General features: G+C 72.1%; 41 protein-coding genes and 1 tRNA gene (2 of these 42 only partly in view). 33 read left to right on the top strand and 9 right to left on the bottom strand.

Annotation, left to right across the window (positions count from 1 at the left end; all coding sequences use genetic code 11):
* Positions 1 to 969: the 5' portion of a cytochrome P450 gene (locus JXZ78_RS04570; protein WP_050502793.1), read on the bottom strand. 264 nt of this gene lie to the left of the window's left edge; only the first 969 of its 1,233 coding nucleotides appear in the window; the start codon lies at positions 967 to 969; the stop codon falls past the left edge of the window.
* Positions 970 to 1,717: 748 nt separating this feature from the next.
* Between JXZ78_RS04570 and JXZ78_RS40130 the strand changes: the two genes are divergently transcribed.
* From JXZ78_RS40130 to JXZ78_RS04515, 12 genes are all read left to right on the top strand, one after another.
* Entirely contained in the window at positions 1,718 to 1,843 is a 126-nt protein-coding gene (locus JXZ78_RS40130) for a hypothetical protein (RefSeq protein ID WP_275127406.1), read from the top strand.
* 301 nt (positions 1,844 to 2,144) lie between these two features.
* The gene (locus JXZ78_RS04565; RefSeq protein WP_030022582.1) at positions 2,145 to 2,978 is read left to right on the top strand and encodes a sugar phosphate isomerase/epimerase family protein; all 834 of its coding nucleotides are present in this window, start codon (positions 2,145 to 2,147) and stop codon (positions 2,976 to 2,978) included.
* A 25-nt stretch (positions 2,979 to 3,003) separates the two neighbouring features.
* Positions 3,004 to 3,426: an acyl carrier protein gene (locus JXZ78_RS04560; protein ID WP_063726140.1), complete on the top strand. Its 423-nt coding sequence runs from the start codon at positions 3,004 to 3,006 to the stop codon at positions 3,424 to 3,426.
* Positions 3,423 to 3,758 carry a beta-ketoacyl synthase N-terminal-like domain-containing protein gene (locus tag JXZ78_RS04555; protein WP_050502792.1) on the top strand — a complete coding sequence of 112 codons (336 nt, stop codon included), beginning with the start codon at positions 3,423 to 3,425 and terminating at the stop codon, positions 3,756 to 3,758. The genes JXZ78_RS04560 and JXZ78_RS04555 overlap by 4 nt, the downstream gene beginning before the upstream one ends.
* A complete protein-coding gene (locus tag JXZ78_RS04550; RefSeq protein ID WP_275127467.1) occupies positions 3,679 to 6,885 on the top strand; it encodes a thioester reductase domain-containing protein in 3,207 nt (1,068 codons plus the stop codon). Before JXZ78_RS04555 ends, JXZ78_RS04550 begins: the two co-directional genes overlap by 80 nt.
* 73 nt (positions 6,886 to 6,958) lie before the next feature.
* Complete coding sequence (locus tag JXZ78_RS04545; protein WP_030022580.1) at positions 6,959 to 7,852, top strand: 3-hydroxyacyl-CoA dehydrogenase family protein; 894 nt, start codon at positions 6,959 to 6,961, stop codon at positions 7,850 to 7,852.
* Positions 7,849 to 8,145 carry an acyl carrier protein gene (locus JXZ78_RS04540; protein ID WP_033038942.1) on the top strand — a complete coding sequence of 99 codons (297 nt, stop codon included), beginning with the start codon at positions 7,849 to 7,851 and terminating at the stop codon, positions 8,143 to 8,145. Before JXZ78_RS04545 ends, JXZ78_RS04540 begins: the two co-directional genes overlap by 4 nt.
* Complete coding sequence (locus JXZ78_RS04535) at positions 8,142 to 9,254, top strand: acyl-CoA dehydrogenase family protein (protein ID WP_030022578.1); 1,113 nt, start codon at positions 8,142 to 8,144, stop codon at positions 9,252 to 9,254. The genes JXZ78_RS04540 and JXZ78_RS04535 overlap by 4 nt, the downstream gene beginning before the upstream one ends.
* On the top strand, positions 9,251 to 10,255 hold the full coding sequence (locus JXZ78_RS04530) for a 3-oxoacyl-[acyl-carrier-protein] synthase III C-terminal domain-containing protein (protein ID WP_030022577.1): 1,005 nt from the start codon (positions 9,251 to 9,253) through the stop codon (positions 10,253 to 10,255). The genes JXZ78_RS04535 and JXZ78_RS04530 overlap by 4 nt, the downstream gene beginning before the upstream one ends.
* Positions 10,252 to 11,415, top strand: coding sequence for an HAD-IIIC family phosphatase (locus tag JXZ78_RS04525; protein WP_030022576.1), 1,164 nt, complete (start codon positions 10,252 to 10,254; stop codon positions 11,413 to 11,415). The genes JXZ78_RS04530 and JXZ78_RS04525 overlap by 4 nt, the downstream gene beginning before the upstream one ends.
* Positions 11,412 to 12,680, top strand: a complete 1,269-nt coding sequence (locus JXZ78_RS04520; RefSeq protein WP_030022575.1) for an MFS transporter — start codon at positions 11,412 to 11,414, stop codon at positions 12,678 to 12,680. Before JXZ78_RS04525 ends, JXZ78_RS04520 begins: the two co-directional genes overlap by 4 nt.
* A complete protein-coding gene (locus tag JXZ78_RS04515; RefSeq protein ID WP_238782658.1) occupies positions 12,677 to 14,314 on the top strand; it encodes an amino acid adenylation domain-containing protein in 1,638 nt (545 codons plus the stop codon). Before JXZ78_RS04520 ends, JXZ78_RS04515 begins: the two co-directional genes overlap by 4 nt.
* A gap of 10 nt (positions 14,315 to 14,324) precedes the next feature.
* Here the strand turns inward: JXZ78_RS04515 and JXZ78_RS04510 are convergent, their stop codons facing one another.
* Positions 14,325 to 15,104: a 4'-phosphopantetheinyl transferase family protein gene (locus JXZ78_RS04510; protein WP_157851798.1), complete on the bottom strand. Its 780-nt coding sequence runs from the start codon at positions 15,102 to 15,104 to the stop codon at positions 14,325 to 14,327.
* Positions 15,105 to 15,212: 108 nt separating this feature from the next.
* On the opposite strand from JXZ78_RS04510, the gene JXZ78_RS04505 reads away from it, so the two are divergent.
* Positions 15,213 to 25,913 carry a non-ribosomal peptide synthetase gene (locus tag JXZ78_RS04505; RefSeq protein WP_372498393.1) on the top strand — a complete coding sequence of 3,567 codons (10,701 nt, stop codon included), beginning with the start codon at positions 15,213 to 15,215 and terminating at the stop codon, positions 25,911 to 25,913.
* A gap of 103 nt (positions 25,914 to 26,016) precedes the next feature.
* Positions 26,017 to 26,499, top strand: a complete 483-nt coding sequence (locus tag JXZ78_RS04500; RefSeq protein ID WP_030017758.1) for an MSMEG_6728 family protein — start codon at positions 26,017 to 26,019, stop codon at positions 26,497 to 26,499.
* Positions 26,500 to 26,513: 14 nt separating this feature from the next.
* On the opposite strand, the gene JXZ78_RS04495 is transcribed toward JXZ78_RS04500, so the two are convergent.
* The 5 genes from JXZ78_RS04495 to JXZ78_RS04475 all read right to left on the bottom strand — a co-directional run bounded on the left by JXZ78_RS04495 (position 26,514) and on the right by JXZ78_RS04475 (position 32,670).
* A complete protein-coding gene (locus JXZ78_RS04495) occupies positions 26,514 to 27,830 on the bottom strand; it encodes a GDSL-type esterase/lipase family protein (RefSeq protein WP_050502041.1) in 1,317 nt (438 codons plus the stop codon).
* Positions 27,831 to 27,840: 10 nt separating this feature from the next.
* On the bottom strand, positions 27,841 to 29,517 hold the full coding sequence (locus tag JXZ78_RS04490) for an ABC transporter permease (protein ID WP_033037060.1): 1,677 nt from the start codon (positions 29,515 to 29,517) through the stop codon (positions 27,841 to 27,843).
* Positions 29,514 to 30,443, bottom strand: coding sequence for an ABC transporter ATP-binding protein (locus JXZ78_RS04485; protein ID WP_050502042.1), 930 nt, complete (start codon positions 30,441 to 30,443; stop codon positions 29,514 to 29,516). The genes JXZ78_RS04490 and JXZ78_RS04485 overlap by 4 nt, the downstream gene beginning before the upstream one ends.
* A gap of 315 nt (positions 30,444 to 30,758) precedes the next feature.
* The gene (locus tag JXZ78_RS40125; RefSeq protein WP_279634481.1) at positions 30,759 to 31,955 is read right to left on the bottom strand and encodes a sensor histidine kinase; all 1,197 of its coding nucleotides are present in this window, start codon (positions 31,953 to 31,955) and stop codon (positions 30,759 to 30,761) included.
* Positions 31,956 to 32,007: 52 nt separating this feature from the next.
* Positions 32,008 to 32,670 (bottom strand): response regulator, encoded by a 663-nt coding sequence (locus JXZ78_RS04475; protein ID WP_030017749.1) that lies wholly within the window; start codon positions 32,668 to 32,670, stop codon positions 32,008 to 32,010.
* 533 nt (positions 32,671 to 33,203) lie between these two features.
* Here JXZ78_RS04475 and JXZ78_RS04470 point away from each other — a divergent pair.
* Both JXZ78_RS04470 and JXZ78_RS04465 read left to right on the top strand, forming a co-directional pair.
* Positions 33,204 to 35,018, top strand: coding sequence for a GmrSD restriction endonuclease domain-containing protein (locus tag JXZ78_RS04470; protein WP_050502039.1), 1,815 nt, complete (start codon positions 33,204 to 33,206; stop codon positions 35,016 to 35,018).
* Positions 35,002 to 36,033, top strand: coding sequence for a CBS domain-containing anti-phage protein (locus JXZ78_RS04465; protein WP_157851455.1), 1,032 nt, complete (start codon positions 35,002 to 35,004; stop codon positions 36,031 to 36,033). The genes JXZ78_RS04470 and JXZ78_RS04465 overlap by 17 nt, the downstream gene beginning before the upstream one ends.
* Before the next feature lie 710 nt (positions 36,034 to 36,743).
* On the opposite strand, the gene JXZ78_RS40635 is transcribed toward JXZ78_RS04465, so the two are convergent.
* Both JXZ78_RS40635 and JXZ78_RS04455 read right to left on the bottom strand, forming a co-directional pair.
* Positions 36,744 to 36,986: a hypothetical protein gene (locus tag JXZ78_RS40635; RefSeq protein ID WP_157851454.1), complete on the bottom strand. Its 243-nt coding sequence runs from the start codon at positions 36,984 to 36,986 to the stop codon at positions 36,744 to 36,746.
* A 272-nt stretch (positions 36,987 to 37,258) separates the two neighbouring features.
* Positions 37,259 to 37,330, bottom strand: a tRNA-Arg gene (locus tag JXZ78_RS04455).
* Positions 37,331 to 37,521: 191 nt separating this feature from the next.
* Between JXZ78_RS04455 and JXZ78_RS04450 the strand changes: the two genes are divergently transcribed.
* The 17 genes from JXZ78_RS04450 to atpB form a co-directional block, all read left to right on the top strand.
* Entirely contained in the window at positions 37,522 to 37,986 is a 465-nt protein-coding gene (locus JXZ78_RS04450; protein WP_078623954.1) for a response regulator, read from the top strand.
* Between the two features lie 96 nt (positions 37,987 to 38,082).
* Positions 38,083 to 39,207 (top strand): ArgS-related anticodon-binding protein NrtL, encoded by a 1,125-nt coding sequence (gene nrtL / locus JXZ78_RS04445; protein ID WP_030017744.1) that lies wholly within the window; start codon positions 38,083 to 38,085, stop codon positions 39,205 to 39,207.
* A gap of 180 nt (positions 39,208 to 39,387) precedes the next feature.
* A complete protein-coding gene (lysA, locus tag JXZ78_RS04440) occupies positions 39,388 to 40,779 on the top strand; it encodes a diaminopimelate decarboxylase (protein WP_030017743.1) in 1,392 nt (463 codons plus the stop codon).
* A gap of 186 nt (positions 40,780 to 40,965) precedes the next feature.
* Positions 40,966 to 42,294 (top strand): homoserine dehydrogenase, encoded by a 1,329-nt coding sequence (locus JXZ78_RS04435; protein ID WP_030017742.1) that lies wholly within the window; start codon positions 40,966 to 40,968, stop codon positions 42,292 to 42,294.
* A gap of 8 nt (positions 42,295 to 42,302) precedes the next feature.
* The gene (thrC, locus tag JXZ78_RS04430) at positions 42,303 to 43,379 is read left to right on the top strand and encodes a threonine synthase (protein WP_030017741.1); all 1,077 of its coding nucleotides are present in this window, start codon (positions 42,303 to 42,305) and stop codon (positions 43,377 to 43,379) included.
* Between the two features lie 378 nt (positions 43,380 to 43,757).
* Positions 43,758 to 44,675: a homoserine kinase gene (gene thrB / locus JXZ78_RS04425; protein ID WP_030017740.1), complete on the top strand. Its 918-nt coding sequence runs from the start codon at positions 43,758 to 43,760 to the stop codon at positions 44,673 to 44,675.
* 361 nt (positions 44,676 to 45,036) lie between these two features.
* Complete coding sequence (gene rho / locus JXZ78_RS04420; protein WP_030017738.1) at positions 45,037 to 47,127, top strand: transcription termination factor Rho; 2,091 nt, start codon at positions 45,037 to 45,039, stop codon at positions 47,125 to 47,127.
* 384 nt (positions 47,128 to 47,511) lie between these two features.
* Positions 47,512 to 48,636, top strand: a complete 1,125-nt coding sequence (locus JXZ78_RS04415; protein ID WP_030017737.1) for an LCP family protein — start codon at positions 47,512 to 47,514, stop codon at positions 48,634 to 48,636.
* Positions 48,637 to 48,809: 173 nt separating this feature from the next.
* On the top strand, positions 48,810 to 49,034 hold the full coding sequence (rpmE, locus tag JXZ78_RS04410) for a 50S ribosomal protein L31 (protein ID WP_030017736.1): 225 nt from the start codon (positions 48,810 to 48,812) through the stop codon (positions 49,032 to 49,034).
* Between the two features lie 182 nt (positions 49,035 to 49,216).
* On the top strand, positions 49,217 to 50,296 hold the full coding sequence (gene prfA, locus JXZ78_RS04405; RefSeq protein ID WP_030017735.1) for a peptide chain release factor 1: 1,080 nt from the start codon (positions 49,217 to 49,219) through the stop codon (positions 50,294 to 50,296).
* Between the two features lie 112 nt (positions 50,297 to 50,408).
* Entirely contained in the window at positions 50,409 to 51,248 is an 840-nt protein-coding gene (gene prmC, locus JXZ78_RS04400) for a peptide chain release factor N(5)-glutamine methyltransferase (protein ID WP_030017734.1), read from the top strand.
* A gap of 53 nt (positions 51,249 to 51,301) precedes the next feature.
* Complete coding sequence (locus tag JXZ78_RS04395; RefSeq protein WP_030017733.1) at positions 51,302 to 51,949, top strand: L-threonylcarbamoyladenylate synthase; 648 nt, start codon at positions 51,302 to 51,304, stop codon at positions 51,947 to 51,949.
* On the top strand, positions 51,946 to 52,608 hold the full coding sequence (locus tag JXZ78_RS04390) for an arsenate reductase/protein-tyrosine-phosphatase family protein (RefSeq protein WP_030017732.1): 663 nt from the start codon (positions 51,946 to 51,948) through the stop codon (positions 52,606 to 52,608). Before JXZ78_RS04395 ends, JXZ78_RS04390 begins: the two co-directional genes overlap by 4 nt.
* Before the next feature lie 655 nt (positions 52,609 to 53,263).
* The gene (glyA, locus tag JXZ78_RS04385) at positions 53,264 to 54,601 is read left to right on the top strand and encodes a serine hydroxymethyltransferase (protein ID WP_030022196.1); all 1,338 of its coding nucleotides are present in this window, start codon (positions 53,264 to 53,266) and stop codon (positions 54,599 to 54,601) included.
* Between the two features lie 99 nt (positions 54,602 to 54,700).
* Positions 54,701 to 56,083, top strand: coding sequence for an MraY family glycosyltransferase (locus tag JXZ78_RS04380; RefSeq protein WP_030022195.1), 1,383 nt, complete (start codon positions 54,701 to 54,703; stop codon positions 56,081 to 56,083).
* A gap of 289 nt (positions 56,084 to 56,372) precedes the next feature.
* The gene (locus tag JXZ78_RS04375; protein ID WP_030022194.1) at positions 56,373 to 56,810 is read left to right on the top strand and encodes a Cg1360 family ATP-synthase-associated protein; all 438 of its coding nucleotides are present in this window, start codon (positions 56,373 to 56,375) and stop codon (positions 56,808 to 56,810) included.
* A gap of 279 nt (positions 56,811 to 57,089) precedes the next feature.
* Positions 57,090 to 57,671, top strand: the 5' portion of a protein-coding gene (atpB, locus tag JXZ78_RS04370) for a F0F1 ATP synthase subunit A (protein ID WP_030022193.1). It continues 216 nt past the right edge of the window; only the first 582 of its 798 coding nucleotides appear in the window; it begins with the start codon at positions 57,090 to 57,092; its stop codon lies off the right edge, out of view.

Below are 57,671 nucleotides of genomic sequence, written 5' to 3'. Positions count from 1 at the left end.
CCACAGCGTGACGACGTCCCCGGCCTTGATCACCTGCCCCTGCCCGCCGACCGGGACGTCCTCCAAGGCCGTACGGCCGAAGTGCAGCGCGGGCGTCGTCCAGCGCAGGATCTCGTCGACGGCGGTGGCGATGTCCGCCTCGCCGCTCTTCAGGGCCCGCCACTGCGCGGGGTGTTCGACGAGCGCGAGCACTCCGCCGGTCATCGACATCCGGCTGGTCTCGTCACCGCCGATGATCAGGCTGTAGCAGTTGACCACGATCTCGTCCATGGTCAGCGGCCGGCCCTCGATCAGGCCGGTGGCCAGCACACTGACCGCGTCGTCGCCCGGGTTCCGGCGCCGCTCCTCGGCCAGTGTGCCGAAGTACGCGAGGATGTCGTTGCGCGCCTGCCAGGCGGCGACGGGTGACTGGGCCGCGCCGTCGTTGCCGAGGGCCGTCGCGGTCAGCTCCAGCACCTTCGCGCGGTCCGCCTCGGGCACGCCCATCAGGTCGCAGATCGCGGTGAGCGGGATGTCCGCCGCCACGTCCCGGGCGAAGTCGCACTCCTCGCGGGCCATCGCGGCGCGGAGCAGCGCGCGGGTGGACTGCCGGATGTGGTCCACCACGCCTTCCAGTGCGCGCGGCGAGAACGCCTTGAGCAGGATCTTGCGGATGTCGGCGTGCCGCGGCCCGTCCGTCACGGCGGCCATCATGCCCGCGGCGGAATCCCCGCCCATCAGCAGCGTGGTGAGGACATTTCCCTTCTCGGACGTGAACCGCTTGTCGTCCCGGTAGATTTCGGAGACGTCCGCGTGCCGGGAAACGACCCAGAAACCCGGCGCTCCGCCGACGGAAGGGTGCCAGTAGAACGGCTGCGTCCTGCGCAAATGGCGCCAGACCTCGCTCAGGTCGTACTCGGCGTGGGTACGCGGGTCCGTCAGATCCAGCGTCGCTATGTCCCCCGGACTCAGCATGATGCGGCTGGGCATGGATTCCCCCTGCTCCTCAAGGCTCCTCGGCCGGAGTCGCCCAGGCGGCCGCTCCGCATTCGCACAGTAGCAACCCGCCGCGTGGTGACGGGCGTCGTGGCCGGAGTTCTTGGACGTGCTCCGCCGTCACGTTCCGTCTACGCGTTCCGCCGACGCGTTTCCTCGACGCGGTCTGCCGACGTGCTCCGCTGCCGGGCTCCGTTGCCGCGCTCCGTTTCCCCGCATCATGTCCGGCCGACAGGTGCGGTAACAGGTGCGGTTAATCGCCGCGATGCTTTCCCCAGCCTTTTCCGCAGCCTTTCTCGTCACCTGCCCATGCCGGTGCGGCGCCTCCGCGGTGGCCCGCCGCCCCGCACCGGACGGCGAACCGCAGGGCGGTGGAGTCGGAGGCGGATCGAAGGCGGATCGAAGGCGAAGAGGAACGCACCCGGCCTGCGCCCAGCGGCCGTTGCCCCGCGCCGTGCGCCGGTGCCGCCCGCGGGCGGACGGCCTCCGCGCCGTGTCCGCCGGGCGTGCGCCGCCGCGCTGTCCACGCCGTCCGCCCGGCCCCTCCGGCCTGTTCGGCCCACCCGCTCCCGCTTTCGGTTGCTTCGTCCAACTACCCCCTCTGAGCTGGGAGTACGTGATCAGACGCGACGGCATCAGGTGACATTTCGCCATAGAGTGCGCCCCGAAGCGCGTGCTAGCATCCCGGTGTTCGACAGGGCCGGAACAAGGTCGTCAGGATCGTTGGCCGACGGGGGCGCGAATGATGGCAATCGACGAGAGAGCGGACGCGGTGCCGGGCACCGGTGCCCGCTTCGACGGCGCGATCCGGTGTGCGACCGGCCGCCGCACCGCACCACCACGCCGCCCGGCGGCCATCGCCTCGTAGCGGCCCCCGGGCCAGCCCTCTGGACCGGCCTCCGGACCGGCCCTCCCGACCGGATCACCGACAGCCTTCCCTCCCGTGAGCGGACCGTCCCCTGCCCGGAACGGCAGCGGCCGGCACACGCACCCGAGTGCGGCACGGCGGAAAGCGGAAATACGCCGCCCCGTCCCGCACCGTGCGCCCGTCACGGCACGACCATCACTGCGTACCACGGAATGTCGCGCCGGGTCTTTTCCGCGAGAAGAAGACCGAAGCTCTCCCGGCCCGCGGGCGGGACGCGCACCGACTAGGAGCGGAAGCATCCATGACCAGTCACACAAGCCTCGGGCTGCTGGTGGACCAGGCGTTCTACGGCTCCCCGTACCAGGGCAAGGACGCCTGGCGGGCCGCCGCCGAACTGGGCGCCGAATGGATCTGCATCGTCGAAGAAGCGATGGAAATCGCGCCGGAACGGCTGCTGCAATTCCGCGACGACGCCGACGCGGTGGGTCTGCCCATCAGCTTGACGGCCTGTCACGCATTCGGCCTCAGTGATTTCCGCGACGTCGTACGGGAATTCCACCTCAAGCGCGCCGAAGCCCATGTCGACCTCACCAGGGAACTGGGCGGCGAGGTCATGAAACTGCTCCTCGGCGACTGGTTCTGGCGCGCCATGTGGCCCGAGGAGGCGCAGTGGCAGCTGCTCGCCGCCTCGGTCCGGCGGCTGGCCGACTACGCCGAGGCGCGCGGCATCGCGCTCAGCGTCAAGCCCGAGCCGATGGAGACCTCCCTGGTCACCGACGTCGACGACCTCGTACGGCTGCTGGACGACGTCGCCTCCCCGGCCCTCCAGGCCAACATCGACGTCTCCCACCTCGTCGTCGCCGGGGTGGCCGCCTCCGAGGTGGGCCGGCTGCCCGGCCGGGTCAACAGCGTCGACTACTCCGACTCCAACGGCACGTACCACGAGCACCTGGTGCCGGGCGAGGGCGTCGCGGACATGGCCGCCTTCACCGACCAGCTGCTCGCCGTCGACGCCGCCTGGGTCGGCGTCGAGGTCGGCCCGTTCGCCGACCCGGAGAACGCCTACGACAAGGTCGGCCGGGCGATGGCCCGGGCCCGCGACTTCTTCGACACCGCGGCGGCGCGGCGTGTCTGAACCCGAAACCCTCCCGGAGGCCCCCGTGGCGAACCCCGAAGACAGCGCGTCCATACCCGCGGACGCCAACGCGAACCCGAACCCGAACGCGGACCCGGACCCGCTCCAGCTCGTCCGCCGGGCGTGGCAGGACGTCCTGGGCACCGACGAGGTGCCCCTGGACACCGGCTTCTTCGAAGCGGGCGGCAACTCGATGCTGCTGGTGATGCTCAGTGACGAGCTGTCCGACCAGACCGGGCGCGAGCTGGAGGTCGCCGAGCTGTTCCGGCACGACACGGTGCGCGCCCAGGCCCGGCTGCTGGACCCGTCGTACGAGCCCGCGGCGCCGGCCCCCGCCGCGGCGGCCCCGGCCGGCCGCGGACGGCTGCTCGGCAGTGCCCGCCGCGGCCGTACGGACACCGTGCCCGCGACCGGCCCGCAGCAGCCGGAAGGGTCCGCCGCGCGATGAACAGCGAGACCGCCGTAGCGGTGGTGGGCGTCGGCTGCCGGTTCCCGGAGGCCGCCACCCCGGAGGAGTTCTGGAGCAACCTCGACAAGGGCGTGGTCTCGCTGCGCGACATCCCCGCCGAGGATCTGCGCCGCTGCGGTGTGTCCCCGGAGGCGGCCGCCGCGCCGGGCTTCGTGACCCGGTCCGGCTGGATCGAGGACCCGGAGCTGTTCGCCGCCGAGTTCTTCGGCTGCACCCCCCGTCGAGGCCGAGCTGATCGACCCGCAGCAGCGCCTCTTCCTGGAGGCCTGCCGGGACGGTCTGGAGCGGGCCGGCCACCTGCCGAACGGTGAGCACGGACCGCAGGTCGGCGTGTTCGCCGGGGCGAGCAACAGCTCGTACAACACCCTGCTCCAGTACGCCCGCGCCCGTACGGAAGGCCCCGCCGCCTTCGACGACCTGGCCACCCAGCTGGGCGGCGGCATCGACTTCATGGCCCCCCGGGTCTCTTACAAGCTCGGCCTGCGCGGCCCGTCCCTGGCCGTGCAGACCGCCTGCTCCTCCTCGCTGACCGCCGTGCACTACGCGGTCCTGAGCCTGCTGTCGGAGGAGTGCGACATCGCCCTGGCGGGCGGCAGCGGACTGTCGTACCCGTCCGTCGGCTACCAGTACCAGCCCGGCGGCGTGCTCTCCGAGGACGGCTTCTGCCGCGCCTTCGACATCCGCTCCACGGGCACGGGCGCGGGCTCCGGCATCGGCGTCGTCGTCCTGCGCCGCCTCGCCGACGCGCTCGCCGACGGCGACCCGGTCCTCGCGGTGATCGGCGGCAGCGCGGTCGGCAACGACGGCGCCCGCCGGCCCGGCTTCACCGCGCCCAGTCCGGACGGCCTGGCCTCGGTCGTCGCCGCCGCGCTCACGGTGGCCGGGACCGACCCGGCGGACCTGCGCTACGCCGAGGCGCACGGCTCCGGCACACCCCTCGGCGACCAGGTCGAACTGCGCGGCCTCATCGACGGCCTGCGCGCGGCGGGCGCCCGTGCGTCCGACCGCGACCACTGCGCGCTCGGCACGGTCAAGGCGAACATCGGGCACGCCGGGTCGGCCGCCGGCATCGCCGGGCTGATCAAGGCGATCCACGTCGTGCGCACCGGCCATCTGGTGCCGCACCCGATGTTCGAGCACGCCCGGGACCCCGGTGTCCTCGCGGACAGCCCCTTCCGCGTCCCCACCGAGCTGGAACGGTGCACCGACGCCGGCCGCCGGGTGCTGGTGAACTCCATGGGCCTGGGCGGTGCCAACGCCTCCGTCGTCCTCGCCCCGCCGCCGGAGCCGGTGCGCCCGTCCGCGCCCGCCCGGCCCGTCGTACGGCTCCAGCTCTCCGCCCGGACCCGTACCGAACTCGACGCGCTCTCCCGCCGTCTGGCCGACGAGATCGACCAGGACCGGACCGCGGCCGGGGACATCGCCCACACCCTGCGCGTCGGACGGCAGGACTTCGCGGAGCGCCGGGTCGTCACAGCGGCCCCCGACCGGCTGTCCGCCGCCCTGCGCCTGCCCCGGCCGCCCGCCGCCCGTACGGTCCGCGCCGGAACGCGCCGCCCCGTCCTGGCCGTCACGGCGGACGGCGAGCGCGCGGAGGCGCTGCGCACCGCGCTGCTGGCGGCCCTCGGCAGCCGTACCGAGCAGCACGACACCGTGCCCGCCGCGCTGCCCGCCGACGCCTACCTGATCGTCGTCGGCGAGGGGGAGAGCGGCCCCGGGCGGTACGTGATCCCGGCAGCGGACGGCGCCGATCCCGGCGACCGGATCGCCGCGGCCCTCGCGGACGCCTGGCTGCACGGCGTCCCGGTGGACGCCCGAGCGCTCGACGACGGCACCGGCCGCCGCGTCCCGCTGCCCACGTACCCGTACACCCGGCGCCGCTGCTCGGCGCTGGACGACTCGGTGTTCGAGGTGCCGGGCGCCGCTCGGCAGGAGCCCGCCCGGCCGAGCGCGCCCGCCGCCGCGCCCACCGGCCTGGAAGGCGAACTGATCGCCCTCTGGGAGGAACTGTTCGGCACCGAAGGCATCGGCCCGCACGACACCTTCGGCGCCCTCGGCGGCACGTCCCTGCTCGGCCTGCGGATGACCCTGGAGGTGCAGGAGCGGTACGGGATGCTCCTCAACCTGCACCGCACCGGCGGCAGCCGGGCCACCGTCGCCCGCGTCGCCGAAGCGATCCGCGGCGCGTCGGACCGTACGGGCGGAGTGTCGGACCGTACGGACGGCGGACCCGCCGAGGCGGCGGGCGCCGCGCGGGACGCCGCCCTCATCGACGCCGACCTGGCCCTCGACCTCCCGCCCCTGGCCCCGCGGAAAACCCCGCCCGGCACCGACGTGCTGCTCACCGGCGCCACCGGCTTCGTCGGCGCCTTCCTGCTGCACGAACTCCTCCAGGACCCCGGCCACCGCGACAGCCGCGTCTACTGCCTGGTCCGCGCCGACGACGAGGACCACGGCCGCCGGCGCCTGCGCGAGGCCGCCGCCCGCTTCCGGCTCCCCGAGCCCGACCCGGGGCGCGTCCACGTCGTCCCCGGCGACCTGCGGGACATCGACGAGGTGTGCGAGACCTACCGCGACGGCGAACTGGCCCGCCGCACCGGCCACGTCGTGCACTGCGGCGCCCACGTCGTCTTCACCGAGCCGTACGAGGTGCTGCGCCCGGCCAACACCCTGGCCACGTACCACCTCCTCGGCTGGATGCGCCGCCACGGCATCACCGACATCAGCTACATCTCCACCCTCGCCGCCTGCGGCCAGGCCCTCGGCTCCGAAGGCCGGACGCTGGAGCGCCGGGAGCAGCCCCTGGACCCCGAGGCCGGCGGTTACGGCATCTCCAAGTGGGTCAGCGAACGCCTCCTGGACAAGGCCGAACGGGACGGGATGCGGGTCCGGGTCTTCCGGCCCGGTCTGATCGGCGGCGACACCACCACCGGCGCCTGCAACGACCTGGACATGCTCTGGCGTCTGGTGGCCGCGTGCCTGGCCGTCGGCGCCCACCCGGCAGACGACATGCCGCTGCCGGTGGCGCCCATCGACCTGGTGGCCCGCGCGATCGTCCAGCTCGGCCGGGAGCCCGGCTCCGCGGGCCGCGCCTACCACCTGGTCGGCGAGGAGGCCACCACGTTCGCCGCGCTCTTCGCCGAACTGGGCACGCTCGGGGCGCCGACCCGCCCCGTCCCGGTCGCGGAGTGGGCGCGGCTGGCCGGCCGGCGGGCGCTGGAGACCGGCGACCCGGTGCTCTCCACCATGGCCCTGTACGAGACCCACGACCTGGACACGCCGCGGGTGGACGTGGAAGCCCGGCTGTGGGGGGAGTGGCTGCGCGAGCACGGCCTGGACCCCCGCCTGGACGGCGGACGGGCCTTGCAGGCCCTGCGCCACCTCGCCGCGCATCCCACCTTCGCGGCCCTGTTGACCGATGTGACGGAAGGTGCCTGACCCAGTGACCACCGACGGGACCACCGATGCGACGACGGCCACGGCAGCTACGACAGCCACGGCAGCGTCGGCAGTGACGGCACCAGCGGCAGACGGGACGACGACGGACGACGGACGGGGCGACGGCCGGCTGGCCGTCGTCGGCGCCGGGGTCATGGGCACCGCGCTGGCCACTCTCGCCGTGGGCTGCGGCCTCCCGGTCCTCCTGATCGACGTCTCCGAGGCGCAGCTGGAGCGCGCCCGCGCCACGGTGCGCCAGCAGCTGCGGCACGCCCGGCTGCTGGGCAAGCTGCCCAAGGGCCCGGACGGCGAGCTGACGCTGAGCACCTCGTACGAGCGGCTGGACACCGCGGCGGCCGTCGTCGAGGCGGTCACCGAGACCACCGACGCCAAGGTGAAGGCGCTCGGCGCGATCTCGGCGGCGGTCCGCCCCGGCACGCTGATCGCCTCCAACACCTCGGCCGTACCGGTCGACGAGCTGGCGGGCTACACCCAGCACCCCGAGGACGTCGTCGGCACCCACTTCATGAACCCGCCCTACCTGATCCGGGCGGTCGAGGTGATCCGCGGCCCGCGCACCGGCGAAGCGGCGATGGGGGCGCTGGACCGGCTGCTGACCGCGCTGGACCGGGAGGTCATCGTCGTCGGCGACGGCCCCGGCTTCGTCTCCAACCGCATCCTGATGCGGGTGATCAACGACGCGGCCCGGCTCGTCGCCGAGGGCCGCGCCGCCGCCGAGAACGTGGACCGTGTCTTCACCGGCTGCTTCGGGCACCGTACGGGGCCGCTGGCCACCGCGGACCTGATCGGCCTGGACAACATCGTCGACACCCTCAAGGTGCTGCACGACCGCACCGGCGACGACGGATACCTCGCCTGCGACCTGCTCCTGGAGAAGGTGCGGGCCGGGGACTTCGGCCACAAGACCGGCAACGGCTTCTACTCCTACGGAGGAACGCGCGCATGACCACCGTCGACAACCAGGCCGACGCGGCGACCGGACCCGGCGCCGGGGACGTCCAGCAGCGCCTGGTGGCGTTCCTCGGCTCCCGTACCGGTGGCGACTGGGACCTGGACCGGGACCTGTTCGCCTCCGGGGCGTTCTCCTCGCTGTTCTCCCTGGAACTGCTCCAGCACGTCGAGCAGGAGTTCCAGGTCACCGTCGAGGGCGACGACCTGACCCTGGACAACTTCCGTACCGTGCCCGCCATCACCGCGCTGGTCCAGCGGCTGCGCGGCGACGGAGCGGCGGGGCGGTGACGGCGCAGGCGACCGCGGACGCCCGGGCCGCGCTCGGCGATCTCGTCGGCGACCGCGCCGAGGAGTGGGACCTGGCCGGCCGGATTCCCGCGGAGACGGTACGGGAGGCGTCCCGGCGCGGCCTGCTGTGCGCCCAGGTCGCCGCGGAGCACGGCGGCCTGGGTCTGGACAGCCGGGCCAACGGCGAACTGACCGCGCACGCCGGTTCCCTGTGCAGCTCCCTGCGGTCCCTGATGACCTCGCAGGGCATGGCCGCCTGGACCGTGCAGCGCTTCGGCACCGCCGTGCAGCGCGGCACGTTCCTGCCCCGGCTCACCGGGGGAGAGACGGCCGGGGTCGCGTTCTCCGAGAGCGGCGCGGGCAGCGACCTGTCGGCGATGCGCACGGAGATCCGCCGGGACGGCGACACCGTGCACGTCACCGGCGCGAAGGTCTGGGTGACCGGCGCCGCCTACGCGAGTCTGCTGGTGGTCTTCGGGACCTACGGGGACGGGGCCGCCGTCGTCGTGGTGCCCGCCGACGCCCCGGGCGTACGGATCGAGCGGGTGCCGGACCCGATGGGCTGCCGGGCCGCCGGCCACGCCGACGTGCACCTCGACGGCGTCCGCGTACCGGCCGATCATCTGCTGTCCGGCGCCGGCCTGCCGGTCGCCCTGCTCGCCACCGCCGCGCTCACCTACGGGCGGCTCTCGGTCGCCTGGGGCTGCGCGGGAATCCTGCGCGCGTGCCTGGACAGCACGGCGGCGCACACCCGTACCCGGGAGCAGTTCGGCAAGCCGCTCGCCGACCACCAGCTCGTCGCCCGGCACCTGGCCGAACTCGCCGTCGCCGAGCAGGTCACGCTCCGCTGCTGCGAGCACGCCAGCGCCTGCTGGGACGAGAACCGGCCGGAGCTGGGCACCCAGGCCGTCGTCGCCAAGTACGTCGCCTCCCGGGAAGCCACCCGGGGCGCCGCCACGGCCGTCCAGGTGCTGGCCTCCCGCGGCGCCCGCGACGGCCACCCGGTGGCGCGGGCCTACCGCGACGCCAAGCTCATGGAGATCATCGAGGGCAGCACGGAGATCAGCCAGCTGCTCCTCGCGGACCACGTACGGACGGGCCGGGGATGACGACGACGGACACGGGCAGCGGCGCGGACACGGCCATCGGGGTGGGGGCGGTGCACTGCCTCCTGCCCGACGAGCTGATACCCGTCGACAAGCTGGACGAGATCGGTCAACTCGCGCGTGAAGAAGCGGAGTTCGCGCGAGACTGCGGTATCCGTACGGTCGGTCGCTTCGACGAGGGGGTGACGGTCGCCGGACTCGCCGCGCAAGCCGTGCGCGAACTGCGCGCGACGGACCCGGCCGCCCCGGACCCCGACGTCCTGGTGGTCGTCGGCGCCCGCGCCCCCGAGGTGCTGCTCGGCTCCGGCTCCGGCCACGTCGCGCACGAGGCCGGACTCAGCTCCGCGTTCTCCTTCGTCCTGGACGGCCTGGGCTGCACGGGCTCCAGTGCGGCCTGGTCCCTGGCCAGGGACCTCCTCGTTGCCGACCCGGCCCGGCAGTCGGTGATGATCACGCACGCCAGCCGCCCGGTCGCCCTGGACCGGGTGCGCCACCCGGTCACCGTCGTCGGCGACGGCGCCTTCGCCATGACCCTGGTGCGCGGCGGCCGCCCCGTACTGCGCGCCCACCGCCAGCACACCGACGGCCGGTTCCACGACCTCCTCCAGGTCGACTACAGGAACGCCCCCTGGTACGAGTGGCGCGAGGAGGTCAGCTCCGCCGACCGCTACCGCTTCGAACTGGCCCTGCACAGCCAGCAGCACCTCAAGCGCCTGGTCGGGCAGGTGCTGGACGACGCGGGCGTGGAGCGGCAGCGGATCGCCGCCACCCTCATGCAGAACGTCACCGCGCCGGCCTTCCAGTTCTACGAGACCCTGCTCGGCCTGCCCGTCCACCCGGTGTGCACCGAAAACCTCCAGGCGTACGGCCACACCGGCGCCATGGACGTGGTGCTCAACCTGGACCGCCTGCTGGCCCGCGGCGAACTGGCCCCCGGCGACCTCGTCCTCGTCCTGAACAACAGCCCCGTCGCGGCCTGGGCCGTGACCCTCTGGGAGGTATGACCGGCATGGCGGCCACCGAGACGGCGGAGACCGGCACCCCCACGGACGCGGCGGAGACCGCCGTACGTCCCGCGGTGAAGTGCCTGGTCTGGGACCTGGACAACACCCTGTGGCGCGGCACCCTGCTGGAGCACGACGAACTCGTGCTGCGGCCCGGTGTCCTGGAGACGCTGAAGGCCCTGGACGAGCGCGGCATCCTCCAGTCGGTGGCCAGCCGCAACGAGTACGACGACGCCTGGGCGAAGCTGGAAAGCCTCGGCGTCGCCGACTACTTCGTCCTGCCGCACATCGGCTGGGGCCGCAAGTCCGACGCCGTACGCGCCGTCGCCGAGCAGCTGAACTTCGCGCAGAACACCCTCGCGTTCATCGACGACCAGCACACCGAACGCGCTGAGGTCGCCTACCACCTGCCGGACGTGCGCTGCTACGACGCGCCCGAGGCGGCCGGACTGCCGGACCTGCCCGACTTCACACCCACCGTCACGAGCGACGCACGCCGCCGCCGGGCCATGTACCAGGAGAAGTTCCGGCGCGAGGCCGCCCAGAGCGAGTTCAACGGCCCGGACGAGGACTTCCTGCGCACCCTGGACATGCGGATGTCCATCGCCCGCGCCGACGAGGGCGACCTCGCGCGCGTCGAGGAACTGACCCTGCGCACCAGCCAGATGAACGCCACCGGCGTGCACTACTCCGACGCCGACCTGCGCGCCCTGCTCACGGACCCGGACCACGAGGTGCTGATCACCACCGTCGAGGACCGCTTCGGCTCGCACGGCGCGGTCGGCGTGGTCCTGCTGGAGCGGCAGCCGGGCCGCTGGCGCCTGAAGCTGCTCGCCACCTCCTGCCGGGTCGTCAACTTCGGTATCGGTACGCAGCTGCTGCGCTGGACCGCCGACCAGGCCACCCGGGCCGGAGTGCACCTGGAGGCCGACTTCCGGCGCACCGACCGCAACCGGATCATGGAGGTCGCCTACCGGTTCGCTGGGTTCAACTCGAAGCCGTGCGCGTGCCAGGAGGACGGGCGGGAGGCGGCTGCCGACGCTCCGGCGGACGTCCAGCGCCTGCACCTCGTCCCGCAGCGGCAGGCCGCACCGACGACCCTGACCGTCACCGGCCCCGTCCTGTGGTCCGGCGACGGCACCGGGAAGCCGTGGGCATGACGGGCGGGGCCGCGACGGGCACCGGCCGGAGCGCCTTCGGGAGGCTGTGGGCGTCCACCGCGGTCTCCGCGCTGGGGGACGGCGTACGGCTGACCGCCCTGCCGCTGCTCGCCCTCTCGCTCACCACCGACCCGCTGCTGATCTCCCTGGTGACGGTCGCCAACTGGCTGCCGCTGCTGCTGTCGCCGCTGGCCGGTGTCTGGGCGGACCTGGCCGACCGGCGCGCGCTGCTGATCGGTGTCGACCTGATGCGCGCGGCGGCGGTCCTGGTCCTCACGCTGACGGTGGTCACCGGCGTGGTGAGCCTGCCGGTGGTCTGCGCGGTGGCGGCGGTGCTCGGGCTGGGGGAGACGGTGCACATCGTCGCGTCCCAGTCGTACCTGCCGATGGTGGTGGAGACCTCCCGGCTCGCCGCCGCCAACGGGCGGCTGCACGTCGCCCAGCTGATCTTCCGCGACTCCGCCGGGCAGCCGCTCGGCAGTCTCGCCTTCGTCGCCGGGGCGGGCCTGCCCTTCCTGATCGACGGGGTCTCGTTCCTGTTCGGCGTGGCCCTGCTGGTCACCCTCCCGCGCTTTCCCGGGCCGCCCGCGGGCCGTAGGGAGCCGGGTGCCGCGCCGCGCTGGCGCACCATGATCCTGGACGGCGTACGACTGCTCCGCGCCGACCGGCTGCTGGCCACCCTGGCGGGCATGCTCGGCGCGCTGAACTTCTTCATGGGCGTCACCGGAACGCTCGAAGTCCTCTACGTCGTGCGCTGGCTCGGCCTGCCGGAAGCCGCCTTCGGCGTGTTCCTGGCCGTCGGCGCCCTCGGCGGCATCGTCGGCGGACTGCTCAACGCGCGCTTGGCGGCCCGGTTCGGTACGTTCCCGGCGGCGCTCGGCGGCATGGTCCTGATGGGCGTCGCGATGCTGCTGACCGGCCTGGTGCACCACGCGGTCGTCGCGGCCGCCGGTTTCGCGCTGATGGCGCTCGGCGCCGCCGTCTACCAGGCGCTGACCGTCTCCTTCCGCCAGGCCACCACCCCGCCCGACCAGCTCGGCCGCCTCAACGGCGTCTACCGGCTGGTGGGCACCGGCACCATCCCGCTGGGCGCGCTGGCGGGCGGCGCGCTCGCCAAGGCGGTCGAGGTCAACGTCCCGTACACGGCCGCCGGAGCCGCTGTGCTGCTGCTGTTCGCGGTGGTCGCGCGCCCGGTCGTCCGCATGGGGACGGTGCAGGAGCGGCGGGCCGGAGCCCCGGACGCACCGGCCGAGGCCGCCTCGTGAACCGCCCGCCCGCCGACGGCACCACCCCCGCCCCGCTCACCGAGGACCCCGTACGCCAGGAGCCCGCCTTGGAAGACCGCACCCTCTACCAGTGGTTCGCCGACTCGGCCCGCCGGTGGCCGGACGCCCCGGCCCTCGAAGTGGGCGAGCAGACCCTGAGCTACGGCGAACTGCACCGCCGGGTGCTGGCCCTGGCGGCCCGCGTCCTCGACGAGCAGCCCGCAGGCGGCGGTCCCGCCCGCCCACCCGCCCGGATCGCGCTGATCGCCACCCGGACCGTGGCCGCGTACGTGGCGTACCTGGCCGTACAGCGCCTCGGCTCCTCCGCCGTCCCCCTCAACGCCGACCATCCGCTGCCCCGCAACGTGGACATCGCGCGCCGCGCCGGGGTCGGAGCCGTCCTCGTCGGCGCGGAGCACCGCGACACGTTCGCCGGGCTGCCCGCGGACTTCCGGCCGCCGGTGACCGTCGTACCGGACGACGCCGACGACCTCCCTGAGCCGCCCGCCGGCGCCCTGCCCGCCCACCCCGGCGACCCGGAGGCCGAGGCGTACCTGCTGTTCACCTCCGGCTCCACCGGCCGCCCCAAGGGCGTGCCCGTCCGCCACCGCAACGTCTCCCCGTACGTGGCGTACAACATCGCCCGCTACGAGGCGGGCCCCGGCTGCCGCATGTCGCAGACCTTCGGCCTGACCTTCGACCCGTCCGTGTACGACCTGTTCGTCGCATGGGGCTCCGGCGCCACCGTCGTCGTACCGGACAAGGACGAGCTGTACCGGCCCGTGGACTACGTGGTGCGCCGCCGCCTCACCCACTGGTTCTCCGTACCGTCGCTGGTCACCACCGCCGAGCGCTACGGCAACCTGCCGCTCGGCCGCGTCACCACGCTGCGCCACAGCTGCTTCAGCGCGGAGCCGGTCACCGCGCAACTGACCGCGCGCTGGCACGAAGCCGCGCCCGGCAGCCGCATCCACAACCTGTACGGGCCGACCGAACTGACCATCACCTGCACCGACCACGAACTCGCCGACGGTGGAGCCGCCGCGGCGGGCAGTGCCAACGGAACGGTGCCCATCGGGCAGCCCTACCCGCACATGGAAGCGGTCCTCCTGGACGGGGCAGGACAGCCCTGCGACGACGGCGAACTGTGCGTACGCGGCGCCCAGCGCTTCGACGGCTACCTGGACCCGGCCGACAACGCCGGGCGCTTCGTCCGGTACGAGCCCGGCGCGCCCGCCGTCCCGTACGACGGCACCGGACCGCTCACCCGCGACCACTGGTACCGCACCGGCGACCGGGTGCGCCGCGAGGACGGCCGGCTGGTGCACCGCGGCCGGCTGGACAACCAGGTCAAGATCATGGGGCACCGGGTGGAGCTGGGCGAGGTGGAGGCCGCGATGCGGCGCCACCCCGAGGTGACCGAGGCGGCCGTGGTGGCCGTCACGGTCAAGGACGAGGTGCGCCTGCTGGCCGCCTACCTGGGCAAGGAGATGCGGGCGCGCGAGTTCAGCCACTGGCTGCGGCAGCACGTGCCGCTGCACATGGTGCCGCGCCGCATCCGGCGCCTGGAGGAGCTGCCGCACAACGACAACGGCAAGCTCAACCGGCAGCGGCTCGCCGAGCTGCTGGCGTGAGGGGCGGCGGTCAGGTGCTGCGGCGTTGCAGGTCGGCGGGGTGGTCCGGATCGGTGGAACGGTCCGGGTCGGTCGCGTGGTCCGGGGCAGCGGGGCGTTCCGGGGCGGTGTACGGGACGGCCGCGCCGATGCGGGGGCGCGCCGTGCTGACCACGGCGGCCACGGCGTCCCGGCGCGCGTCCGTGTGGTCGAGCACGTACAGGTCGCCGTGGCGGGCAGGGCCGCCGCTCCTCTCAGGCAGGCCCGAGAGGTCCAGTGCGGCCAGCCCGCCCAGTGTGCTCCTCCCCAGCTTGACGAAGCACTCCTTGCGGACCCACTGGCGCAGGAAGTACGCGTCCGGATCGGCGTGTTCGCGCATCACCGCCCGCTCGGCCGCACTCAGCACCCGGCCCGCCGCGCCCCGCACGCCGTCCGGCAGCGTCCGCCGCTCCACGTCCACGCCGACCGGCCCGTGGCCCGCCACGGCGGCCACCACGCCCGTCGTGTGCGACAGGCTCACGTACACCTGCGGCAGCCCGGCGAGCCCCGGCCTGCCGTGCTCGTCGGAGCCGCAGCCGGGACAGCGCTGCTCCAGCACGAGGGAGTCCGCCGCCCGGCCCAGCAGCTCGGCGGCACAGAGCCGCACCAGCACGTGTGCCGCGACGAAGTCGGCCCGGAGAGCCGGGGTCAGGAACGCGTCCGCGCGCCGCCGCTCCAGGGCGGTCAGCAGCCGTTCGTACGCCGGGACCGGCCCCAGCACCTCGTCCGTCCCCGCCACCACCGCCAGCGGCTGTCCGCCCGTCCCCGTCACGGAGATCACCTTTCCAGTGCGGCCACGGCCCGGGCAAGCCACCCCCATCAGCGCATTCGCATCTTTTGAACGGCCCGCTCCAGGCGTCGGCCGACGAGTGGAGGACCAGTGAACGACATGACGCAGGCGGCGGTTTCCGCTGATTCCGCCGGTCCCTTCCCGGAACTCTTCGCCCGGCAGGTGGCCCGCACCCCGGACGCCACGGCGCTGGCCTTCGAGGACACCACCCTGACGTACCGCGAGCTGGACGCGCGGGCCAACCGCCTGGCGCACTGGCTCGCCGGACAGGGCGTCGGCCCGGAGACCCGTGTGGCGCTGGTCCTGCCGCGTTCGGTGGAACTGGCGGTGGCCCTGCTGGCCGTCCTGAAGGCGGGCGGCGCGTACGTACCCGTCGACCCGGAGTACCCGCGGGCCCGCCGCGCGTTCATCCTCGCCGACGTGGCCCCCGTCCTCGTCCTCGACGAGGGCACCCTGCCCCGCGACCTGTCCGGCCACCCCGCGACCGGCCCCGGCGTACGTCTCACGCCCGGCCACGCCGCGTACGTCATCCACACCTCCGGCTCGACGGGCGTGCCCAAGGGCGTCGTCGTCCCGCACGCGGGCCTCGCCGGGCTGGCGGCCGCGCAGGCCGAGCGGTTCACGGTGACGGCCGGGAGCCGCGTCCTGCAATTCGCGTCGCCCAGCTTCGACGCGTCCGTCGCGGAGATCTGCGGTGCCTGGCTGACCGGCGCCACCCTCGTCATGGCGCCCGCCGCCCGCCTGCTGCCGGGCGCGGGCCTCGCCGGACTGGTCGCCGAACAGCGCGTCACCCACGCCACCCTGCCGCCGTCCGTCCTGGCCGCCCTCCCGCCGGACACCACCCTGCCGCAGATCACCGCGCTGGCGGTGGCGGGCGAAGCCTGCCCGCCGGACGTGGTCGCACGCTGGTCGGCCGGGCGGCGCCTGGTCAACGCGTACGGCCCGACGGAGACCACGGTGTGCGCGACGGTGAGCGCACCGCTGTCCGGCCGCGTGGTGCCCGCGCTCGGCACGCCGGTCGCCGACGTGCGCCTGTACGTGCTCGACGCGGCGCTGCGCCCTGTGCCGGACGGCGGCACCGGCGAGCTGTACGTCACCGGCTCCGGCCTGGCGCGTGGCTACCTCGGCCGTTCCGGGCTGACGGCGGAGCGCTTCGTGGCCTGCCCGTTCGGGCCGGCGGGCGCGCGGATGTACCGCACGGGCGACGTGGTGCGCCGCCGGGGCGACGGCGAGCTGGAGTTCGTCGGCCGCGCCGACGACCAGGTCAAGGTACGCGGCCACCGCGTCGAGCCGGGCGAGGTCGAGCAGGTGCTCGGCGCGCACCCGGCGGTCGGGCAGGCCGTGGTCACCGCCCGCGAGGACCGGCCCGGCGACGTCCGCCTGGTCGGCTACGTCGTACCGGCCGAGGGCCCCGCGCCGGACGCCGGGGCCGACGCGCACCAGGTCGGCGAGTGGCAGGAGATGCATGACCTGGTCTACGCCGACGAGGCCAAGGCGCAGGACGACGAGCCGCCGTTCGGCGAGGACTTCGGCGGCTGGAACAGCAGCTACGACGGCACCCCGATCCCCGTAGCGGAGATGCGCGACTGGCGCGCCGAGACCGTACGGCGCATCCTCGCGCTCAAGCCCCGCCGGGTGCTGGAGATGGGCGTCGGCAGCGGCCTGCTGCTCTCGCAGGTGGCGCCCGCCTGCGAGGCGTACTGGGGAGCGGACTTCTCCGCCCCGGCCGTCGAGCGGCTGCGCCGCCAGGTCGCCGCCGTACCGGAGCTGGCCGGCAAGGTCGAGCTGAGCTGCCGGCCCGCCGACGCGACCGAGGGCCTGCCCACCGGGTACTTCGACACCATCGTGATCAACTCGGTCACCCAGTACTTCCCCAACGCCGCCTACTTCCTGCGCGTCCTGCGCAACGCCGTGGACCTGCTGGCCCCCGGCGGCCGGGTCTTCGTCGGCGACCTCCGCAACCGGCGCCTGCTCCGGCTCTTCCGTACGGCCGTCGAACTGCACCGCGCCGGAGCGGACAGCGACCCGGGTGCCCTCGGCGCGGTCGTCGACCAGAGCGTCCGGCTGGAGAAGGAACTCCTGGTCGATCCGGACTTCTTCGCCGCGCTGACCGCTGAACTTCCCGACGTGACGGGCGCCGATCTCCAGCTCAAGGGCACCCGCCACCACAACGAGCTGACCCGCCACCGCTACGACGCCGTCCTGCACAAGCGGCCCGCCCGTACGGTCTCCTTCGCCGACGTCCCCAGCCTGGCCTGGGGCCGGGACGTCACCGACGAGACCACCCTCGAACAGGCCCTGCGCGACCGGCCCGGACAGCGGCTGCGCCTGACCGGGGTGCCCAACCCGCGCCTGGCGGGCGAGGCGGCGGCCGTGGCCGCCGTCGCGGCGGGCCTGCCGGTGGACGAGGCGCGCTCCCGGCTGGCCGCCACCGGCACCACCGACGGAGTGGAACCCGAGCAGCTCACCGGCCTGGCCGCCCGCCTCGGCCTCTGGGCTGCCGCCACCTGGGCGCCGGACAGTCCGGAAGGCCACTACGACCTCCTTTTCGCGCCGCGGGAAGACCTCGCCTCGGCGGCCCCCGTCGGCCTCTGCCGCCCGTCCGGCGACCTCACCGGCCCGCTCGCGGACCACACCACCGACCCCGGCGCGGCCCTGACCACCGCCGCCCTGGTCACCGCCCTCCACCGGCACCTGCGCGACCGGCTCCCCGCCCACCTCGTCCCGTCCGCCCTCGTCCCGCTGGACACCCTGCCCCTGACGCCCAACGGCAAGGTCGACCGCGCCGCGCTGCCCGCGCCCGGCCCGGCCCAGCCCGGTGACGGGACCGGCGGCCGGGCGCCGCGCACCCCGCGCGAGGGCGTGCTGTGCGAGCTGTACGCCGACATCCTCGGCGTGCCACGGGTCGGCATCGACGACAACTTCTTCACCCTGGGCGGCCACTCGCTGCTCGCCACCCGCCTGATCGGCCGCATCCGCACCGCCCTGGACGTGGACCTCCCGATCACCGCCGTGTTCGAGGCGCCCACGGTCGCCGCGCTCGCCGCACACGTCGACGCCGCCGCCTCCGGGGGCCGCCCGGCCCTGCGGCCGGTCCCGCGCCCCGACGTGCTGCCCCTGTCGTACGCCCAGCGCCGCCTGTGGTTCCTGCACCGGCTGGAGGGGCCGAGCGCCACGTACAACGTTCCAACCGCGCTGCACCTGACCGGCGAGCTGGACCACGACGCGCTGCGCGCCGCGCTGGGCGACCTGCTCACCCGGCACGAGAGCCTGCGCACGGTCTTCCAGGAGACGGCCGACGGCACCCCGCACCAAGTCGTGCTCGGGCCGGACGACTTGGCCGGCATGCCGTCCGTCCTCTCCGTGGTGCGGACCGGCCCGGACGACGTACGGCGCCTGCTCCGCGAGGCCACCCGCCACGCCTTCGACATCGCCGCCGAACTGCCGCTGCGCACCACGCTGTTCCAGACCGGCCCCGACGAGCATGTCCTGCTCCTGCTGCTGCACCACATCGCGGGCGACGGCTGGTCGTCGGCGCCGCTCTCGCGCGATCTGGCGGCGGCGTACGACGCGCGTCGCGCCGGACGGGCCCCGCAGTGGCACCCGCTGCCGGTCCAGTACGCCGACTACACCCTCTGGCAGCGGGACTTCCTCGGCGACCCGCGGGACCCGTCCAGTGTCCAAGCGCGGGAACTCGATTATTGGACACGGCAGCTGACCGGCCTCCCCGAGGAGATCGCGCTCCCGTACGACCGCCCGCGCCCCCGGCGCGCGACGTACCGGGGTGATGCCCTGGAGCTGGAACTCCCCGCGAGCCTGCACGCGAACCTGCACGCCCTGGCGCGCGACACCGGCACCAGCCTGTTCATGATCGTGCAGGCGGGCCTGGCAGCTCTGCTCACCCGCCTCGGCGCCGGGACCGACATCCCGCTCGGCAGCCCCGTCGCGGGGCGTACCGACCAGGCGCTGGACGACCTGGTGGGCTTCTTCGTCAACACCCTCGTGCTGCGGACGGACACCTCCGGCAACCCCACCTTCCGCGACCTGCTGCGCCGCGTCCGCGACACCGACCTCGCCGCCTGGTCCCACCAGGACCTGCCCTTCGAACAGCTGGTGGAAGCCCTCAACCCGGTACGGTCGGCGGGCCGGCAGCCCCTGTTCCAGGTGGTCGCCGCCGTGCAGAATGCCCCCGAGGGCGGCTTCGACCGGCTCGGCGTCCGCACCCGTACCGAGCTGGTCAGCACCGGCACCGCCAAGTACGACCTCTTCCTCAGCCTGTGGGAGCGCCAGGGCCCGCAGGGCGAACCGCGCGGCCTGGACGGCTTCGTCGAGTTCAGCACCGACCTCTTCGACCGCTCCACGGTCGCCACGCTCGCCGCCCAGCTCGTCCGCGTCCTGGAGACGGCCGTCGCCACACCGGACGTGCCGCTCGCCCACCTCGACGTGCTGACCACCGAGGAGCACGGGCGGCTGCGGCGGAACGCGTCGGCAGCCCGTCCGGCGGTCCGGCACAGCACCCTGCCCGAGCTGTTCGCGGAGCAGGCGGCCCGTACGCCGGACGCCACGGCGCTGGTCTTCGAGGACGTCTCGCTCACCTACCGTGAGCTGAACGCCCGCGCCAACCGCCTCGCCCACTGGCTGACCGGCCAGGGCGTGGGCCCGGAGGCGCTGGTGGCCGTGGTGCTGCCGCGCTCGGCGGAGCTGGCGGTCGCGCTGCTCGCCGTCCTGAAGGCGGGCGGCGCCTACGTACCCGTGGACCCGGACTATCCCGCCGAGCGGCGCGCCTTCGTCCTGGCGGACACCGCGCCCGCCCTCGTCCTGGACGCCTCGGCGCTGCGCCGGGACCTGGCGGACCTGTCGGCGTATCCGGACACCGACCCCGTCACCGGCCTGCGCCCGGACCACCCGGCGTACGTGATCCACACCTCCGGCTCGACGGGCACGCCGAAGGGCGTCGTGGTCTCCCACACCGGCCTCGCCGCGCTGGCCGCCGCGCAGGCCGAGCGGTTCGCGGTGACGGGGGAGAGCCGGGTGCTCCAGTTCGCCTCGCCGAGCTTCGACGCGTCGGTCTCCGAGATGTGCGTGACGTGGCTGGCGGGCGCCGCCCTGGTCATGGCGCCGGGGGAGCGGCTGCTGCCGGGCGCCGGACTGGAGGACCTGCTCGCCGCGCGGCGCGTCACCCACGCCACCCTGCCGCCGTCGGTCCTGGCCGCGCTGCCGCCGCACGAGACGCTGCCCGGCGTCGTCTCGCTGGTCGTGGCGGGCGAGGCCTGCCCCGCCGACCTGGTGGAACGCTGGTCGCCCGGCCGCCGCATGGTCAACGCGTACGGCCCGACCGAGGCCACCGTGTGCGCCACCGTCGGCGAACCGCTGTCCGGCCGGACGCTGCCCTCACTCGGCGCGCCGATCGGCGACGTACGGCTGTTCGTGCTCGACGCGCTGCTGCGGCCGGTGCCGGACGGCGGCGCGGGAGAGCTCTACCTGGCGGGCTCCGGTCTGGCCCGCGGCTACCTCGGCCGTTCCGGGCTGACGGCGGAGCGCTTCGTGGCCTGCCCGTTCGGCCCGGCCGGCGCGCGGATGTACCGCACCGGCGACCTGGTACGGCGCCGGGGCGACGGCGAGCTGGAGTTCGTCGGCCGCGCCGACGACCAGGTCAAGGTACGCGGCCACCGCATCGAGTTGGGCGAGGTCGAGCAGGCGCTCGGCGCCCACCCGGCGGTACGGCAGGCCGCCGTGGCGGCGCGCGCCGACCGCACCGGCGACCTCCGCCTGACCGGCTACGTCGTGCCCGCCGAGGACGCCGCCCGGCAGACCCTCGCCGCCGACCTCCGCCGCGACCTGCTCGCCCGGCTGCCCGAATACCTGGTGCCGTCCGTGATCACGGTCCTCGACGCACTGCCGCTGACCCCGAACGGCAAGGTGGACCGCAAGGCGCTGCCCGCCCCCGACCCGGCCCGCGCCGGTGCCGACGCGGGCGCCCGTGCCCCGCGCTCGCCGCAGGAGGAGATCCTGTGCGAGCTGTACGCCGACCTCCTCGGCGTCCCGAACGTCGGCATCGACGACGACTTCTTCGCGCTCGGCGGCCACTCCCTGCTCGCCACCCGCCTGGTCAGCCGCGTCCGCGCGGTCCTCGGCGTGGAGCTGCCCATCGCCGCCCTCTTCGAGGCACCCACCGTCGAAGCCCTGGTCGAACGCCTCGGCCTGTCCACCGCGCGCACCCGCGGCGCCCTGCGGCCCATGCCGCGCCCCGAGGTGCTGCCGCTGTCGTACGCCCAGCGCCGCCTGTGGTTCCAGTACCGCCTCGAAGGCCCCAGCCCCACCTACAACATCCCCCTCATGCTGCGCATCGAGGGCCCGGTGGACGAGGAAGCGCTGCGCGCCGCCCTCGGCGACCTGCTCGCCCGGCACGAGAGCCTGCGCACCGTCTTCCGCGAGACCGGCGGCACCCCGCAGCAGGTCGTCCTCGACCCGGCCACCGACCCCGGCGCCTTCGACATCCTCACCGTCACCGAAGACGTCCCCGGCGACCCGGAGGCGTTCCGCGCGCTCCTCAAGGAAGGCGCCCGGCACCGCTTCGACCTGACCGCCGACCTGCCGCTGCACGTGAAGCTCTTCCGCGCCGGCCCGGACGAGAACGTCCTGCTCCTGCTGCTCCACCACATCGCGGGCGACGGCTGGTCGATGGCGCCGCTCTCCCGCGACGTGGCGACCGCGTACGACGCGCGCCGCGCCGGGCGGGCACCGCAGTGGGACCCGCTGCCCGTCCAGTACGCCGATTACACCCTCTGGCAGCGGGACTACCTCGGCGACCCCGAGGACCCCGACAGCGTCTACGGACGCCAGATCGCCTACTGGCGCGAGCAGTTGAAGGGCATCCCCGAAGAGATCGCGCTGCCCTTCGACCGTCCGCGGCCGCAGCGCGCCTCCTTCCGCGGCGACTCGATCACCTGGGAGATCCCCGCGCGGCTGCACCAACGCCTGCACGCCCTCGCGGGCGAGACCGGCACCAGCCTCTACATGGTGCTCCAGGCGGGCCTGGCCACCCTGTTCACCCGGCTCGGCGCGGGCACCGACATCCCGCTCGGCAGCCCCGTCGCGGGCCGTACCGACCAGGCGCTGGACGACCACATCGGCTTCTTCGTCAACACCCTCGTGCTGCGTACGGACACCTCCGGCGACCCGACCTTCCGCGAACTGCTCCAGCGCGTACGGAGCACCGCCCTCACCGGCTGGGCCCACCAGGACCTCCCGTTCGAGCAGCTGGTCGAAGCGCTCAACCCGGTCCGCTCGGCGGCCCGCAACTCCCTCTTCCAGACCATGCTCACCCTCGACAACGCGCCGGAGGGCGCATTCACGCTGGGCGGCCACCCCGCCCACACCGAGCCCGTCCACGTCGACGCCTCCCGCTTCGACCTGTCCGTCTTCCTGACCGAACGGCGCGGCGCGCACGGCCAACGACCCGGCATGGACGGCGCGATCGAGTACAGCACCGACCTCTTCGACCGCCGTACGGCCGAGGCGCTGGCCGCCCGGTTCGTCGCCCTGCTCGACACCGTGACCGCCGACCCCGACCAGCCGCTCGCCCGCCTCGACGTGCTGACCGCCGACGAGCGGGCCCTGCTGCTCGGCGAGGTCAACGCCACCGACCGGCCGCTGCGGCGCACCTCCCTCGCGGCCGCCTTCCAGGCGCAGGCGGCCGCGCACCCCGACGCCCCCGCCCTCACCTTCCAGGACACGACCCTCACCTACGCCGAACTGAACGCCCGCGCCAACCGCCTCGCCCGGCACCTGGCCGGCACGTACGGCGTCGGCGCCGAGTGCCGCGTCGCGGTCCTCCTGGACCGCTCCGCCGACCTGGTCGTCGCGATCCTCGCCGTCCTCAAGGCGGGCGGCGTGTACGTACCGCTCGACAAGCGCTACCCGGCCGCCCGGATGCGGCTGATCGCGGCCGAGACCGAAGCCGTCGTCGTCCTCACCCAGCAGGACCTGCCGGCCGCCGCCTACCTCCCCGGCGTCCCGGCCCTGGCCGTCGACGCCTGCGCGGAGGCGGTGGCGGACCTCCCCGCCACCGACTTCGCCGCTCCCGCCGCGTACGCCGACTCCGTCGCGTACGTCATGTACACCTCCGGCTCGACCGGCGCGCCCAAGGGCATCGCCGTCACCCAGGGCGACGTGGTGGCCCTGGCCGCCGACCACTGCTGGGGCGAGGACGGCCCCGACGGCGCCCGGCACACCGTGCTCGGCCACGCCTCCACCGCGTTCGACGCCTCCACCTTCGACCTGTGGGTCCCGCTCCTCAACGGCGGCCACCTCGTCATGGCCCCGCCCGGCGACCTCACCCCCGACGACTACCGCACCCTGCTCACCACCCACCGCGTCACCGCGGTCCTTCTCACCACCGCCCTGTTCACCCTGCTCGCCGAGGAGTGCCCCGGCGCGCTCGCGGGCGTCCGGCAGGTCTGGACGGGCGGCGAGGCCGCGTCCCCGTCCGCCGTGCAGAAGATCCTCGACGCCTGCCCCGACACCCGCGTCTTCAATGTCTACGGGCCCACCGAGGTCACCATGTCGGCCACGTACCACGCGATGCGCGCACCGCGGCGGATCGCCGGAAGCGTCCCCATCGGACGCCCCATGGACAACATGCGTGTCTACGTCCTCGACAGCGCCCTGCGCCCCGTCGCTCCCTCGGTGACCGGCGAACTGTACGTCGGCGGCACCGGCCCGGCCCGCGGTTACCTCAACCGCCCCGGCCTCACCGCCGAACGCTTCGTCGCCGACCCCTTCGGCGCCCCCGGCGCCCGCATGTACCGCACCGGAGACCTGGTCCGCTGGACCGCGGACGGACAGCTCGACTACATCGGCCGCGCCGACTCCCAGGTCAAGATGCGCGGCTTCCGCATCGAACTCGGCGAGATCGAGACCGTCCTGGACTCCCACCCCGCCGTCGCCCAGGCCACCGTCAACCTGCGCGAGATCACCCCGGGCGACGCACGCCTGGTCGCCCACCTCGTCCCCGTCTCCAGGGAAGCCTTCGACGCCACCGCCCTCCGCCGCCACCTGCGCGACCGCCTGCCCGCCTACATGGTGCCGACCGCCCTGGTGGCCCTCGACACCATGCCGCTCACCCCGAACGGCAAGGTCGACCGCAAGGCCCTGCCCGCCCCCGACCCCCGCTCCGAACTCGGCGGACGCGGCCCCCGCTCCCCGAAGGAAGAGATCCTGTGCGGGCTGTACGCCGACGTGCTGCGCGTCCCCCGCGTCGGCATCGACGACAGCTTCTTCGTCCTCGGCGGCCACTCCCTCATGGCGACCCGCCTGATCAGCCGCATCCGCACCGCCCTGAACGTCGAACTGCCCATCGGCGCCCTCTTCGAGGCCCCCACCGTCGCCGCCCTCGTCCAACGCCTGGACTCCGCCACCGCCCAGGCCCGCCCGCCGGTGAAACCCGCCGTACGTCCCGACACCGTCCCCCTCTCCTACGCCCAGCGCCGGCTCTGGTTCCTGCACCGCCTCGAAGGCCCCAGCCCCACCTACAACATCCCGCTCGCCCTGCGCTTCTCCGGCAAACTCGACCACGACGCCCTACGGGCCGCCCTCGGCGACCTCGTCGCCCGGCACGAGAGCCTGCGCACCGTCTTCCCCCGCCGCGCCCGCGCCGCCCAGCAGATCATCCTGCCGCCCGACTCCGGCCGCGACCTGCTGACCGCCATCGAGGTGGAGCCCGGCGACCTGGCCCCCGCCCTGCACGAAGCCGCCCGCCACTGCTTCGACATCACCACCGAACACCCCCTGCGCGCCACCCTCTTCTCGACCGGCCCCACCGACCACGTCCTCCTCCTGCTCCTGCACCACATCGCGGGCGACGGCTGGTCCATGGCCCCCCTCTCCCGCGACCTCGCCGCCGCCTACGACGCGCGCAGCGCCGGCGAGGACCCGCAATGGTCGCCGCTCCCCGTCCAGTACGCCGACTACTCCCTGTGGCAACAGGACTTCCTCGGCGACCCGGCCGACCCCGACAGCACGTACAACCGCCAACTGGCCTTCTGGCGCGGCCAACTCGCCGGCCTCCCCGCCGAAATCCCCCTCCCGCTCGACCGCCCCCGCCCGGACGTCACCACCTACCGCGGCGACATGTTCCCGATCCGCCTCCCCGCCGACCTCCACCAGGGACTGCACAGCCTGGCCGGCGACACCGGCACCAGCCTCTACATGGTCGTCCAGGCCGGCCTCGCCACCCTCCTCACCCACCTGGGCGCCGGTACCGACATCCCCCTGGGCAGCCCCATCGCGGGCCGCACCGACCAGGCCCTGGACGACCTGGTGGGCTTCTTCGTCAACACCCTCGTCCTGCGTACGGACACCTCCGGCGACCCCACCTTCCGCGACCTCCTTGCCCGCGTCCGCGACACCGACCTCGCCACCTGGGCCCACCAGGACCTCCCCTTCGAACAACTCGTCGAAGCCCTCAACCCGGCCCGCTCCACCGCCCGCCACCCCCTCTTCCAGACCCTCCTCACCCTCGACAACGCCCCCGAACGCCACTTCACCCTCGGCGGCAACCACGCCCGCCCCGAACCCGTGGACCTGCACGTGGCCCACTTCGACCTGTCCTTCGGCCTCACCGAACAGCGCGCCCCGCAAGGCACGCCCGAGGGCCTGGACGGTTTCGTGGAATACAACTCGGACCTCTTCGACCGGGAGACGGTGGAGGACATGGCGGCGACGCTGATCACGCTGCTGACCGCGGCCGTCGCCACTCCGGACGTTCCGTTGTCCGGGCTGCTGCCGTAACCCGTGCGGGGCGCCGCGCCACGGGGCCACCCGGCACCCCGCCACTGGGCCATCCGAAGCAACAGCCCCTGCGCACCTCCCGCGCAGGGGCTACACCTGTACCGTGCAGACCTTCCTCCCGTACCCCGACTTCGCGGCCTCCGCCGCCGTCCTCGACGCGCGCCGACTCGGGAAGCAGCGGGTGGAGACCCTCCAGGTCCTGCGCGGCCTCACCGTCCCCGGCTACGGCTGGCGGCACCACCCGGCCGTCCGCATGTGGGCGGGTTACGAGGAGGCCCTGGTCCGGTACGGCCTCGAAATGTGCCGCGAATGGACCGACGCCGGCCGCCAGGACACCTGTGCCACGACCCTCGGCCAGGACTTCACCGAGTACCGGCCGCACACCCCCGTACGCACCTATGCCGAACTGTCCGAGGCGGGGGACCTGCCGAACTGGCTGGGCGACCCGGCCTTCCATCGCAGCCATCAGTCGGCCCTGGTGACCAAGGCTCCGGAGCACTACCGGACGCTCTTCCCCGAGGTGCCGGAGGGGTTGCCGTATGTGTGGCCGGCGTCCGATCGGGGGCCGGCCCCGAAGAAGACCTGAATCGGCCGCCGCAGTCACAGCAGACCGAGACCTACCGCCGAGGCGACCGCGAAATAACCGGTGTCATTGGGATGCAGCCCGTCCTCCGACACGTACGACGGGCTCGGACGGCCGGGCCGGGCAGGGTCCTCCAGGACCCGGTCCGCATCGAGCACCGCGTCGTACACGCCGGAGTCCCGGATCCAGTCGTTGAGCTGCCGGCGGAGCCGGTCACCGGCGCTGTCCGTGAAGGGGAAGACGGCGCCCCTGACGGGCACCACGGTCATCCCCACGGCCCTGACGCCCCTGGAGTGGGCGAGCTTGACGAGCGACCGGTGGCCGTCGGTGAGCTGCCGGAGCGTGGGCCGGGGGCCGTCGGCCGCGCAGGGATCGCCGGGCATCGCGACGGCCAGGTCGTTGGCACCCAGGTGGACGAGGGCGGTCCGAACCCCCGGCCGCTGCTCCAGCTCCCGCTCGAAGCGGACGGCGGCCCGCTCCCCGGAGCAGGGCGAGTCCGTCAGCAGCCGGCCACCGGCGATCCCGGCGTTGACCACGCCGGACGGACGGCCGGCACCGGCCAGCCGCTCCGCGAGCTTGTCGGAGAAGCGGCCCTCGGCACCCGGGCCCGCCCCCACACCGTCGATCATGGAATCGCCGAAGACCAGCACGGCGTCACGGGACCGGGCGGACCGCACCTGCACATCGACGGCGCTGAGGTAGTACCAGGACCTGACGGACGCGGTGTACGCGCCGCTGCCCACGGCGGCGAGCTGGTCACCGTCCGCGCGGTAGGACGTGGCCGTGGTGAAGCGGTGGAAGGTGGCCGGCCCGGTCGGCCCGGCGAACCGCAGGGAGACCGCCAGCTTCTCCAGGTTCACGACGGTCAGCGGCACCGGTTCGCTCACGGCGTCCCGGCCCGCCGGAATCGTGGTGGCGCGGGAGCCGCCGAAGGTCAGCGGCCGGGTACTGCCCGGTTTGGTCTTGGCGCCGCCGTCGGACCGGGCGACGACGGCCCCGGCGATCTTCAGCGGCTTGCTGCCGTACGCGTTCGACAGCCGGAAGCGCAGTGCGCTCCCGCCGGTGCTGACGCGTACCACCTGCCGTACGGTCTGGTCGTCGAACCCCTCCTCGGACCAGTTGGGTTCCTCGTCCGGTGCATCGGGGACGGCTCGCTGCATCGAGGTTCCCCAGGCCGCCGTCCAGCGCGGGGCTGCCTGGACCGCGCGGCCGGGGGGTTCGGAGCGGGGGGTGGGGGAGGAGGCGGTGGAGCAGCCTCCGGTGGCGACGAGCACCGCCGCCGTGAGGAGGCCGGTGACCGGCCTCGTGATGCATGGTCGGCACTTGGGCCGCATGACTCTCCTTTCAGTTCGCTCGGGTGCCGAGCCGCCGCATCGACCCGGTGCCGATCCGCCGCACCGCCCCGGTCAGGAAGACCACCGCGCCCAGCACCGCCGACACCGCCAGCACCACCGCCGGGGGCAGCCCCGCCGGCTGCCCTTCGATCCGGATGGCGCCCATGAAGTCGAAGACCGGCAGACCGTTGGCGACCGTGTACCAGAGGGGGAGGTAGACGGCCTGGAAGAGACGGTGGGTACGGCTCAGAGTGCCCAGGGCCAGCGCCAGCGACGGTACGAACAGTGCCCCGGCGGCCCAGCAGGCGACCCCCGCGGCATCACCGGCGACGACCAGCCGGGCCAGCGGACCCAGGCCCGCCACCGCGGTCAGTGCGACGCCCGCCGCCCACTCCGCGACCACCCTGCGGTGCGTCGACGGGTAGGCGCCGAGGATGCCGTCGACACCGTGCTCGTATCGCTGGGTGCCCAGCCGCGACCAGATCAGCACCGGCCAGAGCCAGGCCACCGGCAGCATCAGCCGCGTCGCGCCCGGCACCGGCGAGCAGACACCGAGAAACACCCAGAGCCCGGCGCCCCACCACCACCATTTCGACACGCCCTGAAGCAGGATGCGCAGCTCACCGGCCCACAGCCGCAGCAGCACGCGCCCCTGTTCCGGCGGTGTCCTCAGCAGGGCCAGGACGGAACCCCGCCCGCCGGCGGCGGACCGCGTCGCCTCGTCGCCGTAAGGGGCCTCGTCCACGAAACCGGAGGGGAACGGGCCGGCCGGTGCTTCCCGCTGGGAGGGCCCGGCCGATGCTTCCCCTTGGGAGGGCCCGGCCGGCCGCTTGCCGTGGGCCGGGTCGAAGCGGCGGAACCACAGGGCGGGCAGCAGCGCGACGACCACCGCGATGCCGAGGAACGCCGTCCGGGCCAGGACGTAGCCGGCGTCCGGTGTGAAACCGTGCCAGTTGAACACCTGCAACGGCTCGTCCAGGTAGGTCAGGCCCAGACTGAACGCGCCGTCCACCGTGATCTTCTGCGCGAGCAAGTCCTCGTACATCGACTTCGCGACGCCGTTCACGCCGATGCCGCCCAACGGCAGACCGGGGCCCTGGCCACCCATGGCCAGCACCACCCAGACGCAGAACCACAGGACGTTGCCCAGCCCGCCGCGCAGCAGCGGCAGCGCCTCGAAGAACAGGGCGAAGGCGGCGGGCAACGCCACCAGCGGCACCGCGAGCAACAGAAACGGCTGCCAGAGCGCGAAGAAATCCACCCTCATGTCCTCGCCGCGCACGAGCTGCGTCACCAACGCGGTGGCGGCGAGCACGCCCACCATCGAGGCGAGCACCAGGAGATTGCTCAGAAACTTCCCCGCCAGGTAGGCCCACGTCCGCATCGGGGTCGCGGCGAGCAGCTGCCCCACCCCGGTGCGGCGGTCCCGCCCGATGGAGTCCCGGACGACGTAGAAACCGCCGAGCGAGACCCACAGGCCGCAGGCGAGCGCGGTCGCCGTACCGACGTACGCGCTGTTGTAGACGCCGCGGTGGTCACCGAGCTGCATGATGACCCACCGGGAGCCCGAGTCCGGCACCGCCAAGAACCCCAGGGCCACGGCCGCGGCCAGTGTCACCACGTAAGCGGGCCGCCGTACCCGGTCCTTGAAGTCGGCGACCGCCAGACCGCGGAGCACCCGCGTCATCGGGCCACACCGCCCGCGACGGCGGCGGGCCCCGGCGTGGAGCGGTCGGAACCCCCGTACCCGACCGCCCCGTTGACGACGTGGAGATACGCGTCCTCAAGATCAGGAAGCACCCGCACAGCCCCCTCGTACGGCCGGCACGGGGCCAGCAACCGGACCCGCACCCCGTCCTTCGTCCGCACCAGACGGCTGACGGCGTACCGCGCCCGCACTTCGGGTACGGCGGCGGGGTCGACCACCGCCTCCCACACCAGCCCGTCCACCTCACCCAGCAGCGCCTCCGGTGTGCCGCGGCGCAGCAACCGTCCGCCCGCCACCACCGCGATGTCGGATGCCACCGACTCCACGTCGGACACGATGTGGGTGGAGAACAGCACCACCTTTTCCGCCCCGAGATCGCTGAGCAGATTGCGGAACCGCACCCGCTCCTCCGGATCCAGCCCGGCCGTCGGCTCGTCCACGACGATCACCTGCGGATCACCGACCAGCACCTGCGCGATGCCCACCCGGCGCAGCATCCCGCCGGAGTACGCGCCCAACGGCCGCTTGACCGCCTCGGTCAAATTGACCAGCTCCAGCAGCTCGTCGATCCGGGCTGTGGCCGACCGGCACGAAATCCCCTTCGCCGCGGCCAGGTACCGCAGGAATTCCCGCGCAGTGAGATGGGGATAGACACCGAAATCCTGCGGCAGATATCCGAGTGCTTTGCGCAGCACATTCGGCTTGGCCACCACATCCTCACCCTGAAAGACGACCCGGCCGCTGGTAGGACGGGTGACGGTGGCGGCGATCCGCATCAGCGAGGACTTACCGGCACCGTTGGGCCCCAGCAGCCCCAACATCCCCGGACCCAAATGCAGAGTCATTTCATCGACAGCGCGCTTGCCGCCCTTGTACACCTTGCTGACCCCGCAAAGCTGAAGCACGGACATGATCAGCTCCCGCCCCGCAGCCCGGTGAGACCCTTGGGCACCCCAGCCCTGAACCTCGCGTCACAGATCGCGAAGCCACTGCACCCGGCACCGCCGTCCAGCACGCCCCCCTTCAGCACCCACGCCAGATGCTCACTGCCGACCGCCACCCGGCAACCGCTCCACTCAGCCACCACACCGTCGGCCATCTGCTCCACCCCTCCGAAGAACCACGTTCCGTAACTGGAACGGAGTCTCCCGGCAGGTGAGCAGCCGGCACATCTGCCAAACGGCAGATATCCGCGACCGGCCGGAGCGCCCCTACCGCGCCTACCGCCCCTTCACGGCCGGAAGCACGCAGCCGACCCGCCATCCCCCGCCGCGCGGCCCAGCCTGGAGCACCCCGCCCAGCGCGTCGACCCGCTCCGCCAACTCGGCGAGCCCCGTGCCACCACCGTCCCGGGTGCCCCCCGGCACCCCACCCCCGTCATCGGCGACCGTCACCTCGACCGAGCCGTCGGCGGTACGGCGGACCTCCACCACGACCCGAGCGGCACGCGGAGCATGTCGCCGTACGTTGGTCAGCGCCTCCAGAACCACGCGGTACGCAGAGTCCCCAGCCTCCCGCGACAACACCCCCACCAGCCCGTCATCCGTCACCCACCGCGTCTCCGCACGCGTCATCGCGGAGAAACGCTCCACCAACTCCCCCAGATCAGCCAATCCGTACACCCGGGTGGGCGGCGTTTCCACCCGCTCCACCCGCTCCACCCGCCCCACCCGCCCCTTCCCCTCCACCTGACGCAGCGCCCGCACCGTCTGATCCATCGAATCCAGCGCCCGCAGCCCCGCCCCCTCAATACGCGCGAACAGCTCACGAGTCTCCGCCGGCGCGCCCTCGTCCAACTGAGCCGCCTGAGTCTCCAGCACCATGCCCGTCACCTCGTGCGCGACGAAGTCGTGCAGATCCCGCGCGACCTCCAGCCGCTGATCCCGCAGCGCCTCGGTGACCGCACGGGCCCGCCGCCCGTCCAGCGACCTGAGATAGAGACCGACCCCGGTCACGCACGCGGCAGGGAAGAACCCCAGAAACACCCCGAAGGCCGACTCGCGCCAGCCCTGCCCCGGCATGGGCAACGTGACGCGCAACAGCAGGCAGACCGTCGCGGAACCCACCAGCCCGCCCACCCAGCCGACCCGAGACGCGGACTCCCACCGCACCACCCGGTACAGCAGAACCAGCAGCGCCACCCACTCCAAGGGCAGCCAGAACCCCACCAGCTTCGGATCACCGGAATACGCGAAGTCCAACACCAGCGACAGCCCCGCCGCGAAGCCTGACGCCTGGGTGAGGGAGACCCGTCCCGCCGGCCACCCCAGCATCGCGGCCGCCACGGCCACCGCCGCACAGAGCGCCAGGGGAAGCGCGCCGGCCGAGGCCCCCATCGCAGGAAGCAACACCGCCACCACGAACACCGCGCACCAACCAAGACGCTTACGCCCCGTCGGCCGCACATCACCTTTCACCCGCCCGAGGCTACGCACACGACCCGAAGCCGCCAACGCGCCTCCCTACGCATCACCTCCCGCCGCGGCCCTCCACATACCCCAGCTCCCACGCCCGCACCGCCACCCCGACCCGATTACGCACCCCGAACTTCCGCTGAATCGCCGCCACATGCGTCTTGACCGTCCCAGCCGAAATGAACAACTCAGCGGCGACATCAGCATTGGTCTTCCCCTCACCCACCAACGCAGCCACCTCCACCTCCCGCCCGGTCAACGGCGAACTCCCTCTCTTCCGCTTCGTGTCGGCCCCCTGAACATGCCGAAGCAACCGCACCGTGACCTCCGGACTGATCAGACTGTCCCCCGACACCGCCGCCCGCACCGCCTCCACCAACAACGCCGGCCCCGCCCGCTTCAACAAGAACCCCGAAGCCCCGTAACGCAACGCCGGATACACATACTCGTCCAGATCAAAGGTCGTCACCACGACCACCCTTGTCCGCCACCCCGACTCGCCCCCAGCCAGCAGCCGTGTCACCTCCAACCCATCCATCCGCGGCATCCGGATGTCTACCAACACCACATCCGGCCCCAGGCTCCGCGCCATCTCCACCGCCTCAACCCCGTCCCCCGCCTCCCCGACCACCTCCATGTCCGCCTGGCTCTCCACAATCCGCCGCATCCCACGACGGACCATCTCCTGATCGTCGGCAATCAGCACGCGTATGGTCATGGGTGGACATCCTGCCGGACGGGACGACGGCCCCCATCCGGAGACCACCGACGACGGAGCGCCGTCTCAAGCGCTCGCGTCCGAACGCTCCAGGCCTCTGGTAGTGCCGGAGGGGCGCCTGGCGGGGAAGATCATCCGCTGGTTGTCCAGCACCCGGGCCAGAAGCTCCCGGTTCCCGATGACGCTGAGATGCGTCGCCGTCAGACCCCGCTCCGCAACTGCTCGCGAAGGTCCTGGAGCCGGACCTCGGGGTTCTTCTTGACGACGTACTAGCCGTAGCCGTTGATGTCGACCCGTCTGTACCTTGAGGGCGGGCGACGGCTTGGAGAACGCGCGGCCGTCCTCGATCTCCAGCCGGCCGTCCGCCGTCACTGTGGCCTCGTGGGCCGGCCCACGGCGCGGTTTCCCTGCAAGCTTGGTCGAATTCGGTCATGCCACCCCCGGTGGCCAGTAGCATGTCGATCCTGTGACGTGGGGAGCATCTGTGTCGGTGGGGGTTTGAAGTGGCTCTGGACGGGCCCAGTTTGGGCAGGATGCTGGACGACGTGGCGGCTGGCAGGATCCAGCTCCCCGACTTCCAGCGACAGTGGAAGTGGGACGACGACCGGATCCGCGCCCTGCTGGCGACCGTGACGCTCGACTACCCGCTGGGCGTCGCGATGACGCTGGAGACGGGCGGCGACGCCCAGTTCAAGGCCCGGCCGCTGCACGGCACCGATGTGCAGCCGCGCGTGGTCCCGGAGCAACTGCTGCTCGACGGTCAGCAGCGGCTGACGTCCTTGTTCCAGGCGCTCCGGTCGGACCGCCCGGTGGAGACGACGGGTGCGCGCAACAAGCCGCTCAGGCGCTGGTACTACGTCGACATCGCCAAGGCCGTGGACGAGGCGGCGGATCGCGACGAGGCGATCGTGTCCGCACCCGAGGACCGGGTGGTGCGCGGAGCCCACGGCCGCACGAGCCAGGACCTCTCGACGCGCGAGAAGGAGTGCGCGAGCGGCCTGTTCCCCCTGAACCTGATCTTCGAACCGGAGTTGACCGGGAAGTGGCAAAGGGCCTACGTGAGCGGTGGCGACGACCGCTGGGACCTGTGGTCGGCGTTCCAGGCCCGGGTCATCGACACGGTCAAGGGCTTCAAGGTGCCCTTGATCCGCCTCCCGAAGGAAACCCGCAAGGAGGCGGTGTGCTCGGTGTTCGAGCGGGTGAACACCGGCGGCGTCGTCCTCAACGTCTTCGAGCTGCTCACGGCGACCTACGCGGGGGACACGCAGTACTCGGCGGACCACGGCGGCCAGGACTTCAGCCTCATCAAGGACTGGCAGGCCATCAAGGGTGAACTGTGCGCCGCCCATCAGGTGTTCGGCACCCTGGACAAGGACAACGGCCAGGAGACCGGGCTCACGAGCCTGGACTTCCTCCAGGCCATCGCGCTGGTACGCACGTACGTGCGCAAACAGGCCTTCCTGGCGGAGCACCCCGGAGCGACGAACGCCCCGGCAGTGAGCTGCAAGCGCCGGGACCTGCTGCACCTCCCGTTGGCCGACTACACGCAGATCGCTCCGAAGACGGCCGAGGCGCTGTCCTGGGTGGGCCGCTTCCTGGCCACGCAGCATGTCTTCCGCGAGCGTGACCTGCCGTACGGGTCGCAGGTGGTGCCCCTGGCGGCCATTGCCGTCCTTCTCGGCGAAACGCTGCAGGAGCCGGCGGTGCAGGAGAAACTTGCCCGCTGGTATTGGTGCGGTGTCCTCGGTGAGCTCTACGGAGGGGTCACGGACACCCGGTTCGTTCGGGATGTCGAGCAGGTGGTCGGCTGGATCAAGGACGGCGGCGCGGAGCCCGACACCGTCACCGAAGCGACGTTCCAGGAACAGCGCCTGCACCGGCTCACCTCACGCAACAGCGCCGCGTACAAGGGGGTCCATGCCCTTCTCCTCAAGGAGGGTGCGATCGACTGGTACTTCCACGGGGAGCCGATCAACGAGCAGTTCCTGATCGGGCAGTACGTGGACATCCGGCAGGTCTTCCCGAAGGCCTGGTTCGAGCGGAACGGCGTGGACGGCACCCGGATGAGCAGCATTGTCAACAAGACACCGCTGTCCTACCGGGCGATGCAGGAGATGGGGGCCGGCGCGCCGTCGGCGTACCTGACCGCTTTCGAACGGCATACCGGCAGTCCGGGTGACTGGTTCGACGACATCATCGGAACGCACCTCATCGACGCCAAGGCGTTGCGCGCGGACGACTTCGACGCCTTTTACCGGCACCGGACGGCCAAGCTCCTGGAGCTCGTGGAACGGGAGATGGGCAAGGCCGCGGTGCGCGAGGGGGCGAGCGTTGCCCACGCCGGATGAGGCCACCGTCAAGGGACTGGAAGGTAGTGCCCTATCAATCCGGCGCCTGTTGTCGTTGTGGGACTACCGGATCCGTGACCACGCGTCCGTACCACAGGTCCGGCTCGACCTGACGAACGCCGGCCTGGACACCGTGCCTGACTTCGCGGTCGGCGCGTTGGACGACGAGGTCACGATCGTCCCCATCGCCCGCGACCGAGACGCGGCCGCCGACACCGATGACGGCGATGACGCCACCGAGCAGGACCCGGCCGATGACTCCGAGGAAGCCGTCGGCGTGTTCCCGCAGGCGGCGATGCGCGTGCACGACCTGCCCTGTGCCCACAGAGTCGCGGCGATCACACCCGATGAGCCGCTTTCCGCAGCGATGGGCAGAATGGCGGAGCACGGATACTCACAGCTTCCCGTGATCGACACGTCGGGAACCCTGCACGGGGTCGTCACCTGGGCGTCGATCGTGCACATGCACGCGACCGGACGTACGACATGTCTGGCCAACGCGATCACCACGGAATACGAGATCGTCAACGCCTCGGCCCATCTGCTGCCGGTACTGCCGGCGATCCGCGCGCACGAGTTCGTTCTCGTCCGGGCCGCAGACGGCCAGGTGTGCGGCATCGTCACCTCCGCCGACCTCGCCGGCGAGTTCGGCACCGTGGCCCGCCCCTTCTTCACCTTGGGCGAGATCGAACGCCGACTGCGGCGCTGCCTGGGACGTGTCTACGACGAGTCCGACATCCAGAAGGTGCACAAGAAGAAGAACTCGGTCGACGAGATGATGTTCGGCGAGTACATCCGCCTCCTAAAAGACGAGGGGCGCTGGGACAAACTCGGGTGGCCCCTCGTCGACCAGGACCACTTCCTCGGACTACTCAACCGCGTGAAGGACGTCCGCAATACGGTCATGCACTTCAACGCACCGTCACTCAGGGCCGAACAACTCGTCCTGCTGGACAGCTTCGTCGCCATGCTGCGCCAGTACGACCCTGACTACGGGGCGACCAACAGGGGCTGAACCCCAGAGTTGGACGAGTAGTTCCGATGTGGCTCAGTGGTCGTAGGCGATCAGTGGCCTGGTGGTGAGACGGGCGAGGGCCTCGCCGCCATCACAGTGACCTCCCCGTGCTTTGCGCCTGCCGAGACCGCAAAGACTCGCACACTCCACTTCGGCCAGGGTTTTTTCGGGTCCGTGCCTCGAAAAATGCGGGATTACCAGGTTCGGCGGACAGAACGTTCTCGACGGCTGGGTGAAACGCAGAACGGGACCGCCGTCTCGCAGAGCCGTCAGTCAACTGGACCACATCCGGCCCGACCGGTGGCGCCCCGCCTGGAGCGAAGAACTCCAGTACGTGCTGGCCGTCCGGTGGCATCTGGTCGAGTTGCAGACGGCTCAGAACGAGCTGCTCGGCCGCGTCCTCATGGCACCGCTGGTCAGCAGCGCCGAGTTGCAACGTCGGAACGTCCTGCCGGTCCAGGACACCGCCCGTCGTTCCGCCCCCGCCCCACCCACTACAGACCGACCCCATCCCCGGGGGCGAGGGAATCGAGGCGCGCGAGCCGCACGCCGTAAGGCCACTCACCGCTGAGAGGAACTCTCCGGTCGACTCTTCCACGCGACCACGGAAGAAACGGAATTCGGGTGCCGAGCAGTCGTCCCGCAGAAAGCGACAAGATTCATAGGGCTCTCGTTGACGGTGACTCGTCCCTGCACGTCGGTGCCTCCCTTTACGGTTTTACGGTGGAAATCCGGTTGCCGTCGAGGCAGCGGGGAGGAGCGATAGGCGTGCGCAGGGTGTCACTGGAGATGTTTCGGTTCACGAGGGTAGAGAGGCCCGGTTTGTGCGGAGCGGTGCTGGACGCCTTCGGCGTGGCCGGTGAATACTTGACGACGGCGCTTGGGTCGACGCGGTGCGAGAGCGGCTGCGCCAGGTCGGCTGGGTGGCGGCGATCGAAGATGAGGGTCTGCATCAGGTCGCCGTGGACTGGTTCCTGGGTACTCCCGCCCTGTGGGTTCCCCAGGGCATCGGTGACCAGCTTCTGCGGCAGAGAGCTCGATGAAGGCCGTCGACCTGATCGAGGCTGCGGAGAACTGGGCGGCGCCGGCTTCCGAGCTCTTGGCGACGTGGGGCCCGGACGGATGCAGCACAGTGTCCTGAGTTGGCCAAGCGGCTGTGTGCGTTTTGGCATGCACAAGAAAGGCCCTGACCGGCATTTCTGCTGGTCAGGGCCTGGCACCGAAGTGCCCCCGGCAGGATTCGAACCTGCGCACACGGCTCCGGAGGCCGTTGCTCTATCCCCTGAGCTACGGGGGCGTGTCGGCCGCTGCTTGCGGCGACGGGTAGAACACTACCAGCTCTGACGGGGTGTTCATGAACGGGTCGGGGGAGGGCGGCGTAGCGCATGGGGGAGTGGGGGTGGGGGTGGTCGGGGAAAGGTCCCTCGCACGGGGGCGGAAGTGGGGAAAACCCGGACGCAGCCGGAGGCGCGCGCCTAGTCTCAAGGTGTGCCTGGCTTGTCCGGCCGGGTCCTTGTGGTCGACGACAACAAGGTCATCCGGCAGTTGATCAGGGTCAATCTCGAGCTGGAGGGCTTCGAGGTCGTGACCGCGGCTGATGGTGCCGAGTGCCTGGACATCGTGCATCGGGTCGCTCCGGACGTGGTGACGCTCGATGTGGTGATGCCCCGGCTCGACGGGCTGCAGACGGCGGCGCGGCTGCGGGCCGATCCGCGGACGCGGGGGATTCCGCTCGCCGTCGTCTCCGCGTGTACGCAGACGGAGGTGGAGAGCGGGCAGGCGGCCGGGGTGGACGCGTTCCTGGCGAAGCCGTTCGAGCCCATGGATCTCGTGCGTACGGTGCGGCGGCTGATGAGTCGCGGTGGGGAGGAGCCGGAGGAGACGGAGGGAGAAGGGGGTGCCGAGGCCGACGCCGGTGGGGATGCGGAGTCGGTGGTCCGGCCGGCCGGCTGAGGGGCCGGGCGGTGACGGAGGGTACGGGGCCGCCGGGGTGTCCGGTGGGTGAAACGTGGTGGCGGTGGGGGACCGTTTCTCCCATACGCTGGGGGTGTGACCCCCGCTGAGCTCTCCCGCGCCACCCTGTGTGCCGTACATGGTGCCGTGGCGGACGGGGAACTCTCCGTGACGGTTCCGGAGCGGGTTGTCGTGCGTGCGCCCATGCCGGGGGAAGGCGGGGGCGGCGAGACCGATCTCGCCTGCAATGTCGCGCTGCGGATCGCCAAGGAGGCCGGGCGGCCGCCGCGTGAGGTGGCGGAGGTGCTGCGGCGGCGGTTGGCGGGGGTGCCCGGGGTTGCGGGAGTGGAGATCGCCGGGGCCGGATTCTTGAATGTGACGTTGACCGGGCCCGCCCGCGCCGAGTTCGTGTGGAGCGTGCGGGAGCGGGGGGCGTTGCCGACACCGGGGGCCGGGGTCGGGGGGACGACGGTGGTTCTGCGGGCCGCGCCGGGTGTGCGGGCCGCGGTGGTGGTTGAGGCTTTGGGGCGGATTTTGTCCGCGGGGGGAGCGGAAGGAGCGGGGGAGGCAGGAGAGGCGGGGGAGTTGCGGGGTGAGGTGATGTGCCCCCGGCCGGTGAAGGTTTCGTATGAGGAGGGCTTCTCGTACGCGGGGACTGCGGTGAGTGCGGAGGGTGCCGCCTCCGGCCCCCTGGCCTCCACCCCCCACGAATGGCGCGCCCTCACCGCCCGCCTGGGCCCCGACGAAGCCCGCTGGGTGCTGCTGCGGACCGCGCAGCACGATGCTGTGCGGCTGCCCGCGAGGCCGGTGCAGCGGGAGAGCAATGGGCGGTTTTGGGTGCAGTACGCGTATGCGCGTACGTGTGCGATGACGCGTAATGCGCGGGAGTTGGGGTTCGCGGCCGAGCCGGGGGACGTCGGGGCCGATGAGGGTGGCGGGTGGGAAGTCCGGGAGGTGCGGGAAGTCTGGGCGGCGATGGCCGAGTACTCCGGCGTCGTCGAGGCCGCCGCGCGGCACCGGGCGCCCGATCGGGTCGCGCGGCATCTGGAAGTGACCGCCGACGCCTGGCTGCGATGTCATGAGGTATGTCCGCCGCTGCCCGTCGGCGAGGAGAAACCCTCGGCCGTGCACCGTGCCCGGCTGGCCCTCGCCGAAGCCGCCGGAACGGTGCTCGCCCACGGCCTGCACCTGCTCGGCATCTCCACGCCCGAACGACTGTGACGAAGCGGTCGGCCGAGACCGTCCACGACCGCCCCGGCCGTCCACGACCGCCCCGGCCGCCTCGGCCGTCCACGATCGCCCGAACGTCCGTGATCCGTCCGGCGGCGCCGTACGCCCGGTGACGCCGAACTCGTACCCGAGTACCCACGTACCCAAGTACCCGAGGGGAACCTCCACGCCATGAGCCGCTCCGCACACCCCGCAGGACCCCGTCACGGTGACGTGCTGCCCGAGGGGCACTACACCGCTCCGCCCACCGACCTGAACAGCCTCGATCCGCGGGTGTGGTCCCGTACGGTCGAGCGCTCCGCCGACGGGGTGGTCACCGTGGGCGGGATGGACGTGACCGCGCTCGCCGAGGAGTTCGGGACGCCCGCGTACTTCCTGGACGAGGACGACTTCCGGGGCCGGTGCCGGGCCTGGAAGGAGGCGTTCGGTGAGGGTGCGGACGTCTTTTACGCCGGGAAGGCGTTCCTGTCGCGGGCCGTGGTGAAGTGGCTGGCGGAAGAGGGGATGAACCTGGACGTGTGCAGCGGTGGCGAGCTGGCCACGGCGCTCGCTGCGGGTATGCCGGCCGAGCGGATCGCGCTGCACGGGAACAACAAGAGCATCGAGGAGATCACCCGGGCCGTGGAGGCCGGGGTCGGGCGGATCGTGCTGGATTCGTTCCAGGAGATCGTGCGGGTGGCGCACGTCGCGGACCGGCTGGGCAAGCGGCAGCGGGTGCAGATCCGGGTGACGGTGGGCGTGGAGGCCCATACGCACGAGTTCATCGCCACCGCGCACGAGGACCAGAAGTTCGGGATCGCGCTGGCCGGCGGGCAGGCCGCGGAGGCCGTCCGGCGGGTGCTGAAGCTGGACGGCCTGGAGCTGACCGGCATCCACTCGCACATCGGGTCGCAGATCTTCGACATGGCCGGTTTCGAGGTGTCCGCGCGACGCGTGGTGCAGCTGCTCACCGAGGTACGGGACGAGCACGGCGTCGAGCTGCCGGAGATCGACCTGGGCGGCGGGCTCGGCATCGCGTACACCTCGGACGACGACCCGCGCGAGCCGCACGAGATCGCCAAGGCCCTGGGCGACATCGTGACGCGCGAGTGCGCGGCGGCCGGGCTCGGCGTGCCGCGCCTGTCCGTGGAGCCGGGTCGCGCCATCGTCGGGCCGACCGCCTTTACCCTGTACGAGGTGGGCACGGTCAAGGAGCTGGACGGGCTGCGTACCTACGTCTCCGTCGACGGCGGCATGTCGGACAACATCCGTACGGCCCTGTACGACGCCGAGTACAGCGTGGCGCTGGCCTCGCGTGCCTCGGACGCGCCGCCGATGCTCTCGCGGGTGGTCGGCAAGCACTGCGAGAGCGGCGACATCGTCGTACGGGACGCGTTCCTGCCCGCCGACGTGGCCCCCGGCGACCTGCTGGCCGTGCCCGCGACCGGTGCGTACTGCCGGTCGATGGCCAGCAACTACAACCACGCGCTGCGTCCGCCGGTGGTCGCGGTGCGGGACGGCGCGGGACGGGTCATCGTCCGGCGGGAGACCGAGGAGGACCTGCTCCGGCTCGACGTGGGATGAGATACGGCGGGCGCGGGGCCCCGTCGGCCGAACGGCGACCCCGCCCCACCCCGCCCGGTGACCGGCACACCCGCCGGGTGACCGACAATGGTGGAACAGATGTCTCGCCATCCGGACCGGGGCCGGAATTCCCGGTCCGGTGCGTGAGACTGGTGCAGACCGAGCAGGGAAAGCGAAAGAGGTCGAATGATGCGTACGCGTCCGCTGAAGGTGGCGCTGCTGGGCTGTGGAGTGGTCGGCTCAGAGGTGGCGCGCATCATGACGACGCACGCCGACGACCTCACGGCCCGCATCGGCGCGCCGGTCGAGCTGGCCGGTATCGCGGTGCGCCGCCCGGACCGGGTGCGCGCGGGCATTCCCGCCGAGCTGATCACCACGGACGCGAAAGAGCTGGTCAAACGGGATGACATCGACGTGGTCGTCGAGGTCATCGGAGGCATCGAGCCCGCCCGTACGCTGATCACCACCGCGTTCGAGCACGGCGCCAGCGTGGTGTCGGCCAACAAGGCGCTCGTCGCGGCGGACGGTGCCGCGCTGCACGCCGCCGCCGAGGCCAACGGCGCCGACCTGTACTACGAGGCCGCCGTGGCCGGCGCGATCCCGCTGGTCCGGCCGCTGCGCGAGTCGATGGCCGGCGACAAGGTCAACCGGGTGCTGGGCATCGTCAACGGGACGACGAACTTCATCCTGGACAAGATGGACAGCACGGGGGCGGGGTACTCCGAGGCGCTGGACGAGGCCACGGCCCTCGGGTACGCGGAGGCCGACCCGACGGCGGACGTCGAGGGCTTCGACGCGGCCGCCAAGGCCGCCATCCTGGCCGGAATCGCCTTCCACACCCGGGTGACCATCGACGACGTGCACCGCGAGGGGCTGACCGAGGTCACCGCCTCCGACATCGCCTCCGCCAAGCGGATGGGCTGCACGGTCAAGCTGCTCGCGATCTGCGAGCGGGCCGCCGACGGCGCTTCGGTCACCGCGCGCGTGCACCCGGCGATGATTCCGCTGACCCACCCGCTGGCCTCCGTGCGCGAGGCCTACAACGCGGTGTTCGTCGAGTCCGAGGCCGCCGGCCAGCTGATGTTCTACGGCCCCGGCGCAGGCGGCTCGCCGACCGCCTCCGCGGTCCTCGGCGACCTGGTGGCGGTCTGCCGCAACAAGCTGGCCGGGACCACCGGGCCGGGCGAGTCCGCGTACACGCAGCTGCCGGTCGGCCCCATGGGCGACGTGGTCACCCGCTACCACATCAGCCTGGACGTGGCCGACAAGCCCGGTGTCCTGGCCCAGGTCGCCACGGTCTTCGCCGAGCACGGTGTGTCCATCGACACGGTCCGCCAGCAGAGCAAGGACGGGGGTGCCGCCCGCTCCGTCGAGACCGACAACGGGGGCGAGGCGTCCCTCGTCGTCGTCACGCACCGGGCGGCCGACGCCGCCCTGTCGTCGACCGTCGGCGCGCTGCGCGACCTGGACACCGTCCGGGGCGTCGCCAGCATCATGCGGGTCGAAGGGGAGTAGAGGAACCCATGTCTGCCATTTCCACCGCGAGCCGTCAGTGGCGCGGAATCATCGAGGAGTACCGGGACCGGCTGCCGGTCGCGCCGTCGACCGAGGTCGTCACGCTCCGTGAGGGCGGTACGCCGCTGGTGCCCGCCCAGGTGCTCTCCGAGCGCACGGGCTGTGAGGTGCATCTCAAGGTAGAGGGCGCCAACCCCACCGGGTCCTTCAAGGACCGCGGGATGACGATGGCCATCACCCGGGCCAAGGAGGAGGGCGCCAAGGCGGTCATCTGCGCCTCCACCGGCAACACCTCCGCCTCGGCCGCCGCGTACGCCGTACGGGCCGGGATGGTGTGCGCCGTCCTCGTCCCGCAGGGCAAGATCGCGCTCGGCAAGATGGGCCAGGCGCTGGTGCACGGCGCCAAGATCCTCCAGGTCGACGGGAATTTCGACGACTGCCTGACGCTGGCCCGGGGCCTCTCCGAGCGGTACCCCGTCGCACTTGTGAACTCCGTCAACCCGGTACGGATCGAGGGCCAGAAGACCGCCGCCTTCGAGATCGTCGACATGCTGGGCGACGCGCCGGACATCCACGTGCTGCCGGTCGGCAACGCGGGCAACATCACCGCGTACTGGAAGGGGTACCAGGAGTACGCCGCCGACGGCATCGCCGCGCGCACCCCGCGCATGTGGGGCTTCCAGGCGTCCGGCAGCGCGCCGATCGTACGTGGCGAAGTCGTCAAGGATCCGCACACGATCGCGACGGCCATCCGGATCGGCAACCCCGCCTCCTGGCAGTTCGCCGAGCGCGCCCGGGACGAGTCCGGCGGCGCCATCGACGAGGTGACCGACCGTCAGATCCTGGCCGCCTACCGGCTGCTGGCCTCCCAGGAGGGTGTCTTCGTGGAGCCCGCCTCGGCCGCCTCGGTGGCCGGTCTGCTCAAGGCGGCCGACGAGGGCAAGGTCGACCCGGGCCAGCGCATCGTCTGCACGGTCACCGGCAACGGCCTGAAGGACCCCGACTGGGCCGTCGCGGGCGCCCCGCAGCCGGTCACCGTCCCGGTCGACGCGGACGCCGCGGCCGAGCGCCTCGGCCTGGCGTAGTACGTCCCCGGAGGATGCGACGCACCCGGCCGCGGTTCCCCGCGGCCGGGAGCACGCCCCGAACGTGCGACACCGCGCGAAAAGGGGTTACGGAGCCCGCAGGAACCCCGTAACCTCGGACGGAGCAAACCCTGCAAAGGCTGCAAAGGCGGCCGTGGGCCGTGGGCGGCGCGCGACACGCATCGTGCGCCTCCTGTGCGCCCTATGTCGCCACAGAACCTTCCTTCGATAGGCTGGCAGCCAACTCCCCTCCCCACGGCATGTCGCAGTGGTGTGCAGGGCAGGTCAAGAACGGTCCCCATGAGCCGGCCGGGCACCCAGGTGCCGCGGCGCTCCGGGGCAGTGCCGCAGCATCACATCAAGGAGAGTCATCGAGCGATGGCCGGTCCAGCGTTCCGCGCCGCCGCCGTCCGGGTGCGCACCCCCGCGACCAGCGCCAATCTCGGTCCCGGCTTCGACGCCCTCGGGCTGTCCCTGGGTCTGTACGACGACGTCGTGGTGCGGGTGGCCGATTCCGGCCTGCACGTCGACATCGCCGGCGAGGGTGCCGACACCCTGCCGCGCGACGAGAGCCACCTTCTCGTACGGTCCCTGCGCGCCGCCTTCGACCTGCTCGGCGGGCAGCCGCGCGGCCTGGAGATCGTGTGCGCCAACCGCATCCCGCACGGCCGCGGCCTGGGCTCCTCCTCCGCCGCGATCTGCGCGGGCATCATGGCCGCCCGCGCGGTGACCATAGGGGCCGAACAGAAGCTGGACGACGCGGCGCTGCTGGAACTGGCCACCGAGATCGAGGGACATCCGGACAATGTCGCCGCCTGTCTGCTCGGCGGCTTCACCCTGGCCTGGACCGATACCGGATCGGCGCGCGCGATCAGGATGGATCCCGCCGATTCCATCGTTCCGGTGGTCTTCGTACCGGGCAAGCCGGTGCTCACCGAGACCGCGCGGGGCCTGCTGCCGCGTACCGTCCCGCACGTGGACGCCGCGGCCAACGCCGGCCGCGCCGCACTGCTCGTCGAGGCCCTGACCAGGCGCCCCGAGCTGCTGCTGGCCGCGACCGAGGACCGACTTCACCAGGAGTACCGTGCTCCCGCGATGCCGGAGAGCCTGGCCCTGGTGAACCGACTGCGGGCGGACGGCGTCCCCGCGGTCGTCTCCGGCGCGGGACCCACGGTCCTCGCGCTGGTCCAGGAGGACGCGGCCGACAAGGTCGCCGGCCTCGCGGGCGAGGGGTGGGCGGCCAACCGGCTGGCCCTCGACGCGGCGGGCACCTCGGTGCTGCCGCTCGCCGGGTGATCGACGATTGCCGGTCTTCGAGAGGGGGAATGTTTGTTGGATCCGGTAGTGTTAACCTCAAGTGAGTACGTGACGCCTCTGCGGCGCGGTATTCCGTGTCCCCCATCGGGACCACCTTTCTTCCGGGAGCCTCCCAAACTGCTTGGAGCAGTTGCCTGAGCAGATGCGAGCACGCTCCGGAATCGGCGTGACGGACATGAGTCACAGACATCTCTTCGCGCCGGAACCATGAACTGATCTCTCCGCCATTTCCGGCGGGACCACCGCCCCGGCCAGGTCCGCAAGTACGGGACCGCAGCCGGACAGCACAACCGGTCGCCGAGCCAGACAGGCCGACGCCCGCTCCAGGGAAGGACCCTTCGTGAGCGACACCACCGATCTGATGGGCGTACGCACCGATGGCAGTGCCACCGCGCCCGCCACGGACGCTCCCGCCGCGCCTGCGCGGCGCCGCCGTTCCGGCACCGGCCTGGACGGCATGGTCCTGGCAGAGCTGCAGCAGGTCGCCTCCAGCCTCGGTATCAAGGGCACCGCGCGGATGCGTAAGAGCCAGCTGATCGAGGTCATCAAGGAGAAGCAGGCCGCCGGCTCCGGTTCCGGCGCCGCCGCCAAGGGCGACGCGCCCGCAGAGGCCGAGACCAAGCCCAAGCGCCGGGCGACCTCCAAGGCCCGTACGGGCGAGGACGGCGACGCCAAGGCCGCGGGCAAGGCGGACGGCAAGGCGGACGGCAAGGCCGCCGCCGACAAGAGCGCCGGCCAGCAGCAGATCGACATCCCGGGCCAGCCGAGCGACGAGCAGCCGGCCGGCGAGCGCCGCCGGCGCCGCGCCACCGCCGCCGCGGGCAGCCCCGACAACGCCGGTGAGGCGAAGGCCGAGGGCAAGACCGAGGCGAAGGCCGACACCCGCACCGCACAGCGCGAGGACGCCAAGGCCGAGGCCGCCGCGGACAACGCCGAGGGCCGCCAGGGCAAGGGCGACCGCCAGGACCGCGGGGACCGCCAGGACCGCGGCCAGAAGGGCGACCGCCAGGGCCGCGGTGAGCGGGGCGAGCGCGGTGAGCGGGGCGAGCGCGGCCAGCGCGACCGCCGCAACAAGAACAACGACGGTGACGGCGGCAACCAGCAGGGCGGCGGCAACCGCCAGCAGCGTGACGGCCGCGACAACCGGGACAACCGTCGGGCCGACGAGGACGGGGACGACTTCGAGGGCGGGCGCCGCGGGCGCCGCGGCCGCTACCGCGACCGCCGTGGCCGCCGTGGCCGTGACGAGGGCTTCGGCAACGAGCCGCAGGTCTCCGAGGACGACGTGCTGATCCCCGTCGCGGGCATCCTCGACATCCTCGACAACTACGCGTTCATCCGGACCTCCGGCTACCTGCCGGGACCGAACGACGTGTACGTCTCGCTCGCCCAGGTCCGCAAGAACGGCCTGCGCAAGGGTGACCACGTCACCGGCGCGGTCCGCCAGCCCCGCGAGGGCGAGCGCCGCGAGAAGTTCAACGCGCTGGTGCGCCTGGACACCGTCAACAGTGTCTCGCCCGAACAGGGCCGCGGCCGCCCGGAGTTCGGCAAGCTGACGCCCCTTTACCCGCAGGAGCGGCTGCGCCTGGAAGGTGAGCCCGGCGCGCTGACGCCGCGCATCATCGACCTGGTCGCGCCGATCGGCAAGGGCCAGCGCGGTCTGATCGTGGCCCCGCCGAAGACCGGCAAGACCATGATCATGCAGGCGATCGCCAACTCGATCACCCGCAACAGCCCCGAGTGCCACCTGATGGTCGTCCTGGTCGACGAGCGTCCGGAAGAGGTCACCGACATGCAGCGGTCGGTCAAGGGCGAGGTCATCTCCTCGACCTTCGACCGTCCGGCCGAGGACCACACCACCGTCGCCGAACTGGCCATCGAGCGCGCCAAGCGCCTGGTCGAGCTGGGGCACGACGTGGTCGTCCTGCTGGACTCCATCACGCGTCTGGGCCGTGCGTACAACCTCGCCGCCCCGGCGTCGGGCCGCATCCTGTCCGGTGGTGTCGACTCGACCGCGCTGTACCCGCCGAAGAAGTTCTTCGGTGCCGCGCGCAACATCGAGGACGGCGGCTCGCTGACCATCCTGGCCACCGCGCTGGTCGAGACCGGCTCGCGGATGGACGAGGTGATCTTCGAGGAGTTCAAGGGCACCGGCAACATGGAGCTCAAGCTCGACCGGAAGCTCTCGGACAAGCGCATCTTCCCGGCGGTGGACGTGGACGCGTCCAGCACCCGTAAGGAAGAGATCCTGATGGGCAGCGACGAGCTGGCCGTCGTCTGGAAGCTGCGCCGCGTGCTGCACGCCCTGGACCAGCAGCAGGCCATCGAGCTGCTGCTGGACAAGATGAAGCAGACGAAGTCCAACGCGGAGTTCCTGCTCCAGATCCAGAAGACGACGCCCGGTATGGGCAACGGCAACGGCAACGACTGACGCCGGCCCCGTACGAACGGCCCGCCGGCGCCCGTACAGGCGCCGGACACGGCCGTAACCGCACGGCTGAGCCCTCCCGGTCACTTCGGTGGCGGGGAGGGCTTCGTGCTGTCGGCGCAAACCCGCAGATTGTTGCCTTGCGCACACGCGCGGCGCCCCCGGAGGCCATCACTCCGCTTTCTGTCCTCGGACGAAACCCCTGGTCACCCCGGTAAAAGTCGACTTTTGGCCGGAGTTCCGGCGGGCCGGTTTCTAAGAATGGCTCTCAATCCCGTTGTGCAACCCTTCCGGTCTGCCCCCCGTCTTTCAAGGAGCAACAAACCGTGGCCGGACGCTGAACGGTGGCGGCGAGGGGCAGGCGAGAGAACGAGGACTGAGGAGCAGATGGCGGACGACAGCAGGGCCGCGAACACGGCCAAGAGCCGTTCCCGCGGCATACGTGCCACGGGCCGCCGGCGCAAGGGTCCGACCCGGCGCCGCCGCGCCCTGACGATCACCGTGTGCGCGCTGGTCAGCTGCGTACTGCTCGGTGGCGCGGGACTCGGCTACGTCTACTTCAAACTCAACGGCAACCTGAAGGGCGTCGACATCAACGCCGCCCTCGGCAAGGACCGGCCCAAGGACAACGACGACGGGTCGATGGACATCCTCGTCATGGGGTCCGACTCCCGGGCGGGCAAGAACGGCGAGTACGGCACCGACGAGGGCGGCGCCCGTTCCGACACCGCGATGATCGTGCACATCTTCAAGGGCCACAAGAAGGCCAGCGTCGTCAGCGTCCCGCGCGACACCCTGGTCCAGCGCCCCGACTGCACCAAGGACGGCAAGAACGTACCGGGCCAGCGCAAGGCCATGTTCAACACCGCCTTCGAGGTCGGCGGCCCGGCCTGCGCGGTCAAGACCGTCGAGGCGATGAGCGGCATCCGGATGGACCACTTCGTCGAGGTCGACTTCAACGGCTTCAAGAAGCTCATCGACGCCCTCGGCGGCGTGGACATCACCACCACCAAGCCCATCCACGACAACAAGAGCCACCTGAACCTGGAGCCCGGCAAGCACACCCTCAACGGTGAGGACGCCCTCGGCCTCGTACGGACCCGGCACGGCGTGCCCGGCGGCGACGGCAGCGACCTGGGCCGCATCCAGCTCCAGCAGACCTTCATCAAGGCACTGATGAAGCAGGTGAAGAGCATCGGGCTGCTGTCCAACCCGACGAAGCTCTACGGCATCGCCGACACCGCCACCAAGGCCATCACCACCGACAGCGACCTGAACTCGGTCAACGCGCTGATGGGACTCGCCAAGGAGATGGGCGGCATCGGGGCGGACCAGATCGACATGGTCACGCTGCCGGTCACCTACGACCCGAAGAACCCGTCCCGGGTGCTGCCGCTGGAGAAGCAGTCCGGGCAGGTCTGGGACGCGCTGCGCCAGGACCGGGACATCCCCAAGGAAGCGATCAAGGATTCCGCAGGTGACAAGGGTGGAACGGACAGCTACGTCAAGTAGCGGAATCGTTTCTTCGGCCCGTCTCCCGACGCCGCGGACCGCCCGGGAACAAAATCCGGCGCCCCCCGGTTTTGGGAGATGAGGCCAGTCCTGGCAGACTGGACCGTCGGCCCCGGTTCACGTGACGCAATCCGCGGAACGACCCGGAGCCCTCCCGAACCTAGGAGATTCCCTTGAAGCGCGACATCCACCCGGAGTACGTCGAGACCCAGGTCAGCTGCACCTGTGGCGCGTCGTTCACCACCCGTAGCACCGTGGCCGGCGGCACCATCCGTGCCGACATCTGCTCCGAGTGCCACCCGTTCTACACGGGCAAGCAGAAGATCCTCGACACCGGTGGCCGTGTGGCCCGCTTCGAGGCCCGCTTCGGCAAGGGCGCCGGCGCCGCCAAGAAGTAGCGACCCGCAAGGCGCCGGTTCCGTCTCGCCCCGCGAAGGGGCGGCGGACCGGCGTTTTGTCGTCCAGGCCACGGACCCCGCCGGAGGTCCCAGGGGCCGCGGCCCCGCCGCACACGTGCCGGCAACCGGCAACCGGGAACCCCCGGATCCCGGAAGACACAGCCAGGTGAGGAACCCCCACGATGTTCGAGGCGGTCGAGGAACTGATCGGCGAGCACGCCGACCTTGAGAAGCGACTGGCCGACCCCGCGGTCCACGCCGACCAGCGCGAGGCCAAGCGGCTCAACAAGCGCTATTTCGAGCTGACCCCGATCATCACGGCGTACCGCGCCTGGAAGCAGACCGGCGACGACATCGACACGGCCCGCGAACTGGCCGCCGACGACCCGGACTTCGCCGACGAGGTCAAGGACCTCGAAGCGCGCCGCGAGGAGCTCACCGAGAAGCTGCGGCTGCTGCTCGTCCCGCGCGACCCCAGCGACGACAAGGACGTCATCCTGGAGGTCAAGGCCGGCGAGGGCGGCGAGGAGTCCGCGCTGTTCGCCGGCGACCTGCTGCGCATGTACCTGCGCTACGCCGAGCGCGTCGGCTGGAAGACCGAGATCCTCGACGCCAACGAGTCCGACCTCGGCGGCTACAAGGACGTCCAGGTCGCCGTGAAGACCAAGGGCGGCAACGGCGCCACCGAGCCCGGCCAGGGCGTGTGGGCCCGCCTGAAGTACGAGGGCGGCGTGCACCGCGTCCAGCGGGTGCCCGCCACCGAGTCCCAGGGCCGCATCCACACCTCGGCGGCCGGCGTGCTCGTCACGCCCGAGGCCGAGGAGGTCGAGGTCGAGATCGGCCCGAACGACCTGCGCATCGACGTCTACCGCTCGTCGGGCCCCGGCGGCCAGTCGGTCAACACCACCGACTCCGCCGTACGGATCACCCACCTGCCCACCGGCATCGTCGTCTCCTGCCAGAACGAGAAGAGCCAGCTCCAGAACAAGGAGCAGGCCCTGCGCATCCTGCGGTCGCGGCTGCTGGCCGCCGCCCAGGAAGAGGCCGAGAAGGAGGCGTCGGACGCCCGGCGCAGCCAGGTCCGTACCGTCGACCGCTCCGAGCGCATCCGGACGTACAACTTCCCGGAGAACCGCATTTCGGACCACCGCGTCGGCTTCAAGGCGTACAACCTGGACCAGGTGCTCGACGGCGAGCTCGACCCGGTCATCCAGGCGTGCGTGGACGCCGACTCGGCCGCCAAGCTGGCCGCCGCCCAGTAAGCCCGCAGAACGCCCGTAAAACGCCCGTAGAACGAGCCGGAGGAACAGCGTGCCGTCGCCTTCCGGGGGTCACGACCCCCAGCGGCCCCGCCGCGGGCCCAATCCCCGCACCGTGCTGCTCGCCGAGGTGGCCCAGGCCACCCAGCGGCTGGCCGACGCCGGCGTACCCTCACCGCGCTTCGACGCCGAGGAACTCGCCGCACACGTCCACGGCGTCAAGCGCGGTGAACTGCACCGGGTCCCCGACGCGGACTTCGACGCCCGCTACTGGGAGGCCGTCGCCCGCCGCGAGGCCCGCGAACCGCTCCAGCACATCACCGGGCGGGCCTTCTTCCGCTACCTGGAGCTGCACGTCGGCCCCGGCGTCTTCGTACCCCGCCCGGAGACCGAGTCGGTCGTCGGCTGGGCGATAGACGCGGTACGGGCCATGGACGTCGTCGAACCGCTCATCGTGGACCTGTGCACGGGCTCCGGAGCCATCGCGCTCGCCCTGGCGCAGGAGGTGCCGCGCTCCCGGGTGCACGCCGTCGAGCTGTCCGACGAGGCCATGCAGTGGGCCCGTAAGAACGTCGAGGGGTCCCGCGTCGTTCTCCAGCAGGGCGACGCGCTGACCGCGCTTCCCGAGCTGGACGGCCAGGTGGACCTGGTCATCTCCAACCCGCCGTACATCCCGCTGACCGAGTGGGAGTACGTCGCACCCGAGGCACGCGACCACGACCCCGAGCTCGCGCTGTTCTCGGGCCAGGACGGCCTGGACACCATCCGGGGCATCGAGCGGACCGCACACCGGCTGCTGCGGCCCGGCGGCGTCGTGGTCATCGAGCACGCCGACACCCAGGGCGGCCAGGTTCCGTGGATCTTCACCGAGGAACGGGGGTGGGCCGACGCGGCCGACCACCCCGACCTGAACAACCGGCCCCGCTTCGCCACCGCGCGCAGGGCGACGCCATGACGAGCCCGGCCCCCACGAGTCATCTGTACGTTCCGCACGAGGAGGTCCGTTAAATGGCACGGCGATACGACTGCAGCGACGCGACCGACCGCGCGACCGGTCTGCGCGAGGCCGCATCGGCCGTCCGTCGCGGCGAGCTGGTCGTGCTGCCGACCGACACCGTCTACGGCATCGGCGCGGACGCGTTCAGTGCCGAGGCCGTCGGTGACCTGCTGGAGGCCAAGGGGCGCGGGCGCGGCATGCCGTCCCCGGTGCTCGTCGGCTCCCCGAACACCCTCCACGGGCTCGTCACGGACTTCTCCGAGCAGGCCTGGGAACTGGTCGACGCCTTCTGGCCCGGCGCGCTGACCCTGGTCGCCACCCACCAGCCGTCGCTGACCTGGGACCTGGGGGAGACCCGCGGCACGGTCGCGGTCCGTATGCCGCTGCACCCGGTCGCCATCGAGCTGCTGACCGAGTTCGGCCCGATGGCCGTCTCCAGCGCCAACCTCACCGGGCACCCGTCGCCGCAGGACTGCGACGCCGCCCAGGAGATGCTCGGCGACTCCGTCTCCGTCTACCTGGACGGCGGCCCGACCCCCGCCGCCGTGCCGTCCTCGATCGTGGACGTCACCGGGCCGACGCCGTTGCTGCTGCGCGAGGGCGCGATCAGCGCGGAGGAGCTGCGCAAGGTGGCTCCCGGGCTCGAGGTGGCGAATTGATTGCGCCCCTCGGGCGTGGCATAGCGGGACCCGGCGAGGACAGCTACCGCACGTTCCGCATCCTCCACGTCAGCACCGGCAACGTCTGCCGCTCGCCCATCACCGAGCGGCTGCACCGGCACGCCCTCGACCTGCGGCTGGGCGCGGACCGCGGCGGCCTGGTCGTGGAGAGCGCCGGCACCTGGGGCCACGAAGGCGCGCCCATGGAGACCCACGCCGCCACGGTTCTGGCCGACTACGGCGCGGATCCGGCCGACTTCACCGGCCGTGAGCTGCTGGACGAGCACGTCATCCGGGCCGACCTGGTGCTGACCGCCACCCGCGACCACCGCGCCCAGGTCATCTCCATGGGCCACTCCGCGGGGCTGCGCACCTTCACCCTGAAGGAGTTCAACCGCCTCGTACGGGCCATAGACCCGGCCACGCTGCCCGAGCCCGACCCGGCGCTGCCCGGCGGCGGGCTGGTCGAACGCGCCCGCGCCTTGGTCGGCGCCGCGGCGGCGCTGCGCGGCTGGCTGCTGGCGCCGAACCCGGAGGCGGACGAGGTCTACGACCCGTACGGCGCGCCCATCACGTTCTTCCGCTCCATCGGCGACGAGATCAACCAGGCGCTGGACCCTGTCGTGACGGCGCTGACGGGGGTTCCCGCACGCGCCTGAGGGTCCGGGAGGGGCCGGGGCTGCGGGGGCGGGGGCGGGGCTTCTGGGGGCGTTGAGGGGTGTGGGGCGGGGCTGGGGCTGGGGCCGGGCTCTTGGGGGAGCTGAGGGTTGTGGCTTCGTGGCTTCGTTCCGGTCCGGTCCGGGTAGGCCCCCGGTGGGGGATGTGAGCGTGCGTCCCGTAGGGCGGGGGGTGCGGTCGTGGCGTGGCTTGGGTGCGCGAGCTTGGGTGTGGCTGCGGTTGGGTAGGCCCCCGGTGGGGGGATGTGCGTGAGCGTCCCGTAGGGCGAGCGGTCCGGCCCTGGTGTGGCTTGGATGTGCGAGCTTCGGTGTGGCTGCGGTTGGGTAGGCCCCCGGTGGGGGAACGTGAGCGGTCGCCCCGTAGGGCGGGCGGTCCGGGCCCGGGTCGGCTTGGATGTGCGAGCTTCGGTGCGGCTGCGGCTGGGTAGGCCCCCGGTGGGGGAACGTGCGCGTGCGCCCCGTAGGGCGAGCGATCCCGCCCCACCCTCGCAGCTCCCCGCCCCCCGCCTCGTAGCCCCCACCCCACCCTTCATAGACCCCCGCCCCCACCCACCCCCTCCAGCTCCCTCCACCGCGCCCCAAGCCCCCACCGCGCCTACATTGGGACCACGTCCCCGTCCGAGGCCCGGAGCGCGCCATGCCCGCCACCACCACGTCATCCCGGAGCGACATCACGGCTGCCCGGAGGGAGGCGGCCGGGGCAGGGGCGGGGCACGGCGGGTACACGCCGCCCGCCTGGACGCCCGACTTCGCGGGGCTGCTGGAGCAGGACCCCGAGATCGCCGGCGTGCTGCTCGCCGAGGCGGCCCGGCAGGGCGACGGGCTGCAGCTCGTCGCCGCCGAGAACTTCGCCTCCCGGGCCGTGCTGGCCGCCCTCGGCTCCCCGCTCGCCAACAAGTACGCCGAGGGCTATCCGGGCGCCCGTCACCATGGCGGGTGCGAGGTCGTGGATCTTGCCGAGCGGCTGGCGGTGGAACGTGCCAAAGTCCTGTTCGGTGCCGAGCACGCGAACGTCCAGCCGCACTCCGGGTCCTCGGCCGTGCTGGCCGCGTACGCCGCCCTGCTGCGCCCCGGTGACACCGTCCTGGCCATGGCGCTGCCGCACGGCGGGCACCTGACGCACGGTTCCCCGGCCAATTTCTCCGGCCGCTGGTTCGACTTCACCGGGTACGGCGTCGACCCGCACACCGGCCTGCTGGACTACGACGAGGTGCGCGCGCTGGCCCGCCGCCACCGGCCCAAGGCCATCGTCTGCGGCTCGATCTGCTATCCGCGGCATCTGGACTACGCCGTCTTCCGGGAGATCGCCGACGAGGTGGGCGCGTACCTCATCGCGGACGCCGCCCACCCCATCGGGCTGGTCGCCGCGGGCCTGGCGCCCAGCCCGGTCCCGTACGCGGACGTGGTGTGCGCGACCACCCACAAGGTGCTGCGCGGCCCCCGGGGCGGCATGATCCTGTGCGGCGCCGAGCTGGCCGAGCGCATCGACCGGGCGGTCTTCCCGTTCACCCAGGGCGGCGCCCAGATGAACGCGGTCGCCGCCAAGGCCGTCGCGTTCGGCGAGGCCGCCACCGACGCCTTCGCCGGCTACGCGCGGCAGGTCGTCACCAACGCCCGGGCGCTGGCCGGTTCGCTGGCCGAGGAGGGCCTGCCGGTCACCACCGGCGGTACGGACACTCATCTGATCACCGCCGACCCGGCGCCGCTGGGCGCGGACGCCCGTACGGCCAGGGGACGTTGCGCGGCGGCGGGCATCGTGCTGGACACCTGCGCCCTGCCGTGCCCCGAGGACCCGTCAGGACGCCGCCCCGGGCTGCGGCTGGGGGCCGCCGCCCTGACCACCCAGGGCATGGGCGAGGACGAGGCGGTGCGGGTCGGCGCGCTGATCGCGGCGGCCGTACGGGAGGACCCGGGCGCCCGCGCGGAGACCATGGCATTGGTCCGGCGCTTTCCCCCATATCCCCATCCGGGCTGAGCTCTGGAACCATGCGCGGGGCGGGGGTGTCTTCTCTTACGTTCACGGATAGGGGGCGGACACGCATATGGTGTGTGGCTGTGATGGCCAGCGATACCAATGGGGCAGCCCGTGCGTGAATACCTGCTGACGCTGTGCGTCACGGCCGCGGTCACTTACCTGCTGACCGGGCCGGTACGGAAATTCGCCATCGCGGCCGGCGCGATGCCGGAGATCCGCGCGCGCGACGTGCACCGCGAACCCACCCCGCGCCTCGGCGGCATCGCCATGTTCGGCGGGCTGTGCGCGGGCCTGCTGGTCGCGGCCCATCTCACCAACCTCAAGTCCGTCTTCGAGCACTCCAACGAGCCGCGCGCCCTGCTCTCGGGCGCCGCGCTGATCTGGGTGCTGGGCGTGCTGGACGACAAGTGGGGCGTGGACGCGCTGGTCAAGCTCGGCGGGCAGATGATCGCCGCCGGTGTGATGGTCCTTCAGGGCCTGACGATCCTGTGGATCCCGGTGCCGGGCATCGGCACGGTCTCGCTGAGCCCCTGGCAGGGCACGCTGCTGACGGTCGCTCTGGTCGTCATCACCATCAACGCCGTCAACTTCGTGGACGGCCTCGACGGGCTGGCCTCCGGCATGGTGTGCATCGCCGCCGCGGCGTTCTTCATGTACGCGTACCGGATGTGGTTCGGGTACGGCATCGAGGCGGCCGCGCCCGCGACGCTGTTCTCGGTCGTCCTGATGGGCATGTGCCTGGGCTTCCTGCCGCACAACATGCACCCGGCGCGGATCTTCATGGGCGACTCGGGCTCGATGCTGATCGGGCTGGTCATGGCGGCCGGCGCGGTCTCGGTGACCGGCCAGGTCGACCCGGACCTGCTCAACCTGAAGGCGGGCAGCGTCCGCGAGGCCACCCACGCGATGGTGCCGGTCTACATCCCGCTGCTGCTGCCGCTGACGATCATCGCGGTACCGGTCGCCGACCTGGTGCTGGCCATCGTGCGCCGTACGTGGAAGGGCCAGTCCCCGTTCGCCGCCGACCGCGGCCACCTGCACCACCGGCTGCTGGAGATCGGCCACTCGCACAGCCGCGCCGTCCTGATCATGTACTTCTGGTCCGCGCTGATCGCCTTCGGCGCCGTGGCGTACTCGGTCAACAACGCGAGCGTCTGGGTCGTGCTGGGCATCGTGCTGCTGAGCGCGATCGGGCTCGTCCTCCTGCTGCTGCCGCGCTTCACGCCGCGGGCGCCGCGCTGGATGGAGTGGATGGTGCCGCCGCGGTACCGGCGCAGCGTGCAGGCGGCGGCGGTCGCCGCGGCCGCGGCGGAGAGCGCGGCGATCGACGAGGCCGGGCACCCGGACGGGGGACGGACGCCGGACGGCGAGGGCGCTCCGGAGCGGGAGCGGCAGCCGGTGCCGTCGGGTGTCAACGGGGCCACCGCGATCGGTGACCGGTCGCGGTTCACCGACCGGCGTAAGGCCGGAAGTCATCGCTGAGGCGCGTTTTCGCTCGTACGAGCGACGCTCGAAAATCCCCCCATTGGGTTACATAGCAGACAGGGTGCCGCCATGTCGCGCTCCAACGCGCGGATTACTGCTCACGTGTGACGGGTAGCACACCGAGCAGGTAAAGACCTCATCAAATAGTTTGTGATACCGTTCACGAAACCCGGCGACAGAGCCGAAGGACCGAAGTGCGACGGTCTTTCGGCCTCAGGTTCTCCCTCAGGCCGGGTCTACGCTCGTCCTTGACGACACCACCCCCATTTTTTGCCGGAGCGCCGCCATGCAGTCCACTGACGCCCGCCTACTTGCCAATGTCTCCGTACCCTCGCTTGCCACCGGCGCCGTCGGCGTCGTGATCAGCGCTGTGGTCGCGGGCGGGCAGGGCGCGATCGGTGCTGCCATCGGAACGGTGCTGGTGCTGCTGCTGATGGGGTCGGGTCTGGTGGTTCTCCAGCAGACCGCGAAGCGCCTCCCGGATCTGTTTCAGATGATGGGACTGCTGCTGTACGCGGTGCAGATCCTGGCCGTCGCGGTCTTCATGATCGTCTTCAAGGACACCACGCTCTTCAACGTCAGGGCGTTCGCCTTCACCCTGCTCGCGACCGTCCTGGTGTGGATCGCCTTCCAGGCCCGCAGCTATATGAAGGCAAAGGTTCTCTACGTGAATCCCGAATCCGCCGACTCCAAGAAGGCGGAAACCACGGGGTCGCGGACGTGAGCCGTAGGGCCGGAATAAAAGCCCACGCGAGAGCCTGCTATCGTCCGGTGCCAACTGCGGCGCAGTCGGCGCAGGCGGCTGAGCCTCCAGGTTCCGAGTCAGGGAACCGGTTGCACGTCCGGCCGATGCCTGTGACCCGATCCGGCCCCGCGCCGATCAGCCGCCCCCCAATCCGTAAGACCAGTCCAGTGCCGCACCGTGGCTCAATGCCGCGCCGACACAACGAGGTTGCCGTACCCATGCGCCACGCTGAAGGAGCTCGCGGTGAGTGCTGAAACGATGCTCGCCCTCGACACGGAGTGCCACCTCTTCATCCCGGGGTGTGGCTTCGAGGCCCCGGGCCTTCATTCGTTCGTCTTCGAGCCCCTTTTCACCATCGGTGGCTACGAGTTCAACAAGCCGATGCTGCTGGCCCTGGTCAGCACGGTGATCATCGTGGCGTTCTTCTGGGCCGCCTTCGGCCGCGCCAAGGTGGTGCCCGGCAAGCTGCAGATGATCGGTGAGGCGGGTTACGACTTCGTGCGCCGCGGGCTCGTCTACGACGCGCTCGGCAAGAAGGAGGGCGAGAAGTTCGTCCCCTTCATGGTCGCGCTGTTCTTCTTCGTGTGGATCATGAACCTCTGGTCGATCATCCCGGTCGCCCAGTTCCCGGTGACCTCGGTCATCGCGTTCCCCATGGGCCTGGCCCTGGTGGTCTACATCACCTGGCTCGTGCTGACGTTCAAGCGCCAGGGCTTCGTCGGCGGTCTGAAGAACCTCACCGGCTACGACAAGTCGCTCGGCTGGGTTCTCCCGCTGATCATGTTCCTGGAACTGCTGCAGCACCTGATCATCCGGCCCTTCACGCACGCGGTCCGGCTG

It is taken from the genome of Streptomyces monomycini, from assembly GCF_022271435.1.
GTDB classification, from domain to species: Bacteria; Actinomycetota; Actinomycetes; order Streptomycetales; family Streptomycetaceae; genus Streptomyces; species Streptomyces monomycini.
Note: the sequence above shows the minus strand (reverse complement) of the source record. Positions and strands in the feature narration are given on the sequence as shown.

Coding starts and splice junctions, on each gene's coding strand:
- JXZ78_RS40130 (WP_275127406.1), top strand. CDS start 1,718: ATGATGGCAATCGACGAGAGAGCGGACGCGGTGCCGGGCACCGGTGCC.
- JXZ78_RS04565 (WP_030022582.1), top strand. CDS start 2,145: ATGACCAGTCACACAAGCCTCGGGCTGCTGGTGGACCAGGCGTTCTAC.
- JXZ78_RS04555 (WP_050502792.1), top strand. CDS start 3,423: ATGAACAGCGAGACCGCCGTAGCGGTGGTGGGCGTCGGCTGCCGGTTC.
- JXZ78_RS04540 (WP_033038942.1), top strand. CDS start 7,849: ATGACCACCGTCGACAACCAGGCCGACGCGGCGACCGGACCCGGCGCC.
- JXZ78_RS04530 (WP_030022577.1), top strand. CDS start 9,251: ATGACGACGACGGACACGGGCAGCGGCGCGGACACGGCCATCGGGGTG.
- JXZ78_RS04525 (WP_030022576.1), top strand. CDS start 10,252: ATGACCGGCATGGCGGCCACCGAGACGGCGGAGACCGGCACCCCCACG.
- JXZ78_RS04520 (WP_030022575.1), top strand. CDS start 11,412: ATGACGGGCGGGGCCGCGACGGGCACCGGCCGGAGCGCCTTCGGGAGG.
- JXZ78_RS04495 (WP_050502041.1), bottom strand. CDS start 27,830: ATGCGGCCCAAGTGCCGACCATGCATCACGAGGCCGGTCACCGGCCTC.
- JXZ78_RS04490 (WP_033037060.1), bottom strand. CDS start 29,517: ATGACGCGGGTGCTCCGCGGTCTGGCGGTCGCCGACTTCAAGGACCGG.
- JXZ78_RS04475 (WP_030017749.1), bottom strand. CDS start 32,670: ATGACCATACGCGTGCTGATTGCCGACGATCAGGAGATGGTCCGTCGT.
- JXZ78_RS04470 (WP_050502039.1), top strand. CDS start 33,204: ATGCTGGACGACGTGGCGGCTGGCAGGATCCAGCTCCCCGACTTCCAG.
- JXZ78_RS40635 (WP_157851454.1), bottom strand. CDS start 36,986: ATGCAGACCCTCATCTTCGATCGCCGCCACCCAGCCGACCTGGCGCAG.
- lysA (WP_030017743.1), top strand. CDS start 39,388: ATGAGCCGCTCCGCACACCCCGCAGGACCCCGTCACGGTGACGTGCTG.
- JXZ78_RS04435 (WP_030017742.1), top strand. CDS start 40,966: ATGATGCGTACGCGTCCGCTGAAGGTGGCGCTGCTGGGCTGTGGAGTG.
- thrC (WP_030017741.1), top strand. CDS start 42,303: ATGTCTGCCATTTCCACCGCGAGCCGTCAGTGGCGCGGAATCATCGAG.
- thrB (WP_030017740.1), top strand. CDS start 43,758: ATGGCCGGTCCAGCGTTCCGCGCCGCCGCCGTCCGGGTGCGCACCCCC.
- JXZ78_RS04415 (WP_030017737.1), top strand. CDS start 47,512: ATGGCGGACGACAGCAGGGCCGCGAACACGGCCAAGAGCCGTTCCCGC.
- prfA (WP_030017735.1), top strand. CDS start 49,217: ATGTTCGAGGCGGTCGAGGAACTGATCGGCGAGCACGCCGACCTTGAG.
- JXZ78_RS04395 (WP_030017733.1), top strand. CDS start 51,302: ATGGCACGGCGATACGACTGCAGCGACGCGACCGACCGCGCGACCGGT.
- glyA (WP_030022196.1), top strand. CDS start 53,264: ATGCCCGCCACCACCACGTCATCCCGGAGCGACATCACGGCTGCCCGG.
- JXZ78_RS04380 (WP_030022195.1), top strand. CDS start 54,701: ATGGGGCAGCCCGTGCGTGAATACCTGCTGACGCTGTGCGTCACGGCC.
- JXZ78_RS04375 (WP_030022194.1), top strand. CDS start 56,373: ATGCAGTCCACTGACGCCCGCCTACTTGCCAATGTCTCCGTACCCTCG.